Origin of the sequence: Petralouisia muris (assembly GCF_004793545.1) — a bacterium.
In the GTDB taxonomy this organism is placed as follows: domain Bacteria; phylum Bacillota; class Clostridia; order Lachnospirales; family Lachnospiraceae; genus Petralouisia; species Petralouisia muris.
On record NZ_SRYA01000009.1, the window covers coordinates 57,672 to 115,342 of the forward strand.

A 57,671-nucleotide genomic window follows, 5' to 3' on the forward strand; every position below is an offset into this window, starting at 1 on the left:
CTGTAATCGGGCCGGATGCCATGGTAAGTGATAATGTAAAGGATGGTGATAAACGATGATGAATAGCAACACCAATGCACTGGGCATTATTTTCCCCAATGCTTATGATGAACTTGTACCGGAACTGACCAGTGAACGGCTGATGGCTTCCATTCCTTTTGCTGGCCGTTACCGTATGATTGACTTTGTGCTTTCTAGTATGGCAAACTGCGGAATTGACAATATTACCGTATTAGTACGTGAAAATTATTTCTCTCTGCTGGATCATTTGGGCTCCGGCCGTGAATGGGACCTGTCCCGTAAGAACGGCGGATTGAATATATTCCCGCCCTATGCCCAGAAAAACATGGAAATATATACAGGCCGGGTTGGCATGCTTGGCAGTATTCTGGGATTCTTAAAAGCTCAGAAGGAAAAGTATGTGGTATTGTCAGACACAAATATTGCCTTTAATTTTGACTTTAAAGCATTGCTGGATGCACATATCGAAAGCGGGGCAGACGCTACCATTGTTTACACGAAGGAAGAACTTCCGGAAAGCATTATGAAAGCGGAGGAGCTGAATAAAGGAAGCTATTATACTCTGGATTTGGATGGGGAACGTGTGAAGAGGATACATATTAATCCTCAGGAGCCAGGCATGCAGAACTTTTCCATGAATGTGTATGTATTTGAAAGAGAACACCTGATTGATTTGGTAAATGAAGCATTTAAAGCAGGCGGTTTATATCTGGAGCGTGATATTTTAATGCCTCAGCTGAACGAACTGAAAGTAAATGCTTATGAATATAAAGAATATGTAGCGCGCATCGGCAGCCTGAAAGAGTATTTCGATGAGAGCATGAAGCTGTTAGAGGATGAGAATCTGGAAGAGCTTTTTGGTAAAAATCCGATTTACACTAAGATCCGTGACGATAACCCAACCCGTTATATCAACGGTTCTTCTGCCAAGAACGTAATGGTAGCTGACGGCTGCGTTATTGAAGGTGAAATTGAAAACTGCATCTTGTTCAGAGGCGTAAAAGTAGGTAAGGGCGCAAAGGTGAAAAATGCGATTCTGATGCAGGATACTGTAATTGAAGCCGGCGTAAATGCAGAATATGTCATTACCGATAAAAAGGTAAAGATTTCAGAAGGAAAAGAAATCAAAGGCGCCAATACAAAGCCCTTCTTCGTAAGAAAGAAAGAGGTAGTTTAGTATTTACCATGAGGAGGGACCCAGCCCAACCCATAAGAGCGCTCAAAGAGCAGAAAGCTGGGAGGAGCCCTGATGGTTTGTTCAACAGCCACTACGCAGAAAGCTGGGAGGGATTCTGATGGTTCCTATTCCCCCTCTAGTTCTTCATAAATAATCAGCCAACATAAGCAGGAGACAAAAAATGGATAGAAAAATACCAGAAGAAGATACACGTAAGAGAAATGGAAAAATTCTGTCCACCGGCTCTTCTGCCAGCAAAGGCATTGCGCCGGGACGCAGCAGCAGTTATGGGTTGACCCGCCTGATCCGCCAATACAAAGAGAAAGAACGTCTGGCCTTTCAACAGGCAGAATTAAAGGGCGCCATAGATTTGGTTCCTCTGCTGTCTGTCAGCTACGGACAGCTCCAGGTGGAATTTAAAATCGGGGGAAAACGGAAATACGTGCTGAAAAATATCATGACCTTTGCCAATGCCATGCGGCGCGGGGATCTGGTTTCTTATGGGAAGGAACTGGAATTTTACCACCTTCCGGAAGCGTTTACAGAAAGAGGCAGAGCCTTGGCGGAGTTTCTTGTTATGGTGGCAGATAACCGCATCAGAAACAGGCAGACATTGAGTTACTACCATAAGGATGATAACCGGTATGTCCACATCCACAGCGGGAACATGGACGAATTTTTCCAGGCTGTGGGAACGGAGGAATTTCAGACAGAAACCAATTTTAATTCCTGGCAGATGTACCATATTTCCGATGAGCCATACCAGCCGCTTTTGTCTGTCCGGGGACAGGAAGACGGGGCAGTGCTGGAACAGGAAGAAATGTTTTATACCTTCGGCAATCGGTATGGATATCTGTGGAAAGATTGCGTTATTTACCGGATGCCTATGGAGCAGGTTCGGGAAATCCGTCCTTTTTGGGAATACATGAGCGAATATAAATATCGGGAATGCTTTGTGTCCCAGGGGGAACTGCCCGCATTTTGCCGGGAACTGCTGCCGGTGCTTAAGCGGCATTATCAGATTAAGAGGTATGGGTTTCAGGAGAATCAATATCTGCCGCCGGAGCCGGAGTATGAGATTTATCTGGACGCGCCGGATAAGCAGACAGTAACCTGTGAAATGTACGTGCGCTATGAAGAACTGAAATACAATATTTTAGACAAACCCCGCATAATTGAGAACCGGGATGAGCTGGCGGAATTAAAGCAGCGGGAACGAGTGCGTGTCTGGTTCCAGAATATGGATTTTCAGAAAAAGCAGATGGTTCTTGCGGGGGATGATGAGAAATTATATGCATTACTGACGGAAGGGATGGAAGAACTGGGCAGAGTTGGAAATATCTTCGTCAGCGATGCCTTAAAATCCATTCAGGTAACCCCTTCACCCGCCGTTTCCGTGGGGGTGTCACTCAAAGGGGAACTGCTGGAATTGACCCTGGAAAGCGAGGATATGCCTCTTTCGGAATTGATAGAAATCCTTTCCTCCTATCAGCGGAAACGGAAATTTTTCCGATTAAAAAATGGAGATTTCCTGAGTATGGAGGAAGACGGGCTGGCCGTCCTCTCCAAAATTCAGGAAGGGATTATGGTTCCTGCCAGCCAGTGGAGCCAGGGCAGCATCACCCTTCCCAAGTACAGGGCCTTATACCTGGATGGAGAATTAAAAGACCAGAACCGTTTTCATGCAGCAAAGGACAGAAAGTTCAAAGCGCTGGTTCGGAACATGAAAACGGTGGAGGATAATGATTTTGAAGTGCCGAAATCTTTGGAAAAGGTACTGCGCGAGTACCAGAAACAGGGATTTTTGTGGCTGAAAACCTTACATGTCAATGGATTCGGCGGAATTCTGGCAGATGATATGGGATTAGGGAAAACTCTGCAGGTAATTGCATTTCTGCTGTCAGAACAGGAGAAGCTGCAGGAGGATGCAGTTTTGTCAGAAAAATTTGCGCTGATTATCTGTCCTGCATCACTGGTGTATAACTGGAAGAACGAAATTGAGAAGTTTGCGCCTGGAATGCATGCAATGACTGTGACAGGAACAGCGCCTGAACGCAAGGAAATCATTGATTCTGCCGGGAAGCTGGATATCTTGATTACCTCTTATGATTTGCTGCGCAGAGATGAGGAATTTTATGAAGGATACAGCTTTTGCCATGAAATCATTGACGAGGCTCAGTATATCAAAAACCACAATACCAGGGCGGCAAAAGCGGTGAAAAATATCCGGGCAGGGTTTAAGGCGGCTTTGACCGGAACGCCTATTGAAAACAGGCTCAGTGAGCTGTGGAGTATTTTTGATTATCTGATGCCGGGATTTTTATACATTTACAGCCGTTTTCGGGATGAAATAGAGATTCCCGCGGTGACAGAGCAGGACGATGAAAAAAGAGGGCACCTACGGAAAATGATCCGTCCCTTTGTCCTGCGCCGTTTAAAAAAAGATGTGCTGAAAGATTTGCCTGCGAAACTGGAAGAAGCAGTATTTGCAAGGATGGAAGAGGAGCAGGAGAAACTTTACACTGCCCATGTGCAACGTATCAAACTGATGCTGGAGGGGCAGACGGAAGCAGAATTTGCTTCCGGAAAAATACAGATTTTGGCAGAGCTGACAAGACTGCGCCAGCTTTGCTGCGATCCGTCGCTGGTGTATCAGAATTATCAGGGAGAGTCGGCGAAATTGCTGATGTGCATGGATCTGATGAAGAATGCAATAGACGGCGGGCACAGGATACTGTTATTTTCCCAGTTTACCTCCATGTTTTCCATCCTGCAGGAGAGGATGCAGAAAAAAAACATTCCGTTCCTGACTCTGACGGGAGCAACTCCCAAAGAGCGGCGGGCGGAACTGGTGGATTCTTTCCAGCAAGGAGAAGTTCCGGTGTTTTGCATTTCCCTGAAAGCAGGAGGCACCGGACTGAACCTGACTGCTGCGGATATTGTGATCCACTATGATCCATGGTGGAACGTGGCAGTGCAGAACCAGGCTACCGACCGGGCTCACAGGATTGGGCAGAAAAATTCTGTGACCGTGTACAAGCTGATTGCCAAGGATACGATTGAAGAGAAAATCCTGAGACTGCAGGAGAAGAAGAGTGAATTGGCAGAGCAGCTTTTAGGACATGAAGGGTTCGAAGGGGTGAAGTTTACGAAAGAAGAGATGCTGGAACTGTTGGGATAGAGAAGACTGGAACTCTCAGTTGGTTCACGGGTATAAAAAGGCGCTGCAGCAGGAATAGGGATTTTTGCTGCAGCGTTCTTTTATTTGAAATGCAAATTCAATTCCACCACAAAAGTAGCCCCGCCTCCCGGAGTATCCTCAATCCACAGTTTTCCTCTGTGCATTTGAATGATTTCCCGGGCAATGCAAAGGCCCAATCCAAAATGGGACTTGTCTTTATGAGATTTATCACATCGGTAAAACCGTTCAAAAACAGCTTCTTTTTCCGTATCCGGAATACCCACTCCATTGTCTGCAATCCGAAACGTCAGTTTGTCTGAAGAATTTTTTAAAGAGAGGGAAATGCATCCTTCCTTTGGCGTATAGCTGATAGCGTTGTCTAAAAGGATTGCAAATACCTGTTCCATACGTTCCTTGTCGCAAAGGCAGGGCCGTACTATTTCCTCCGGTAAGAAAATCTGCAGGGAAATACATTTTTTCCGCGCCAGCGGTTCGAACTTTTCATAAGCAGACAGCAGCAGCGTGTCCAGCTCCACAGGTTTTTTGCGAATGGCAAAATGAGAACTGTCTGTGCCGGAAAGGGTCAGCATATCTTCAATCAGACGGCCCATGCGCTTTCCTTCTTGTTCTATGGTTTCCGAAAAATGCGCAGCTTCCGCGGGGGAGGCCTGCTTCATCGCTGACAGGCAGGAAAGCATGACGGTCAGCGGGGAGCGGAGCTCGTGGGAAGCCGAGGCCACAAATTCTGCCTGTTTCTGGCGGCTGACAGCCAGAGGCTGAATCATGCGCCAGGTAAAAAACCAGAAAAATACACTCAGTAGAAGGACTCCAAAAATATCTGCTCCTGCAAACAGAAGTCTCTGAAAGAGAACTCTTTTGTGCAGACCTGACATTGAATAGAGGACGGCAATGTTCAGGGCTCTTTTATTTTTGGGAATCAGAACCATTGCGCCATAGTAGGCTGTTCCGTTGATGGTCAGTTCAAATTCCTCATGAGTGGAAAGGATAGAATCTGCTGTGACAGATTCCTCAAGAATTCCATAATCTGTTTTGGCTTTCTGCCGCACCTGGTTAAAATACGCTTCATCCATAGAGCTGGGGGCTAAAGCATCAAATACCAGTCTGGAGCCATTGTCCCGAATGTCCAGTTCAAAGTGAGTGTCAGCACAAAATTGACTGATCCAGGCGTAAGAAATGACGGTCTGGTTTTCCAGGTGGTTTACCAGCATATTAACATTAATTCGGAAGTCTGCAAAATTCCGTTTTCTGGATTCTTTTTCTGAAACTGACAGGCAAATCAGAGACATTAAAACAAGAATCATGCCGCAGATTAAAGTACAGAACAAGGTTAACTGTACATGAAGTTTTTGAAACATTGAGTACCTCCGGTGGATTTAGTGGTATGGGATATGATAAGTCGGGTGTTATCCGGCAGTTTATGGGTCGCAGGAAATTTCTAATTGATAGCCAATTCCCCGGATGGTTTTCAGCTGCAGGGAGCTTTGGACGCTTTTGAGCCTGCGGCGGAGGAAATAGATATAGTTGTCCAGGTTGCCGTCTTCCACTTCTGTATCCGGCCCCCAGACTTTGGCTAACAAAGAAGCCCGGGGGATTGTTTGCTCCGGATTTCTTAAGAAAAATTCCAGTAAATCTCCTTCTCTGGCGGAAAGGGAGCAGGAATTGTCTTTGCAGCAGAGCTTTTTCTGGTCGATATCATAGGAAATGTCGCCTAATTCCAGGGGTTTTTTGCCCTCCCATTTGGAGGGGCGTCTTAAGATGCATCGGATTCTGGCAAGCAGTTCTTCAAAATCAAAAGGCTTTACCAGATAGTCGTCTGCTCCGCAGTCCAGTCCTGTGATTTTGTCATTTAATGCGCCTAAAGCTGTGACAAAAATGATAGGAGTGGAAATATTTTTCTCCCGGGTAATTTTCAGAACGGAAATGCCGTCCAGAATGGGCAGCATCCGGTCAAGCAAAATCAGGTCGTGGGATTGCTGTTCAATAAAATGCAGTCCTTCTTCGCCGTCGTGGCATACATCCGTTTCAAAATGATTGCGTTCCAGCTGGAAACGAAGGGTTTCTGCAAGGGATTTGTCATCTTCTATAATTAGTATACGCATTTTGTGCTCCTTTGAAGTGGAAAAATTGTTTGGTGGGTGTTGAACAAACCATCAGGGCTCCTCCCAGCATGCCGCGTAGTGGGTGTTGAACAAACCATCAGGGCTCCTCCCAGCTTTCTGCTTTTTGGTCGCTCTTTTGTTTATGGCTGGGTCCCTCCTCATGGTTAATATTACCACAAAAGTCTCTAAATAATCTCTAAAATTTTTTGCTCTGTTTAGAGGGAGATTAGAGGTTGCTGTGATATTCTGTTTCCAGATTCCAAATCAGGATGACAGCTAGGAGGTAAGAAAATGAAGTATGGAAAGTTAAAACGCGCGGCAGGAATCTTGTTATCATTTACATTGATTCTTGGGAGCCTTGCCGGCTGCAGTGGAAAAGACAATGGCGGCGCCGGGAATGCTGGAGGAAATCCTACAGGAGGAGCCAGCGGAGAAGAAGGCGGCGAACAGGCCATGGGCCGTTTTCTGGAGGAAGATGTGACGCTGCCTATTGTGTTTGGCAATATTTACGATATGAGGAAGCTGGAAGACGGAACCATTCGGATTATTGGGAACAATGCGGATAATGGCACAGAAACGGTCTGGGATTCCAAAGACTCTGGGGAGAATTGGGAAAAAGCTTTTGACGTTCCCAAAGAACTGCAGGATGCAGGAAATGGCTATATTGATTATGCGGCCCTTTCGTCCGACGGACAGTCTGTATGGGTTTATAATCAGATTGGGGACGGCGGAATCAAACCGATTTTGTATCTGTTAAGCAAGGAAGGAAGCCTAAGTGAGATTCCTTTCGAACTTCCGGCGGCAGAATCGGCGGGTGGAGGAGCTGCCCAGTCTTTTTCGTCAATCGTTTCTCTCAATGAGGAAGACGAAGAGAGCGGTGAGGGAGACGAAGAGAGCGGTGAGGGAGATGAACCTAGCTCAGAAAGTAATGAATCAAGTGTGAAAAATCTGATTACAGCAATTAGTTTTCTGGGGAATGATCAGATTCTGGCAACGGATATGACAGATAAAATTTTCCAGATCAACGCAGCAGACGGAAGCGTGAAGCAGACTTATGATTTCAGTGATGTGGAAGATAGCCATCAGGTGTTTGCAGCGGGTAAGAAAATGCTTGTGGTGACAAGCACGGAAGCCCTGGTATATGACACAGAAACAGGAGAACAGCAGCAGACGGAGGAAGCCTTGCAGCAAAGCGTGGCAGAAAGCGGTTTTTTTAATGCAGTTGACAGCATAGATGCAGGGGAAACCATTTATTATCTCACTGGAAAAGGACTGTTCCACTATAAATTCGGCGGCAGCGTCATGGAGCAGCTAATTGACGGTTCTGTAAATTCCCTTGGAGCTCCGGCCTTTTATCCCATAGCGCTGACGATGCTGGATGAACAGAATCTTCTGGTGGCGGCAAGTGATTTAAACTCTGATGCGGGAGCTGGCATGGCTTTGTTAAAATATACCTGGTCTGCAGATACTCCTGCCAAGCCGGATAAAGAGCTGAAAGTATATTCTCTGTATAATAACAGGGAACTGCGTCAGGCAGTCAGCAGTTTCCAGAAGGCCCATGTGGATATATATGTCAATTATCAGGTTGCGATGTCGGAGGAGAACGGCACAACAGTTTCTGACGCGCTGAAAACTTTGACCACAGAGATCATGGCTGGAAAAGGGCCGGATCTGATGCTTTTGGACGGCATGCCGGTAAAAACTTATATCGAAAAGGGCATTTTAAAAGATTTGTCATCCATTTTGGAGGATAAAAGCAGTTATTTTGAGAATATTCTGAATGCTTATCAGGATGGACAGGAACAGCTCTGTGCAGTTCCGGCAAGATTTATGATTCCGGTGGCTCAGGGAAGCAGCGCCAATTATACGCCGGGAGAGGATTTTGACACGTTTACAGCGAAACAAGGTATTTTAGCCAATATGGACCCGGAAGCGCTGGTTGAAAAGTTCTGGTACAGCTGCGGTGCGGCTTGGCAGAAAGAAGATAAGACATTAGATGCAGGAAAGATAACGGAATTTTTATCAAAGCTTAAGAATGCTTTTGGAGAATATGACAGCAGCGCCATAGATGATTCCACATCCATGACTATCAGCCAGGGCGGAGCGGTCAATGAGCTTCAGAAAGTATCCTTAAGCTGGGGAGATTTTGACCTGGCATTTGGAAGAATTAAGGTAAACCCAGGATTATTCGGACGGATGGATTACGGCATAATGAGTGCAGTAAATGACAAACTGGAAGGAGGAGACTACGGCTTGATGCCGGGGCAGGCAGAGAATGTATTTGTACCTGCCATGATACTGGGAATCAGCAGTAAGGCAGCCCAGCCGGAGGAGGCAGAAGAATTTGTTAAATATCTGTTCTCCCAAGAGGCTCAGAAGATATCCCAGTTTGGAGGATTCCCGGTAGAAAAGGAAGCTTTTCAAAGTGTCGTTGACGGTCATGAATATGCCGACAAAGAGAGACTGGTAGGAGTAATGGGAAGCGGCGGAGTGAATCCTGACGAGAAACTGGATTATGCATTGACGCCTACGCCGGAGGAAGAAGTCCAGAAGCTGATAAGCCTTGCGGAATCACTGACCACTCCGGCCTTACAGGATGATGTGATCAAAGAAGCGGTTGTAGAACAGGGAGCAAAAGTTCTGAAGGGAGAACTGTCTCCGGAAGAAGGAACGGACGCCATTATGCAGAAGGTAAATATTTATCTGGCAGAATAAGTCGAAGGAAAAGAATATGCATGGGACAGCGAAAAAGTTTTTAAAAGACACATGGGATACATTATGGAATCCCAGTAAGGTAAAAAATATTTTTGAAAAATCAGGAACTCATAGAAAATGGCAGGGATTTCTGTGGATATTGCCCAGCTTTCTGGGAGTGATGGCGTTTTACCTATTGCCCTATGCAGACGTTGTCCGCCGCTCCTTTTTAGGGGCGGTAGATAACAGCTTCGTTGGACTTGCAAATTACCGCATGATTGTGGAAAATACTGCATTCCTTCTGGCAGTGAAAAATACACTGCGATTTACGGTATTTTGCATTCCGCTGCTGATTATAACAGCCCTTGTGTGCGCAGTGATTTTGTATCGGAGCAAATACGGAGGTTTTATCAAAAGCGCTTTTTTGATGCCGATGGCGCTGCCGGCCGTTTCTGTTGCGCTGGTATGGAGGCTTTTGTTCCATTCCCAGGGATTATTGAATTACTGGCTTTCACATCTGGGGGTGGAAGGAAAAGACTGGATGAACGGATCTTATGCCTTTTGGATTCTGGTGATTAGTTATATCTGGAAAAATCTTGGATACGATATTGTATTGTGGATGGCAGGGCTTGCTGGAATCTCAGAAAATATTTATGAGGCGGCAAAGGTGGACGGGGCAGGAGAATGGCAATGTTTTTGGAAAATCACGCTGCCCAATTTAAAACCTTCCCTGTATACGATCACCGTATTGTCTTTTCTGAATTCCTTTAAGGTATTTCGGGAGGCATATCTGGTTGCCGGGGATTATCCCCACGAAAGCATTTATATGATGCAGCATTTATTTAATAACTGGTTCCGTTCTTTTTCCTTTGACAAGATGGCGGCAGCGGCAGTGTCAGAGAGCGTGATTTTGCTGGGATTAATTTTATTGTTACAGAAAGCCTGGGACAGCGGGAAAGAGCAATAGGTGACAGGATGCGGAAAAAGAAAATAGAAGATAAAGTGCTTGAAATACTTGGATTGGAAATTCAGAATTCCCAAAGAGAGACGGAGGGTTTTGCTCTGGAAGAATGGGAGATGGAAGAGGAAGACTGGATGGAAAAATTAGTATTTCAAAAAATAGCAGGTAAGTTAAAAACCCTGCATATGGGAAAAGTGATTCTCTGGGGCATATTAACTCTGTTGGCAATTGTGGCTCTGTATCCGGTATTTTTCCTGATATCTGGCTCTTTTATGGGAAAAGATGAACTGGGAGCCTGCCTGGGAGCAGTGATTTCAGGAAAGCAGGGATATGCGGATTTTCCCCTTTTGCCCAGCTTTCCCACCCTGTGTCATTATGTGGAAATTTTTCTGGATTCACCGGAATTTTTCGTAATGTTCTGGAACTCTATAAAAATCACATTTGGCGTTTTGGCGGGGCAGCTTGTGGTGGGAACTGCGGCGGCGTGGGGATTTGCCAAATATGAATTTCCCTGGAAAAAAGGTTTTTTTCTGATTTATATGATTTTAATGCTCCTGCCCTTTCAGGTATTGATGCTTTCCGATTATTTAGTGCTGGACCGGCTGGCTTTAACGGATAATCTGTGGGGAATTATCCTGCCGGGAATTTTCTCCACCTTTCCGGTATTTATTATGTATCGCTTTTTTACGGAGATACCGGACAGCTTGCTGGAATCCGCAAGACTGGACGGGGCCAGGGAGTGGCAGCTGTTTCTCTATCTTGCATTGCCCATTGGCTCCTCAGGAATTATTGCATCTATGGTTCTTGGATTTTTGGAATATTGGAGCCTGATTGAACAGCCCTTGACATTCCTGAAAGAAAAAAGCCTGTTTCCCTTATCTGTTTTTCTGCCGGATATTACATCCGTGAGCCAGTCCGGCATGGCCTTTGCGGCGTCAGTGGTTACATTTTTTCCGGCGCTGATGGTATTTTTAGGCGGTCAGGATTATTTGGAACAGGGAATTATGGCAGGCGCAGTGAAGGAGTAGGAAGCCGTGAAAGAGGAAGCGGCCTTAATGTGCAAAGCCGGCTGATAAATTCGCTGGCCGCTCAGGTGAATAGAACAGTACACTGGAAAGGAACAGACAAATGGTTAGAAAAAAGGTTTTTGGAATATTCAGCGGTTTTCTGGCAGTGATGCTGCTGTTTACCATTTTGTCAAGGGCCGTAAGCGGGGCGTCCATGGCAAGGGTAGAAACGGTAAGGATTGCGACAGGAACGATTGATCACAAGGTAAACGGAAGCGGCACGGTGGAAGCCGGAAAAGAAATTGCCGTATATACAGAAAGCGGACAGCGGGTGAAGGAAATCTGTGTCCGGGAAGGCCAGGCGGTGGAAGCGGGAGAGGTGCTGTTTACCGTTGACCTGGATGAACTGGAAGAACAGATTTTGGCGGCGCAGCAGGAATTGGAAAAATCGAAGCTGCAGAACCAGGACGCTGCAAGCTCCAGAAATGTGGAATTGCAGAATCGGCAGCGGGCCCAAAGCAGGGCTTCGGAGGATTATAATCAGGCGGTAGCCAGCGGTGACGCATCGGTAGCCCAGGCAAAAGCGGCCTGGGATCAGGCGGAGCAGGAGTTGCAGAGTTTTCTGGCGGCAGGCCCGCCCGCTGCAAGCGCTGGAGAAAGCAGGATGAAACAGGAAACAGTCGGGGAAGCGGGAGCGGCAGGAAATGACGGAGAAGATATGGGAGATGCAGGCTCTGCTCACAGCCCTCAAAGGGATGAAAATGAACAGGAAGCAGGAGAAGGCAGCAGCCCAGAGCAGGATGAGAAGGGAGCGGAAAGCAGCCAGCCGGAATCAACGGAAAATGGGCAGAATGCGGAAGATGAAATTGCAGCCTGGGAAGCAGAAAAAGCCCGGTTAGAGCAGGCAGCGACAGAGGCAAAGGCAGCCTATGAAGCTGCAGTAGCCTCTCGGACAGAAAACGTAAAGACAGCGGCAAGGGCTTTAGAGGATGCAAATGCGCCGGCAGCGTCCGACAGCACATCCAGACAGAATGAAATTACCAGCCAGCAGCAGGAACTTGTTTTGGATAAGCTTCAGGATTTGAAACATGCAGAAGGTAAGATTACGGCGCCTGTGCAGGGAGTTGTAACAAATATTGCCATTACCACGGGAGATTTTACCACAGAGGGAACGGCTATGCGTCTGGCAGACGCTTCTCAGGGAAGCAGGCTGGTGGCTTCGGTGGATAAGTCCAATGAAAAATATGTCAGCAAGGGATGCCAGGTGAACATCAGTGTTGCCGGTATCAAAGAAAAAATTACCAGTTACACGGTAACCAGTGTAACGGAAAATGAGGGAGATCCCACGCTTTTGGATATTGTAATTGACATGCCTGACGGAGGATTGGAAACAGGTACGCGGGCAGAGATTGAGATTGTCCAGAAATCGGAAAATTATTCCACAGTTATTCCAATTCAGGCCCTTCATGAAGAACAGAACGGATATTATGTTCTGGTGATGGAGGAAGAACAGGGCGTTATGGGAAAAGAACTGGTTGCCAAGCGTTATGAGGTAAAGGTTCAGGATAAAAACAGTGTCAATGCAGCATTGGAAGACGGACTTCTCACATCGGAACAGGAGATTATCAGCAGCTCCAGCAGAAGCATTGGGGATGGAAGCCGTGTCAGGAAGATGGATGAATGAGTATGAAAATAGACATAAAAAAATATGGGAAATATCTGTTTCTGGCAGGAATGGGCGGACTGGGTTTTCTTTTGTTTTATCTGGCTGCCGTTGCCTGGTGCAGCATGCTCTGGGCTAGGGATAGTGCGCTGTTTTACCTGGAAGAGCCGATTTCTGTAGAAGAGGCGTTGAAAATATCAGAGCAGAATCAGAAAATAGCCGAACTCTGGAGACAGGGGGGCAGCGAGCAGGGCGTGCCTTTGAATTTCTGTATCTGGGGCCAGAAGGAAAATATTACGGTTTCTAATGAAGAACTGTCCAGAGCTGTCAGTACAGATGTTATTTTTCTCTGCGGCAATCCGGAGCTTCTGTTTGAAGAGTCCAGGATTCCGGTGCAGGAGGATGATCAGGGATGCCTGATCAGCGAAGACGCAGCATGGGAGCTGTTCGGGAGCAGCCAGGTGATTGGAAAAGAAGTCCTCTGCCAGGGGAAAAGCTATATTATCAGAAATGTGATTCCGGCAAAGGAGAAGATTCTGGCCTTTCAGGCGGGCAGTCTTATACAAAGGAGTCAGGAACTGTCTGCAGAGGGAGAAGAAAAGCCCTCTGTGGATTCTGTTTTCCAGAGAATTACGGTGCAGAAGCCCGAGGGAAGCTCCCTGCGGGAGCTGCAGATGATTTGGGTCAGCCAGTACGGCCTGAATCCACAGGGATTGGATACAGAATTGCTGCGGGGAATCAGCGGTATCCTGCTTTTGGTAATTCCGGTTACAGTGTGTATTTTCTTCTGGATTTTTCTGTATTGTCAGTATAAGGCTCAGGAGACGCTGCAGCAAAAAGCAGTGATGGCAGGGCTTTCTCTGGTTTTGGCGGCGCTGCTGATATTCTTTCTGGGGAAATGGGTGCGGATTCCGGATGAATATATTCCAACCTTATGGTCTGATTTTTCATTCTGGAGCCAATTATGGAAGGATAAGCTGGAAGGAGTCAGGCTGCTGATCCGAATACCCAAAGGAATCCCAGATTCTAAATGGATGGATGGCTTCTGGAGGGCGGCGGGATACAGCCTCCTGGCGGAGGCCGTGGCAGTGTTAGGGATTACTGGAGGAAGGCGAAAAAATTTTGATTGATTGGGCAGGCAGTTCCCCGGATGCTTTGCGTCGTTCGCTGCAGGAAGCAGAGCATGTTTGATAAAGTGCGCCAACAGCAGGAAGAGTTTCCTCTGTTGGCGCTTTTTTACGTATCATAGTTTGACTTTACCATAAGATTGTTTTAAAATAAAAAACAGATGAAACAGGAACATGAGGAGGATAGAAATTTGAAAATAAGGAGCAGTTGGGTTGTCATTTTTATTATGTTGATTGGGCTGATTCTGGGAACGGTGATTGGCAGTTACTGTGGAAGTATTTCGGCATTGAGCTGGCTGAATTATGGACAGGTATTTGGTCTGACAAGTCCCCTTGTGCTGGATTTGGGGGCGTTGGTTCTTACCCTGGGATTAACGATTAAGATAAATATTGCAAGTGTTTTGGGGATTGTCCTTGCATTTTTGTGTTATAAATTACTGGTAAGGTAAGGAAATGTTATATTATAATTACGGATCAGGAAAGGAAGCGAAAATCATGAAATGTACATTTATTGAATATCCCAAATGCTCCACCTGCAAGAAAGCAAAGCAGTGGTTAGAAGAGCATCAGACAGCATTAGAGGATCGGAACATCAAGGAGCAGAATCCAACCAAAGAAGAGTTAAAGGAATGGCATGAAAGAAGCGGATTGGATATCAAACGTTTTTTCAATACCAGCGGCATGCTGTACCGGGAGATGCAGTTAAAGGATAAACTGCCGGAAATGTCGTTGGAGGAGAAATACGAGCTGCTTTCCACAGACGGAATGCTGGTGAAACGTCCCATATTGGTGACAGAGAAAGGCATAACAACAGGATTTAAGCCGGAAGAATGGGAGAAGCTGTTATAAGATGGAAATAATTCGGGAACATTTGGTATTTACAGGAAGAGTGCAGGGTGTGGGATTTCGGTTCCAGGCAGGTCATTTGGCGAAGCATTATGGGGTGACTGGCTGGATACGGAATAATTATGACGGCTCTGTGGAGGCAGAAATGCAGGGTAGGGAGGAAGCGCTGGATCGGATCATCCAGTCTCTCCAGCAGGACAGCTACATCAGGATCGACTGGGTTACGCGGGACAGGATGGAGCCGGAACCTGGGGAACGGAGATTTTCTGTAAGATATTGACGGTTGATCATCATGAAAAGGAGGAGCAGTTATGTTAAAAAATTGGAACAAACCGGAACGGCCGGAGGAAGAGGAACTGGAGGAACGCCTGCAGGCGGCCAGAGCCAAACTTTCTGTGCAGCAGATGCAGATTAAGGAGCATAAACTGCCGGTATTTGTACTGTTTGAGGGGTGGGGAACTGCCGGAAAAGGCAGTATTCTGGGAAAGATTATCAAGGAAATCGATCCCAGGTTTTTCAAAGTTGCCACCATGGATATTCCAACGGAAGAGGAAAAACGCAAGCCGTTTTTGTACCGCTATTTTGTAAAGATTCCGGAAGCAGGCAAATTCTGTTTCCTGGATTCCGGTTGGATGGATGAAATCACCAAAGGCTGCCTTCACGGGGAACTGAAGGAGAAACAATACAAAGAACGAATCGACAGTGTAAAGCGTTTTGAGCGGCAATTGACAGACAATGGCTATCTTGTGATGAAATTCTTTTTTCACATCAGCCAGAATGAGCAGAAGAAACGGCTGAAAGGGTTGGAGAAAAATGAAACCACAAGTTGGCGGGTCAGTGAGAATGATACCTGGCAGAATAAGCATTATGATAAATGCCTGAAGGTCTATGATCAGTATTTAAGCGATACAAACGTATCCACTTCACCCTGGTATATTGTAGACGCCAAAAATAAAAAATGGGCTCAGCTTCAGGTGATTGAAACTCTGGTCAGCGGAATTGAAACCGCATTGAAAAACAGCGCAATGGCAGTGCCTCTTCTGCAGAATGTATTTCCAATGGAAAAAGTGCCGAAGCTGTCTGAGATTTCTCTGGATAAATCACTGACCGACGAGGAATACAAGCGGCAGTTAAAGGAGCTGCAGGATCGTCTGGGAATGCTGCATAATGAACTGTATTTAAAGAAAATCCCTGTGGTAATTGCCTATGAGGGCTGGGATGCGGCAGGAAAAGGCGGCAATATTAAGCGGATTACCGGAGCTCTTGACCCAAGGGGATATGAGGTGCACCCCATTGCAAGCCCGGAGCCTCATGAAAAGGCCAGGCATTACCTGTGGCGGTTCTGGAACCGTCTGCCCAAGACCGGACATGTGGCGATTTTTGACCGAACCTGGTATGGAAGAGTGATGGTGGAGCGCCTGGAGGGCTTTTGCAGTGAAAATGACTGGCAGAGGGCTTATAATGAAATCAATGAATTTGAAAAAGAATTGTCAGACTGGGGCGCAGTGATTATCAAGTTCTGGGTGCAGATTGACAAGGATGTTCAGTTAGAGCGGTTTACCGACCGTCAGAATACGCCGGAGAAGCAGTGGAAGATTACGGAAGAGGACTGGCGCAACCGGGATAAATGGGATTTGTATGAGACTGCGGTAAATGAGATGATGAAAAAGACCAGTACTGCCTATGCGCCCTGGCATGTGCTGGAATCCAATGATAAGAAATACGCCAGGATTAAGGCATTGAAGATTGTAATTGAAGAGATTGAGAAGGTTCTGTAAGCCATTGGAACTGCCGCATCAGGATAATATAAGATGAAGCTGTCTGCTCCTGTATGCGGCAGCTCTTATTTTGGCGTCTGTTCCAAAATGGGCAGGAAGAATTTGAGAGAACAGGCAGAGAAATTAAGTAAGGAGGAACCAGCATTATGTTTAAAACTGCAATTGTAGAAGATAATTCTGTGGATGCCGGGAAACTGAAGGATTTTCTGGAAAGGTTTGCAGCAAAAAGCGGAGAGGTTTTTATAACAACAGTTTTCAAAGATGCGGCGGATTTCCTGAATGGGTATAAGCAGATTTATGATATGGTATTTATGGATATTGAACTGCCTGGAATAAATGGAATGGAAGCAGCCCATAAGCTGCGGGCTGTGGACGGGAAGGTTACGCTGATTTTTGTCACCAATATGGCGCGGTTTGCGGTGAAAGGATATGAGGTGGACGCGGCAGATTATGTGGTGAAACCTGTGCATTATGGGGAATTTGAACTAAAAATGAAGCGGATCATAAGAAGGCATAAAGAGGCGGATGAGAGTATTCTGGTGGTGTGCCAAAGCGGTTATATGCGTCTGCTTCTACGGGAAATCAGGTATATTGAAGTTCAGGGGCATACTCTGATGTTTCACACGGAAACCGGGATGGTAAACGGAGGAGGAACCCTTTCTGAGACGGAAGCAAAGCTTGCAGGCAGAGGATTTTTGCGGTGCAATAAGTGTTATCTTGTGAATCAGCGACATATTGTTGCGGTAGAAGGCTATACCCTTAAAATGACTGGCGGAGAAGAAGTGCAGATTAGCCGGCCAAGGAAAAAGGCTTTTATGAGTGAACTGGCAGAGTCAATGGGAGATGGATGTGTGTTATGAATGCGATGTATCACTTTTTTGAAAAAAACGGGTATATATTTGAGATAATGCTTTCGAATTTTTGCTTTTTCTGGTGGATGGAAAAAAGAAAAAATTTTGGAGTAAAAGTGCTGCTGGCATTTTTTGTATTAATTGCAGCGTCAGTTGTTTCAGGATTTTTGCCCTTTGGGAATTTTATAAATAAAAGTGCAAGGACAGTCGTCATTTTTATCATTTGTATCTCAGGCGCCCAGTTTTGTTACCAGATAACGGCCAGCCGGGCGGCCTTTTATGCAACTGCAGCCAGCGTAGCCCAGCATTTTTCTTATAAATTGTCCAGAACGATTCTTATGCCGCTTTGGGCGGTTTGGAGGCGGCCAGGTTTTGAAACAGCGGCAAGATACAGCTATCCGGTTCTGTTTGTTGTGTGCCTGCTGCTTTGCTGCCTGATGTTTGGCAAAAAATTGCGCAGGGAAGGAATGGAACAATTGACAAGCTCGCCCACAGTTCTCTTTTTGCTTGTGGGAATGCAGCTGTGCACGAATATTTTTCAGAATTTTTTTGATGAGTATGAGATAGGCGTGGAGGTTTATACGATTATCAATTTGTTTGATATTATCACCTGTCTTTTTTTATTGGCGCTGCAGTGTGAAATTACCAAAAAAGAAAATGAGCAGATCCATAATGAGGTGATGAAACAGGTGCTTCATCAGCAGAAACAGCAGATGATAATTTCAAAGGAAAATATAGAATTAATCAATATCAAATGCCATGATATCAAGAATCAGATTTCCATGCTTGGAACCCATGTTTCACCGGAGGAAATCCGGGAACTGGAACGTGCAGTTAATATTTATGATACAACATTAAAAACAGGAAATGAAATATTTGATGTGATTTTAATGGAAAAGGCAATGGCGTGTGAAAGTAAGAATATCAGGTTGGACTGTATGGTAAATGGGGCAAGCCTGATATTTATGAAACAGTCAGATATTTATTCTCTGTTTGGAAACGCCCTGGAGAATGCGATTGAGGCAGCAGAGAAGATAGAGGATTTGGAAAAACGCTTTCTCAGTATTCGGGTATGGGAAGATAAGGGAATGCTGGTGATTCATGTTGAAAACTATTATTCGGGTGAGCTGGAATTTGACGGAGGGCTTCCGAAAACCACCAAAGAGGATAAACGGTATCATGGGTTTGGAATGAAAAGTATTCGTATGATTACGGAAAAGTACCATGGATACTTTTCGGTAAAATCCCAGGATGGAATCTTTGCGCTGAATATACTGCTGCCTATTTCAAAATCAGTTTAGGCGTGTTTTGGGATGGAGGAAACAGTTCAGGCTGGAAAAAATACAGTTCAGGAAGATTGGATTGTATGAAAAAGAAAATGTTGTTACCATCTTTTTATCAAATAAATGCAGAGGAGGAACAACATGTGGAAAAGAAGTAATATCTGGCGGGGATTATCCCTGGTGTCCGCAACTTTTTTGACGGTTTCATTACTGGCAGCAAATATTCTGGAAACCTACCGTACATCTGTAGATGCTTTTGTGGGAACCCGAAGCCAGAAAACCGTAACGGAAAGCACAGAAAATGCAGAGGATACGTGGACTTATGTGTCGCAATTTAAATCAGCGAAAGAAGCGTATGAAGGCTTTCGGGAACTGGCAGTCCGCACATCTTCGGAAACATATGCGCTGCTGAAAAATGACAACGCTGCGCTGCCTCTTTCTTCAGATGCAAAAATCACTTTATTCGGCATCAGAAGCTATGCACCGGTGTATGGCAATTCCGGAGGCAGTGTGCCGGATGGCAAGTCAACGGTACAGATTTTTGACGCCTTTACAGAACGGGGATTTCAGTTGAACCCATCTATGCTGGCAGCGTATGAAGCGTTTTTTGCAGATAAGGAATGGACCACTCCTCAATTCGGCGGAGGCATTCTTCCTGCTTATGCAGAAGTGACGGCTTATGACAATCCCCATGAATTGACTCTGGATGAATTGAAGGGCTTAAATCCCGAATACAATAAAGAGTATGCGGCTTACAGCGATGCGGCTGTTGTAGTAGTGGGCCGTGTAGGAGGAGAAGGCGGCGACGGTTATTATCCGGGAGAAGAAGGACGCGCCGAGGGAGTAGAAACAGTTACTGGCAACATATTAAGTCTCAGCCGGGAAGAGATGGAAATTGTCGAAGAAGCAAAAGCGAATTTTGATAAGGTAATTGTCCTTGTAAATGCCACAAATCCAATGGAAATCGGTAATCTGAAGGATGATCCTGACATTGACGCAATTATGTGGATCGGCTATCCGGGCGCATATGGATTTTATGGGGTTGCAGATGTGCTGAACGGCACGGTATCACCTTCTGCCCATCTGGGAGATATTTTTGCAAAAAACAGCGCGCTGGCTCCGGCGATGCAGAATTACGGTAATATTCCATGGGAAAATGCCGGGGATTTTTCTGAGACTGCGAATGTCAATTCTTATCTGATTGAAGCAGAGGGAATTTATACGGGATACCGTTATTATGAGACAAGATATGCAGATATTGTCCTTGGAAACGGCGGAGCAGAAGCCACTGCGGGGACTTACGCCAATGAAGACGGTACAGTTTCAGAGGCGGACGGCGTTTGGGATTACGCAAATGAAGTAGTGTATCCCTTTGGACACGGCTTATCATATACGACATTTGCCCAGACTTTAGATTCTGTAGAAATTGCAGACGATAAAAAGACGGCAAAAGTCACAGTAACTACCAGGAATACAGGAAATGCAGCCGGGAAGGCTGTGGCGCAGGTTTATGCTCAGACACCCTATACCGATTATGATAAGCAGTACCATATTGAGAAATCAGCGGTCCAGCTGATGGATTTTGAAAAGACAAATATATTGGAGCCGGGAGAAAGCCAGACGATTACAATGGAAATCGATCTTTCCAACCTGGCAAGCTATGATTCGGAAAATGCCGGAACTTATATTGTAGATCCGGGGACCTATTATTTTGCCATTGGGGACGATTCTCATGACGCCCTGAATAATATCCTTGCAGCGGAGGGAAAGACAACAGCAGACGGTATGACAGCCGAGGGAAGCACGGATAAAACTTTTACCTGGAACTGGGAGGGAGAAGTGGATGCGGAAACATTTGCTGTCAGCAAAAACGGAACGGAAATTGCAAATGCGGTTTCAGCAGGAGATTATGCAATGGATATCAACGCTTTCCTGCCTGGTACGGCTACATATCTTTCCAGAAGCGACTGGAACGGAACGTTTCCGAAAACATATTCTGGACTCAGCGCAGATGAAACATTAAGCAGGCTCCTGGGGAATGATTTGATTCCATTAAAAACGGATGATGACGTGTCGGATCTTGTGTTTGGAGATACTTCAAGTGACCTGACGATTAATGATATGAAGGGAGCAGATTATGAGGATCCCCGTTGGGAAGAACTGATTAATAAAGTGACAGTTCAGGAGTTTCTGGATTTTGCATCCAATGCTTTTCATAATATTGCAGCGATTGAATCTATCGGACTGATGCAGTATGCGGCAGATGACGGCCCCAATGGTTCAGACTCTCATTATTTGACAGAGGGCTCTTATCAGGGAGTGCCTTATGCGGACGCCCAGGAGTATGATTATGGGACAAGGGTAGGGCCTACGCCCCAGAACATTGCCTATAGCTGGAATAAAGAGCTGGCCTATGAAAATGGAGAAATTACCCTTGGAGAAAGTACGCTGGTGCTGAATCTTCCCATCATTATTGGGCCTGGAATGAATATCCACCGCCATGCTTATAACAGCCGTGGGGCGGAATATTATTCTGAGGATCCGATTCTGACAGGATATATCGGCAGTGCGGCCATTCAGGGCGCTCAGTCGAAAGGAACATTGGTAAATATTAAGCATGCGGCATTTAACGATCAGGAAGTGAACCGCTCCGGCATTGCAGTTTTTATGAATGAGCAGAAAGCCAGGGAAGTGGAACTTCGGGGATTGCAGCAGGCGTTTGAAGCGAACGGAAAGCCGGCGTCTTTTGCAGCAGATGAAAGTAAAGCGGATACTTATACGGAAGGAGCATTGGGAGTTATGAGCTCCTACAACCGTATTGGCGCGGTGGCTTCCAGCGCAAACAGCGGCATTATGGTTCAGATTATGCGGGAGGAATGGGGATTTAAAGGATATAATGTAACGGATTTTACAGGCGTTGCATTAAAAGCGGCTCCGAAGGAATCTATTCTTGCCGGAACCACAGCGTTCTGCGGCATGAGTATTTCTGAAGATATTACTTACTGGAATGGCGAGGGGTTAAGCGGCGATAGAGATATGCTGCTGGCTGTGAAACAGGATCTCCACTATCTGCTGTACGCCCTTGCAAACAGCGCAGCGATGAATGGCATTAATTCCACGACTCATACAGAGAATGTGATTACCTGGTGGCGGGCGGCATATATGTCAGCTATTGGCATATTTGCTGTAATGACGGCCGGAAGCCTTGTGCTTTATGGGTTCAGCCGACGTAAAAAGGCAGAAGGAGGGAAGGAATAGGATGAAAATGCAATTAGAAAAAACGGATTATGCGGTAGGCCTGGCAGCGGCAGCGTCTCTTATAGGTCTGGCAATTTATATTTTTACTTCCGTGAGCGGATATCTGGCGTCATCTCCGGTAAATTGGCTGCCTGTTGCCGGCACGGGGATTGCGGTAATTTTGATGGCCGTTTTGATCTTTATGAAACAAAAGTTTTCACTGCTTGCTGCGGACAGTATGATGATTGGTTCTGCCGCGCTGCTTTTATACAGCATTTATGAATTTGTGTTAGGGCGCGTATCATTGGCGGCAGACGTTTACTTCATCCCGGTCAATTACCCTCCGTCGGAGGCAGCGGCGCTGCATATTTCAATTGCGGGTCTTGTATTATATTTTGCAGCGGATCTTGCATTGATTATTGCAGCATTTATGAAACGTTCAGAGGAAAAATAAAACAGGAAATTATCTTTTGCCCACCTGGAGCTTCTGTGCGCCGGGTGGGTTTTATAAAAGGAAAGTGAGGCGATAAAAGGATGAAAGGGATTCCATTTCATGAAGGATGGTTCTATAAGCATGACGGTGAGAAAGGGCAGGGACGAAAGGTCACCATTCCCCACGACGCCATGCTGAGGGAACAAAGAAGCAGGACAGCTCCTGGTGGGGCAAATACAGGCTGGTATGACGGGTATGATTATGTTTATGAAAAAGAATTTATTCCGGATGCGTCGCTGGAAGGGAAAAATATTCTGCTGGAATTTGAAGGGGTTTACCGGAATGCAGAAGTATGGATTGACGAAAAGCAGGCAGCGTTCCGGCCTTATGGATATACAAATTTTTATGTGGATCTGACTGATAAGGTGAAACCTGGATGCAGTCACCGAATTCGAGTCATTGCCAGGAATGCGGATCAGCCAAACAGCCGCTGGTATTCTGGCGCGGGGATTTACCGTCCGGTGACTTTATGGGTGGGTGGCAGGAAACATATTCCGGTAAATGGAATACGGATCAAAACATTGTCGGTTTCGCCTGCAAAGATACAGGTGCAAGTGAAAACCAGTATGCCGGGGAATGTGAAAATTGAGGTTTTAGACGGTGAACAGACGCTTTGTGCTTGCGAGGCAAACAGCACAGGAAAAGCAGAAGTAACCCTGGATGTGCCTGACGCCAGGCTTTGGAATGTGGATACGCCCAATCTTTATGTCTGCCGCGTGACCTTTGGAGAAGATATCGTGTGTGAACCCTTTGGCATCCGGACCCTGGAATGGGGGAAAAATGGTATCTGTATCAATGGGAAACGTACCATATTGCTGGGCGCATGTGTGCATCATGACAATGGGCTGCTGGGCGCCTGCTGTGATGAGGATGCAGTGGAACGGAAAGTGCGTATTATGAAAGAAAACGGATACAATGCGTTGCGCAGCGCCCATAATCCCTGCTCCAAAGCATTTTTGCGGGCATGTGACAGGCAGGGAATGCTTGTGATGGATGAGTACATCGATCATTGGTATATTCACAAAACCGAGTATGATTATGTAGATTATTTTGAAAAATGGTGGAAGCAGGATCTGAAAGATATGGTTCGCAAAGATTACAATCATCCCTGCGTGGTTCTGTATTCTACCGGAAATGAAGTGAGTGAGACTGCTCAGCCCAAGGGAATCAGCCTGACCAGAGAGATGACGGAATATCTTCATGGACTGGATCATACCCGCCCGGTGACCTGCGGGGTTAATATTTTCTTTAATTTCTTAAGTTCCATTGGTTTTGGCGTCTACAGTGATAAAAAAGCAAAAAAGGAAGCATTGCAGGCAGAGAAGGCGAAAAAAGCGGGAAAAACCTCCAGGAAAAAAGCAGTCGGCAGTCAGTTTTTTAATAATCTTGCAGGTCTTTTGGGAGATGAATTTATGAAGAGGGGCGCTACGCTTCATGGATGTGATGTGAAAACACGGGGGGCTTTTGCCAATATGGATATTGCAGGTTATAATTACGGTATTTACAGATACAGACATGACCTGAAAAAATATCCGGACAGACTGATTCTGGGAAGTGAAACTTTTTGCAAAGATGCTTACAAATTTTATGAAATGGCAAAACATAATCCGCGGCTGGTAGGGGATTTTGTTTGGGCCGGCATGGATTATCTGGGGGAAGTGATGGTAGGCTCCTGGGAATATGAGGATTACGCAGGGAATTTTAATGGAGAACTGGGCTGGGTGTCAGCAGGCTCCGGGCGCGTTGATTTGACAGGGAAGCCTTTATGCGAAGCATTATATACCAGAGTTGCCTTTGAGAAAGCGAAGGGGCCGTTTATCGGCGTATGCCCGGTAAACCACACCGGAGACCGGCACAGCCCTTCCGCATGGAAAATGTCAAATGCAATAGAAAGCTGGAGTTTTCCGGGATATGAGGGAAGAAAAGCCAATGTGGAAGTTTATGTTCGGGCTGCCAGGGTAGAGTTGTTTGTCAATGGAAAAAAAGCAGGATCTGCGGTTTTGAAAAATGACTGCATTGCAAAGTTTTCCTGTACTTATGAGAAAGGCAGGATTGAGGCGGTGGCCTATGATACCATGGGAAAGGAGATTGGAAGGACAGCTCTTTTGACAGCGGATACGGAAACGGTATTGCGGGCAGAACCGGAAAAAGATGCTGTAAAGCCGGGACATTTAAGCTATGTCCGGTTAAGATATACGGATAAAAATGGCATTCTAAAACCTTTGGAGAGGGGAACCATACATGTGGAAGTCAGCGGCGGGAGTCTGGAAGGGCTTGGAAACGGCTGCCCTTATAATGAAAGAAGCTATCTTTCTGATGAAACAGACACTTATTATGGAGAAGCCCTTGCCATTGTCCGGGCAGGAGATGGAAATTCTCTGTGTGTGAAACTATCGGATGGTCTCCGGGAGGAGAAAATTCTGATTCCTGTAACGAAAGAATATCTGGAAAAATCCGGGCCTGCCGTAATGGAGAAAAATGGGAAAAAAGGGGGCGTGTGGGATATTGGAGAAAGTGAGGGAAAGAGATGCAGTTTGTAGAAAAATACTGGGGAACATTTACCCAAAAGCATAAATTAGCCGCTCAGTTTATTAAATTTTATTTTTTTTCTGTGGTGGTAACGCTGTTGCAATATCTGATGCTGACCTTTCTGCCGGAGCTGTTTTTCAAAGCGACGGACTGGTGTCAGATTCCCTGTCAGCTGATTCATTTATCTTTGGGGCCGGTGGACACCTATGTGTTTAATTATCCGGTTACGGGAGACGCTACCGGAGGCATGGGTTATTTTGCGGCATTTGCCATCACGCTGTTTGTGGCGCAATGCATTAATTTTCCGATGCAGAGAAATGTAACGTTCAAATCAAAAGGAAATATTTATTATCAAATTGCATGGTATGTGGCAGCATTTGTCCTCATTACGGTGGCGTGCAGTTTCCTGATGGGATTGTATGTGCCTGTTTGCAAAAGATTTTTTCCGCCTGCGCTTTATAATGTGTTGATTACAGTAATCAATGGCGGCGTTCAAATGGTAATTTATTTCCCAATTTATAAAATAATTTTTCCGGAAGGACAGGTGGAATAAATGAATGTGAAGCAAATAATGAAAAAACTGACGCTGGAGCAAAAATGTGCATTGCTCTCCGGCAAAGATGTATTTAAAACCCGTGACTTCAAGCGGGCAGGCATCCCCTCTGCCTGGCTGTCAGACGGGCCCCATGGTCTTAGGAAACAGGCAGGGCCTTCCGATCATTTGGGCCTGAATCCAAGTGAAAAGGCAACCTGTTTTCCTACAGCAGCCACCGCGGCCTGCAGCTGGGATGTTGCTCTGGGGGAAGAAATTGGCAATGCTTTGGGGGAAGAGGCAGCAGCCCAGGGAGTTAATGTTGTGCTGGGCCCAGGGCTTAATATGAAGCGGAATCCGCTTTGCGGCAGGAATTTTGAGTATTTTTCAGAAGATCCTTTTCTGGCAGGGAAACTGGCAGCGGCTTATATCAGAGGGATTCAGAAAAATGGAATTGGGGCCTGCCCGAAGCATTTTGCTGTCAATAACCAGGAAACCAGGCGCATGGCCTCGGACAGTATTGTAGATGAACGGACCTTGAGGGAGATTTATTTGACTGGCTTTGAAATTGCAGTCAAAGAGGGGCGGCCCAAAACAATTATGACAAGCTATAATCAGATAAATGGGGAATATGCAAATGAAAATAAGCATTTGCTGCAGGAGATCCTGCGGGCAGACTGGGGATATCAAGGTATGGCAGTAACGGACTGGGGCTGCTCAAATGATCATGCATTGGGAGTGAAGATGGGATCTGCCCTGGAAATGCCGGCGCCGGGGCTGGATTCTGCCCGGGAATTGCTGGAAGCGGTAACCTCCGGCAAAATTACAGAAAAGGATGTGGACGCCAGGGTGGAAGAACTGCTGGAAATGGTATTTTCCACCAATGAGGCTTTTGGAAAAAAGACGGGATGCGTGAATTACAAAAAACATCATGATTTGGCCCAAAAGGCAGCGGCCAGAAGCCTTACGCTGCTGAAAAATGAAGATCAGATTTTACCCATTAAAAAAGGAACAAAAGTGGCGTTGATTGGTGATTTTGCATCCGTTCCCCGGTATCAGGGAGCTGGTTCCAGCGTTGTAAATGTGACGCGTCTTGACAATCTTCTGGATTGCATGAAAAAATCAGAATTGAACTTGATTGGCTTTGCGAAAGGATTTGACCGGTCAGGGAAAAAGAATGAAGGATTGGAAAATGAGGCTGTCAGGCTTGCAGAAAAAGCGGAACTGGTAGTCCTTTGTCTTGGATTGGATGAAATGCAGGAAAGCGAAGGGCTTGACCGTGCAAATATGAAAATGAAACAAAACCAGATATCTTTATTGAAAAAGATTAACAGGATTAATGACAATCTTGCAGTGGTATTGTTTGCAGGCAGCGCAGTGGAAACATCCTGGCGCAAATCTTGCAAAGGGCTTCTATATGCAGGGTTGGGAGGACAGGCCGGAGCGGGGGCGGTTATGGACGTCCTGACAGGAAAGGTAAATCCCGGAGGAAAACTGGCGGAAACATGGCCGGAGCATTATGAAGATGCACCTTCCGTCCGCCATTTTGCAGGCAGGGGACATACAGTGGAATATCGGGAGGGCTTGTATATTGGTTATCGGTATTACCAGAAAGCTAAAGTGAAAACAGCATTTCCTTTTGGATATGGACTGAGTTATACCACATTTGCATACAGTGATTTAAAAGCAGATAAAGAAAAGGTTACTTTTTGCATCAAAAACACAGGAACCTGTGACGGGTCAGAAATTGCGCAGCTTTATATTTCAAGACCGGGGAAAGAGGCGTTTGCGCCTGTACGGGAGCTGAAAGGATTTGCTCGTGTGGATTTGAAAGCAGGGGAGAGCAGGGAAGTGACAATCCATTTGGACGATAAAGCATTTCGCTATTGGAATGTGAAAACAAACCGTTGGGAAACTGAGGGCGGCGCCTATACAATTTATGTTGGTTCCAACAGTGAGAATCATCCTTTATCTGCTGTGATCGAGATTGAAGGCTCCGGGGCGCCTGCCCCCTATACAGGCAAGCGGCTGAAACACTATGAAAAGGGCATAGTGCAGAATGTGCCGGATGAAGAATTTGCAGCTTTGCTGGGATATCCAATTCCTGAGAATAAAAGCGGGATCAATCAGAATATGACGATCGGAGAATTGAACCATGGGCGCAGCCCTATGGGCTGGCTTATCTGGCTTGCTGTGACATGTATGCTGAACAGAAGCAAAAGAAAGGGACAACCTGATTTGAATCTGCTTTTTATTTACAATATGCCTTTGCGGGCCATTGCCAAAATGACAAATGGTATGGTAAGTATGGGAATGGTGGATGGTATGGTTCTGGAATTAAAAGGCTTTTGGCTGATAGGAATTCTGAAAATAGGGATAGAGTTTTTGAAAAACAGATATTTAAATAAGGCGATGGAGAAAAGAATTGGGAAGTAAAACGGAATAGACAAAATAAAAATTCAGGTATAAAATGCCTCCATTTACAGATAATAGTATTGCGAAAAAATGATATGTAAATGGAGGATTTTATTATGAAAGCAACAGGAATTGTTCGAAGAATAGATGATTTGGGCAGAGTAGTTGTGCCGAAAGAAATCCGGCGTACATTACGGATCAGGGAAGGCGATCCATTGGAAATTTTTACAGACCGGGAGGGAGAAATTATTCTGAAAAAGTATTCTCCCATTGGGGAACTTGGGCAGTTTGCAGGATTGTATGCGGAGAGCCTTGCCCAGACCAGCGGGTGCCTGGTGTGCATTACCGATAAGGATCATGTAATTGCAGCAGCCGGCGCAGGGAAAAAGGATTTTGACGGAAAGCCAATCAGCAAACAGCTGGAACATGTGATTACAGACCGCGAGACTTTTTATGCTCAGAAGGATGAGAAAGGGTTTGTAAAAATTACATTGGATGACGCCGGAGATTTTCAGTCGCAGGTGGTGTCCACCATTATTTCAGAGGGGGACGCTATCGGCTCTGTGGTGATGTATAACAGGGAAGAAGGAACAGGAATGGGAGAGACGGAAAGCAAACTGGCAAGGGTGGCCGCCGGATTTCTCGGAAAACAGATGGAACAATAGGCTTTTCTGATTCTGAAGCAGCGGAATTGTCGGGAAATGAAAGAGTTTCCACCATATAGATTGAGACTTTTTCGATATCGCAACGATATTGTGTATTAATTTCATTTCCTGACATTCCTATACACAGTTATAATCTTAAAACATTGAGTATCAAAAACCAGGACAGACCATAATAGGTTATCACAGCAACAAGGTCATTGATGGTTGTAATTAGGGGACCCGATGCAACAGCGGGATCTACCTTCAATTTTTGAAACATAAAGGGAATCAATAAGGATAAGGGATTGAAAAGCGATAATTAGCGGCAGTTGCGCGACAATTCCTTCAAATATGCCTATAACACTGGATACAACCATTCCCAAGCCAAGCAAAATGACAAGCCAGGGCAGCCTTTTTCCAATGCTTTTTGTCAATGGTTCCTTTAAATCTTCTTCTGCCGCCTGCTCAATCAGTTCATGCATTGCCTGTCGTACACTGATTCCAGAATGGACTGCAATATAGTTTGGAGTCATCTTGCTGCCTATCTCATCTTCACTGAAAGAATTCATCAGCATGATCTGTGTTTTCAAGCTGTCCCCCAGCAGTTCAATCACCGTAGTGCGGTCTGTTTTATCCATATTCATATTCGAAGATATCCGCCAGTGTTTCAGCATTTAAAATATGATATAGCCTGCCGCGTCCTTCCAAACTAAGCCTTTCTAATGCGGAAGCAATATCCCTTTCGCGATATGCAAGGATACGTTCCTGTTTAATTTTAGGAGTTAAGTTGCTGCGAAGCATCTCTACAATCTCTGTTTTGTAATCTGGATGCTGTGTTGTTTGGAGAATTTCATTTTGAATATTGTCATTTACTTTCATTGCATTTCCTCCTTTACCTGTCAGGCGCTGATAGCAAACTAAAAATGAAAAGGCGGGTGCAAAGGTTGTCAGCAAAAGGGCATAAAAATACCATTGCCGCTCATAAACCTTATCATTCTGCACTCATCATACCGATTGCATCATAGTTTAGAAACAAACAATGGCTTTATATATGGACGCAATAATATTCCGTTACAAATTATGGACATAACTGCAGCAATATGTAGAGCGGCTATAGCTATATATAAAAGCCTTGTTTATACTTCGACTATTACTGCCGTCCATAATCTCACCTCCGTTTATCAGGTACATTATTATTTAAATTAAAAAAATTTTAAACTTCATTATACTAAAATCCGATAAGAAGTCAAGAGCAAAAAAATCTGAAAAAGTTTGCATATAAAATCTGTTATTCAGCCTGGCGGTACTGTACCGGTTCCGAATACTGATCCAGGGAGCGGAATTCATATCCTGCATCCGAAAGTTTTTGGAGGACAGTGGGAAGGGCAGCCAGCGTGGCGTTTTTCCCGGAACCGTCATGCATCAGAACCACAGGATTTTCCACGTATTTTACATTGGAGCAGATATTGTCAATAATATTCTGGGAGGTTGTCAGGTTGCTTCCGTCGCCAGAGCTGACATTCCAGTCGTAATGGGTGAATCCCCGGCGTTTCATTTCGTTGATAATGTTATGTATTACATAGGAAGAGCCGTTGTTGCTGCCTCCCGGAAAACGAAACAGGCAGGGGGAATAGCCGTTTGTTTCCTCATATACCCAATCATATACTTTTTCATAATCTTCTAAAAAAGCGTCTACGGAACGGTAAATCTGATTATAGTCGTGGCTGTAGGAGTGGAGAGCCAGGGTATGTCCCCGTTTCACAATTTCTGATAAATACTGGGAATATTCTTCGTTGTTTTTTCCAACCACAAAAAAGGTTGCGTGGGCGTCATATTCATCCAGCAGATCCAGTACCTTTGGAGTCAGGGCGGAAGGGCCGTCGTCAAAGGTCAGGTAGACATATTTCTGTCCGGACTGAGCGGGCATATTATCTTTATCAGCATACAGATTGGGATAAGGGTCATCTTCGGAGTTATGGGAGGAATACCAGTCTTCCTGCTGTTCGTCCTCATCCGAGTTGTCTTCTTTTCCAAGATCCTGCATCTGTTCAGAAAGCTCAGTAATATAATCCTTTTGCCCTTCAATGTATTTTTCTTTTTCATCCAGCTGGGCAGCGCTGTCTTCTAGTTGCTCATTCAGCCCGGAGTTGCTTTCCCTTAACTGTGCGGCTTCTGCCGTCAGGCTGTGGTACCTGCTGTCCAGGTTCCAGTATTGAAAGCCGAGAACGCCGCAGATGCACAGGAAAATAATGGCGCAGGCCAGCGCCGGGATAAAGGGCTTCTTTTTCATAATCATCGTCTCCTTAGAATAGATAATTTTTCCAAATATCAGTATAGCGAAAAGAGAGGGATTCAACAAGGGGTTAAGGAAATTTTAAGAAAAGGGGTACAGAATTTTGCAAAAATTGGCGCACATTTTCATATTACAAGAGAATTGCAAATAATCTTGTATATTTTTCTCTAAACGTGTAAAATAAAAAGGAAATGTTTTCGAAGTAAAAGATATAAAAATTTCAGAATGGGCCAGGAAGTTTATGCGCCTATTCTCAGCAGAGGAAGCATATGGACGAAAAATTTATCCGAACAGGGCTGCTTTTGGGAGAGGAAGGGCTGAACCGGCTGGCCCGGGCAAGAGTGGCAGTATTTGGCGTCGGCGGCGTAGGCGGCCATACAGTGGAAGCGCTGGTCAGAAGCGGCGTAGGGAAGCTGGATTTGATTGATAAAGACGTGGTGAGCCTGTCCAACATCAACCGGCAGATTATCGCAACTGCCAGAACAGTAGGACAATATAAGACAGAAGCAATGAAAGAGAGGATTTTAGAAATCAATCCCCAGGCGGAGGTAACCATTCACAATTGCTTTTTCCTGCCGGAAACAGCAAAAGAGTTTGATTTTGGAGTATATGACTATGTAGTGGATGCGGTAGATACGGTAACGGCCAAAATTGAACTGGCGGTGCAGGCGCAAAAGGCAGGCGTCCCCATCATTTCCAGTATGGGAGCCGGGAATAAATTAGATCCTGGACAATTTGAAGTGGCGGATATCTACAGCACTTCCGTCTGCCCTTTGGCGCGGGTGATGCGGCGGGAACTGAGAAAAAGAGGCATAGAGAAACTGAAAGCCGTATATTCTAAAGAGGAACCCAGGCGTCCCCGGACAGAGCTGCCTAAGGAGGCGGGAAAAGTGATACCAGGAAGCATTGCTTTCGTGCCCTCGGTGGCAGGGCTAATGATTGCCGGAGAAGTAATCCGGGATCTTTGCAGCGTTGAGAAATGAATGAGAAGCAGGGCTTACGATTGCTGGGAAGGTAATCCGGGATGTTGCAGTCCCGAAAAATGAAATGAAAATCATGAAATTTCACAAGAAGGAGACAATTCGAATGAAATTTATTCATATAGCAGATGTGCATTTAGGGGCAAAGCCGGACAGAGACAAACCATGGGGAGAAGAGAGGGAAGGCCATAGCTGGCAGGCGTTTACAGATGTCATAAACAGGGCAAAGGAAGAACAGGTGCAGCTGCTTCTGATTGCCGGAGATTTGTTTCACAGGCAGCCGTTGATGGGAGAATTGAAGGAAGTAAACTACCAGTTTTCCAGAATTCCCCAGACCCAAGTAATGCTGATAGCGGGCAACCGTGATTTTCTGGGAATGAATTCCTGTTACCGTGCCTTTACCTGGGAAAAAAATGTACATTTTTTTAAAGAAGAGAAGATAAGTTTTGCAGAACTGGAAGAATTAGGAGTCAGAGTATATGGGCTGAGTTATGAACATCGGAAAATACGGGAGCGTCGGTATGACAGAGTACATGTACAGGAAGGTGAGTATTATAATATCTTTCTGGGCCACGGCGGGGATGAGGAGCACATTCCTTTTGAGGCGGAAAGCCTGAAAGAAGCGAATTTTGATTATGTGGCTCTGGGACATGTCCACAAGCCAATGCAGTTGGTGAAAAATAAGGTAGTTATGGCAGGCGCATTGCAGCCAGTCAGTGCAAATGATACGGGAGAGCACGGATATTTTATAGGAGAGTTAGGGAAAGAAGGATGTAAGGTGGAATTTTTCCCTCTTCGGTATTGTGAATATGCAGCCTTGAATCTGAAGGTGAACAAAGAGATTACCACAGTTGCCCTGAAAGAAGTAATGAAGAATCAGATAAGAAAAGCGCCGCCGCATCAGTTGTTCAAAATTAATCTAACTGGTGACAGCAGCCTGGAAGCGCCTTTGAATTTAGAGGAGCTGGCCCGGATGGATCGGGTGGTGCAGGTAGTCAGCCGATGCCAGCCGGATTATGATTTGGAACAGCTAAAAATAAAATATAAAGATCAGATCATTGGGCGGTATATTGAAACCTTAGAGGAGATGTCTCAGGATGAGATTACAAAAAAGGCATTATTCTATGGTGTGGAGGCATTGTTAACAGAATGAAGATAACAGAAATTCAAATAAAAAATTTTGGAAAGCTCCATAATATTAATATCAGGCCCCTTCCGGGAATTAATGTAATATACGGAGAGAATGAAACGGGCAAATCCACCCTGCAGCAGTTTATCAGCGGGATGCTGTTTGGATTGGAGAAGCAGCGGGGGCTCTCTGGCAGGAATGATAATTATCAGCAGTATGAGCCGTGGAACAGCAGCTCTTCTTACGCCGGAGGCTTGAAATTTACAGTGGAGAATAAACCTTTCTATCTGGAGCGGAATTTTTATCACAAGGAGAAATCGGCCAGGCTTGTAAATGAAGCGGATTTGGAGGAATTATCAGTAGAACAGGGCGATTTGGATATGCTGTTGGGTGGCATGAGCAGGGAAACCTATGAAAATACTTTTTGTATCAGACAGGCTTCCGTAGAGACCAAGCAGGAATTTGCAGACACGCTGCAGAATTATTTTGTCAATGCGTCTCTTGGAAAGGAAGGCGGCATAGATTTATCCGGAGCCCGAAAACGGCTGAAAGACGGGCAGGAAAGAGCAAATCAGGCGTATCAGGAAAAGCTGGCAGAGCGGAAAGAAGCGGAAGAAAAGCTTCTGATGGCGGAACGGCTTCTGAAAAAGGATGTGGAGCAGCTGAAAAAACAGAAAAAAGACGGTTACCGCGCGCTTCTGCAAAAAGAAGAAAACAGCCTGATTTTTTTTGAACATGACAGTAACCAGATGGCAGAATATTTAAGAGATATCCGTCAGGAGAGAGAACAGAGGAAATACAGGATACGGTCTGTTCTGTCCGTGTTTTTGGCATTTGCTGGTTTGCTGGCAGGAATTTGGAATGGAATAGAACACATTTTTAGAAATCCGGCTGCCGGCTGGATTGCATTGGAGGCCTGCCTGGCCATCTTGATCCTGTATGGTATCAGAGAGGCTTTTTTCTGGCATCGGAAATTCAGGCAGTTGAAGATGCTCCGCATGCAGCAGGAAGAGGAAAGTAAGGAAATCAAGCAGTATGATTCTATTGAGAGGGAGCAGCTAAAACAGAAAAGGCAGCAGGAAAAGCAGACAAGGAAGCGGACGGTAGAGGAATTGCTTCAGATTCAGGTATTGGAGAAGCTGGCAGAGCTGGTGAATCTGCAGGAGGAACTGGAAGAGTGCAGAGTTCCCTCAGAGGAAGAGCAGGAATATCAGCGGCAGGTGGAAGCATACCAGTTAGCAGGCCGAACTTTAGAGCGGTTGTCTCAGGAGGTTTATCAGGATACCAGAGAGCAGATGGAGCAGGAAATGTCCCGGATTCTTTCAGAACTTACCAATGGGAAATATAAAAAGATCGGTTTAGACGCTCAGTTGAATCTGGTGGCGACAGAAGGAAAACGCAGACTTTATCCCTGGCAGTTAAGCCAGGGGACGATGGAACAGATGTATCTGGCCCTTCGGATGGGCGCCGGAGGATTTTTCACCCGGGAGGAATCCATGCCGATTTTGCTGGATGAAGTGTTTGCGGCTTTTGATGAGAAGCGTCTGCAGGGAACGCTCCAATGGCTTGGAAGACAGGAACAGCAGATTTTTTTGTTTACCTGTCAGAAACGGGAAATTGAAATCCTGGAAAATCAGGGAATCCCATTTGGAAAAATCATGCTGAGCAGGTAGGCGGTTTATGAGTAAGAAAAAGAAAAAAAAGAAGAAATATCGGGCGTTTTGGTTTTTTGTCAAGCTTCAGTTTTTGTTTCTGATCCTGGTGGGATTGGCCCTTGGCTGGTACTATTACGGCGGATATGCCCAGAAGGTCAGCGAATTGCAGCAGGAAGCCAGAATGCTGGTCCAGAAATCCAGCGAAGCCACATTCCGTTCCGTACAGACCAGCCTTGTGTATGATGTGGACGGCAGGCTGATATCTACGCTTAAGGGTGAGAAAGACGTATATTATCTGGAATATGAGGATATCCCGGCTTATGCTGTGGCGGCAATGATTAGTATTGAAGATAAGAAATTCTACCGTCATAATGGAATCGACATTAAGGCAATTATGCGGGCTGCTAAGGCCATGGTGCAAAACGGAGAGGTGACCCAGGGAGGAAGCACCATTACCCAGCAGCTTGCCAAGCTGATATTTTTGACTCAGGAGCGTACCTGGGAACGTAAAATCGAAGAAATGTTTATTGCCACCGGCCTGGAAAAAGTTTACAGTAAGGATAAAATCATGGAATTTTATCTGAATAATGTTTATTTCAGCAACGGATATTATGGAATCCAGGCGGCCAGCAAAGGGTATTTTAACAAAGACGCCAAAGACCTTTCTTTGTCCCAGATTGCATTTTTATGCGCCATTCCCAATAATCCAGCCCTGTATGATCCGGTTACCAATATGGACAATACCCTCAAACGGCGGGACAGGATTCTATATCAGATGTTAGAGGACGGGAAAATCAGCCAGACTACCTGCGAGCAAGCCAAGGCGGAGGTAATCACTCTGAACCGGCCGGAGAAAACGAAAAATGATTATGTGGAAACCTATACGTATTACTGTGCGATTCGGGCATTGATGCAGCAGCAGGGATTTAAATTTAAATCAGATTTTTCTTCGGAAGAGGAGAAGGCAAAATATCAGGAGGAATACAATGCATTGTATGAAGAATGCCAGAAGAGCCTTTACACGGAAGGATACCGTATTTACACCTCCATTAATCTGGATATGCAGCAGATGCTGCAGGATGCAGTGGACAATAATCTGGCAGAATTTACAGAGCAGAATGAAGAAGGGATTTATACCCTGCAAAGCTCTGCCGTATGCATTGATAATCATAACGGGTATGTAAAAGCTATTGTAGGAGGCAGGAATCAGAATCTTCCCGGTTATACGCTGAACAGGGCTTATCAGAGCTTCCGGCAGCCGGGCAGCGCCATTAAGCCTCTGCTTGTTTACACCCCGGCGCTGGAGGGGAAATATACCCCAGATACTATCGTGCAGGATGTAAAAACAGAAGAGGGTCCCTCCAATTCCAGCGGTTATTACGAAGGCGATATCACGCTGCGTCGTGCAGTGGAAGCCTCAAAGAACACGGTTGCATGGAATTTGCTGGAGGAAATGACGCCCCGGGCGGGTCTGGAGTATCTGAAGAAAATGAAATTTTCCAGGCTGGATACCAAGGATGAGCAGCCTGCCAGTGCTCTGGGAGGATTTACCAATGGAGTATCTGCAGTGGAAATGGCCTCCGGTTATGCAGCCATCGTCCATGACGGGAAATATCGGGAGCCAACCTGCATTACCAGAATTACTGATGCAGAGGATAATGTAATTCTGGAAACCCAAAGTGAAGAGGTGGATGTATACAAGAAAAATGCAGCCCGTATGATGACGGATATGCTGGCGTCTGTGGTGCAGGAGGGGACTGGCCGGGGACTTGCTTTAAGCAGCATGCCTTCTGCAGGAAAGACAGGAACCACCAATGACAATAAGGACGGCTGGTTTGTAGGCTACACCAGTTATTTTACCACCAGCGTATGGGTGGGCTATGACATGCCCCGGGAGCTGCCTGGATTGTCCGGTGCAAGTTATCCCGGAAGTATCTGGAGAACCTTTATGGAGCAGATTCATCAGGGTCTGGAGCCTGTGGAATTTCTGCCGTATATTGACGAAAATAAAACGCCCCTGGATGATGAAGAATACCTGGATGCATTGCAGAATGAAGTGGAAAACTATCAGGAAGACATCAATCCGCCTGAAGAGGGAATGGAAGAGCTTCCCGAAGAGGGAGAGCAGTATCCGTAGTGCAGGAAGTTTGGCGGAGTCTCGGGCAGGATATGGGAGCGTGAAGGACTATGGTAAGAATAGCAATTGTGGAGGATGAAGAACTTTATATCGAAAAACTGACAGAGTATCTCGGGAAATATCAAAATCAGTTTGGGGAACAATTTGAGATTACGGTTTATCGGGACGGAGACGGAATCACTTCACAGTATCAGGCTCAGTTTGATATTATCCTGATGGATATTCAGATGAAATTCATGGACGGCATGTCGGCGGCAGAAGAGATCCGCCGGCAGGATTCCCAGGTTGTCATTATATTTATCACCAACATGGCACAGTATGCTATCCGCGGCTATGAAGTGGATGCCCTGGATTATATTTTAAAACCTGTGTCCTATTTTGCATTCAGCCAGAAGCTGAGCCGCGCCATTTCCCGTATTCCGAAAGAAGAGGATAAAAAGTTCACGATTTCCGTAAAAGGCGGTATTCTGTGCGTGAGTATTTCAGATATTTATTATGTGGAAAGTGCAGGCCATAATCTATTGTTTCATACTGCATCCGGCACCCACATGACGTCAGGCACAATGAAATCAGCAGAGGAAAAGCTGACAGCGGCTGGATTTTCCAGAGGAAACAAATGTTATCTGATCAATCTGGAGCATGTGGAGGGCATTCAGGACAAATGCGCAGTAGTGAAAGGTGAGATGTTGCAAATCAGCCGTCCCAGAATGAGCAGGTTTATGCAGGATCTTACAAGGTACTGGGGAGATGTATTATGAATTGGGAAAATTTGCAGGACGTATTGCCGGATATTCCCCGGGGATTTACAGCTATTGCAGAATGGCTGGCCTGCCTTTTGAGTATCTTTGAAATGAAGCGGAGATTTTCAGGATGGAAGCTGGCAGGAATTTCGGCAATGTTTCTGGCATGTTTGGAAATCCTGCTGGTATTGACGAAATCACTCCAGGGCTTTTGGTGGATTCTCTGTATGGGAGCAGCAGTGGGCGTAATGTATCTTTTTCTGTATCTGTGCTGTGAGGCTAATGCAATGGATGTGGGATATTACTGCGTCAGGGCGTTTGCCGTAGCGGAATTTGCAGCCTCTTTGGAATGGCAGGTGGACTGTTTTTTCCGGTTTTCTCTGGGATGGGAATCCGGCTGGTTCCGTATTTTCTGGCTGGCCGCAGTGTATTTGGCAGTGTATTCGGCAGTATGGCTGCTGTTTCGGCGCCATGCCAAATCCGGCCAGGAACTTATGGTAACAAAATGGGAGCTGCTGTCTTATGTGATGATCGGGCTGGCAATTTTCGGTATCAGCAATGTGGGATTCATGCCCTGGAGTACGCCTTTCAGCGGCCGGTACATGGCGGAGATATTTAATGTCCGAACGCTGATAGATTTTGGAGGCGTGGCGATTCTCTATGCGTATCACGCTCAGAGAATGGAGCTTTGGGCGCGGCATGAATTAGAGAGTATGGAAAGCATTCTGCATAGCCAGTATACCCAATATAAGCAGTCCCAGGAAGCAATTGATCTGATTAATTATAAATACCATGACCTGAAACACCATATTCACGCACTTCGGGCTGAAGAAAATGCGCAGGAAAGAAATGCACATCTGGACAGAATGGAAGAGGAAATCAAAAATTATGAGGCTCAGAATAAGACGGGAAATCAGGTGTTAGACACTCTTCTGACCTCCAAGCAGCTCTATTGCATGAAAAATAGCATTACCATGACCTGCGTAGCGGACGGTAATCTGTTTCATTTTATGGACGTGATGGATATCTGTTCTATTTTTGGCAATGCGTTGGACAATGCAATAGAATATGAAAAGAAAATTCCCGATCAAGAAAAGCGACTGATTCATGTGACGGCCTTTTCTCAGAAAAATTTCCTGATTGTGCGGTTTGAAAATTACTGTGAGGACAGGCTGGACTTCAAGGAAGATCTTCCTGTGACAACGAAAAAAGACGGGCATTTTCACGGTTATGGACTGAAAAGCCTGCGGTATACGGTGCATAAATATGGCGGTGAGGTGGATGTTGTCAATCAGGATAACTGGTTTCATCTGAACATATTAATTCCAATCAAAAATGAAAGGGCAGAATCAAAATAGGTTTTCTGCTCTTTTCTTATATTGTTGAATGAAAAATTTCTGATTTGGGAAAAACGCCAATATTTTTGCAATTCATGCAGAAATATTGCAGTTTATGCATAAATCAGCACAGCTCTCCATCTTCTGTTATGATAAATTCATACAAAATATAAGGGAGGGAGACATGTGAAACATCAGGACTTACTGAACAGAATGACATTGGCGGAAAAGGCGGCGTTTTTAAGCGGCAAAAATATGTGGCAGACCAGGGATTTTCCACGGCTTGGCATTCCATCTGTTTTTTGCTCTGACGGACCTCACGGCATCCGTAAGCAGGCCGGGGCAGGAGATCATCTGGGATTAAACGCTTCGCTTCCGGCCACCTGCTTTCCAACGGCGGCTACCGTTGCCAACAGCTGGGATGAGAAGCTGGGAGAGGAACTGGGGAATGCGCTGGGAGAGGAAGCGGCTGCCCAGAGAGTGCATGTGCTTTTAGGACCGGGATTGAATATCAAGAGAAGCCCCCTCTGCGGGCGGAATTTTGAATATTTTTCAGAGGATCCCTATCTGTCAGGAAAAATGGCGGCGTCGTATATCCGTGGGATTCAGAATCAGGGCGTATATGCCTGTCCCAAGCATTTTGCGGTAAACAGCCAGGAACTTCGCAGGATGGCGATGGATGCTGTCGTGGATGAGCGGACGCTGCGGGAAATTTATCTGACCGGTTTTGAGATTGCCGTGAAAGAAGGCGGGGCAAAGGCCATTATGACAAGCTACAATGAAGTTAACGGCATTTATGCAAATGAGAATAAGCATTTACTGCAGGATATTCTGAGGAAAGAATGGGGATTTGAGGGAATTGTCATTACGGACTGGGGCGCATCTAACAGCCATACGGCAGGGGTGGCGGCAGGCTCTAATCTGGAAATGCCTTCTCCGGGACTGGATTCTGCAAGGGAAATTCTTAGGGTAGTCAAGGAAAAGCGGCTGACAGAAGAGGAAGTGGACGCCTGTGTGGATGAACTTCTGGATGCAGTTTTAACGCTGACGAAGCAGGCCAAAGAAAAGCAGCATAATATTGAAAAGGAAAAGCATCACAAGCTGGCAAGGCGTGCGGCAGAAGAGAGTGCCGTGCTTTTGAAAAATGAAGATCATTTTCTTCCTCTGAAGCCAGGCTTAAAAGTGGCTTTTATCGGGGATTTTGTATCAGAGCCCAGGTATCAGGGGGCAGGCTCATCCATGGTAAATCCCATTTATCTGGATACGATGGAACAGATATTGTCAATGACTGAGGCAGAAGCCGAAACAGTTCCTGGGAGTATGCCCGAAACAATGAAACAGCCATTGGGGGCCTATGGGATTCAGCTGGTGGGAATAAACCGGGGATACCAAAGAAATGGAGATGCAGATGCAATGCTGAAAAAAGAGGCGTTGGATTTGGCTGCAATGGCAGATGCGGTGGTGTACTGTTTCGGCCTGAATGAAATCAGCGAATCCGAGGGAATGGATCGGAGTCACATGCGCATTCCCCAGAATCAGATAGAGCTTTTGGAAGCCATTGCCCAGGTGAATCCTAACATTGCCGGGGTGATAAGCGCGGGAGCGGCCGTAGAAATGCCCTGGGCCCGCTGCCTGAAAGCCATTTTATACGGTGGCCTGTCTGGGCAGGCAGGTGCGGGGGCCATTTTGAATCTGTTGACTGGCAAGGTAAATCCTTCCGGAAAGTTAAGTGAAACTTACCCTATTAAATATGAAGACACCCCTGCATTCCGGTATTATCCCAGCGTCCAGAGAACGGCGGAATACAGAGAGGGTATATATGTGGGATACCGTTATTATCAGACGGCCGGCATAAAGGTGCAGTATCCTTTTGGCTATGGGCTTTCTTATACTGACTTTGCTTATTCCGATTTGAAAGTGGATCAATATGGGGTGGAATTTACAGTAACCAATATTGGAAAACGGGATGGAGCGGAGATAGCGCAGCTCTATGCAGGAAAATCCCCGGCAGATGCTGAGAAAAAATTTTGCAGCGGCTCAGACAGGAAAACGGAAGATTTTGTTCAGAAAGGAATTTTTCGTCCGGCCAGAGAGTTAAAAGGATTTGTAAAAGTGTTTTTGAAGGAAGGGGAGAGCAGCAGGATAAAGCTTCCCTTTGACGATAAGACTTTCCGTTACTGGAATGTGAAAACCGGCAGATGGGAGCAGGAAGGCGGGAACTGGAACATAATGGTGGGAGCCAGCGCAGAAGATATTCGTCTGGAAGCGTCCATAGAGCTTCCGGAGACAAATACAGAGCTTCCTTACCAGAGAGAAGAACTTCCTTCCTACTTTTCCGGCCGGATTCAGCAGGTGAAAAAGGAAGAATTTGAAAAACTTCTGGGCCGTAAAGCGCCAGACAGAAAGTGGGGCGGGGAGCTTGGAATCAACGATGCTGTCTGTCAGATGTATTATGCAAAAAGCAGACTGGCAAGGCTGGCGTACCAGATGCTAACCAGGAAGAAGAGAAAAAGCGAAGAAAAAGGAATGCCGGATTTAAATATTCTGTTTATTTACAACATGCCTTTTAGGGGAATTGCCAAAATGACAAACGGCATGGTGAGTATGGAAATGGTGCAGGGTATGGTTACAGCGGTAAACGGGCATTTATTCCGGGGCGTGAAACAAATGCTCAAAGGATATTTTGCCAATGCCAGAGCCAATAAACAGTATGAGGCAAAACTTTCCCGAAAGGAAATGAGGTGACAGAGATTGGGGAGCCTGAAAGATAAATGGCTGGAAATCTGGGGAGACTGGGAAGAACAGCATCCCACGTTTGCAAAATGGGTCTATCAGATTTTTTATTTTTTTGTGTTCAGCATGGGAGTTACCATATTTCAATATCTGGTATTTACCTTTTTACCGGGAGTTCTGGGACAAGAGCTTGCCGGAACAGAATTTATGTGGCCCCAAAAGAAGATGCAGCTTTTCGGAGTGGATGTTACCTGGAGCCTTTTGGGATATCAGGTGCTGCGGGATGAAACCGGAACAGTCTTAATCGGCGGCGGATTGGGGTACTTCATCAGCTATGAATTGGGCTCTTTTCTTGCTCAGTGCATCAATTTTCCGCTGCAGAGAAACATTACTTTTAAAAGCAAGGGGAACCCGGCCTATCAGGCTATGTGGTATCTTATTGCTTGGATTTTGATTTCCCTGGTCTGCAATGGATTTAATAATCTGTGGATGCCTGTGGCCGCGGCCTATGTGCCTCCAGCTGTTTACAATCTGCTGGTAGCATTTATTACGGGAGGAGTTTCCATGGTGATTTTTTTCTTTGTGTTTAAGATTATTTTCCCGGAAGGAGAGCCAGGAAAAGAGGCGCAGGGAGTGAAAATTTAAACTGTTTTGCATGTGATAGAAAAAATTTGCTGCAGTTTGCGGCGATTTCTGAATGAGAAATAAGAGGTGCGGTAAAAAGAGCCGCAAGGAAGGAGAAAAGGACAGTATGAAAAAGATCATAAAAAGAGTATGCGCTGTATTGATAGCATTGGTAGTTATTTTGCTGGCTGGGGCAACAGCCGTGGCAATTCCGCTTTCCAACAATTACGCCTCCATGATCAGTATGGCGTTGGGGCAGTCTGCTGTAAAAACAGAAGGCGGCAGCAATCCCACGTATTATGAAAGTGCATATTCCACAGAGGAGGATATGGCAAAGCATGCAGAAGAAATGTGCCAGGAGTTGGAGCGGGAAGGCATGGTGCTTCTGATAAATGAAAACCAGACGCTGCCATTAAAACAGGAAGCGAAAATAAGTCTGATGGGACAGAATTCTGTGGATTTAGTTTACGGAGGGGCAGGCGCAGGTTCCGTAGACACTTCCAAAGCCGGAACGATGAAGGAAGCTATGGAAAGCGCAGGATTTGAAGTCAATCAGACCTTGTGGGATTTTTATGATACCGGCGCAGGCTCTGCTTACCGGAAGGAAGTTCCAAGCGTTACAGGGCAGGGAAATCTGGCAGCCCATGAAGTGCCCCAATCAGAGTATACAGATGAGGTTCTAAAGAGCCTGGAGGAATATAATGATGCGGCAATTGTAGTAATTGGCCGGGGCGGAAGTGAAAGTATGGATCTTCCGGCAGAATATTTGGAGTTTACAAAAGAAGAACTGGATTTAATCCGTCTTTCCAGAGAAAATTTTGACAAAGTGGTTCTGGTGTTGAATATCACAAATCCAATGAATCTGTCTGCTTTGGAGGAATATGAGATAGACGCCTGCCTATGGGTGGGAGCATTGGGGCAGAGGGGCGTATATGCCATTGGGGAAGCGTTGAATGGCACCGTGAATCCCTCCGGACGTTTGGTGGATACCTACGCTTATGAACCGGGCCTTGCACCGGCGGCTGTCAACTTCGGGGATTATACCATTGTCAACAGCCAGGTAAAGGCGGGAAACAAATATATGGTTTATGCGGAAGGAATCTATGTTGGATACCGGTATTATGAAACCAGATATGAGGACGTGGTATTGGGAAATGAAGATGCAGCCAATTATGATTACCAGTCACAGGTACAGTTCCCCTTTGGATATGGCCTGTCCTATACGGAATTTGCCTGGTCGGACTATAAAGTAACGGAAAATGCAGACGATTTTACCGTATCTGTGACAGTGGAAAATACAGGGGATGCAGCAGGCAAGGAAACAGTACAGGTGTATCTGCAGTCACCTTATACAAAATATGACAGGGAAAACGAGATAGAAAAAGCGTCGGTGGAATTGGCTGGATTTGCTAAAACAGGACTGTTGGAGCCGGGAGAAAAAGAAACGGTCGCCATAAATGTGCCAAAGGAAGCGCTGAAGGTATATGACCGGAAAGGGTATGGAACTTATATTCTGGAAAAAGGGGAATATTTTCTGGCAGCAGGAAAAAATGCCCATGATGCCTTGAACCATATTCTTTCTGCAAAAGGAAAAACAGAAGCAGAGGGAATGACAGAGGAAGGGGATAAGGCCATGGCTTATGCCTATACCCAGAAAAAAACAGATTCGGATACCTATGCCCTATCGGCTGAAACAGGTGAGAAAATCCAGAACCAGATGGAGGATGTGGATATTTGTAACTACGATGAGGACTTTGCCTATTTAAGCCGAAGCGACTGGAGCGGCACATGGCCGGAGGTTTACGGGGGCGGAAAGCTGGAAGCGTCAGAGGAATTGCTGAAGGCTTTGGAGCTTCCTGAAGTCAAAGAGGATGGCAATGCGCAGATGCCGGAATTTGAAGCTGTTACAAATGAAACTGGAGAACTGAAGCTGGCTGATATGATAGGAGCAGACTTTGAGGATAAGCGTTGGGACGACTTATTAAATCAGATAAGCAAGAAGGAACTTTATGATTTGGTTCGTCATGGCGGTTACGGTACATATGCAGTCAGCAGTATCGGCCTGCCTGGCACGATACACAAGGATGGGCCTGCCGGAATTTCCAGTACCCTTGCAGGAGGCAATTTGAGCTGTATGGCCTATCCGCCGGAGGTTGTTGTGGCCTCCACCTGGAATGCAGAGCTGGTGGAAGCGTTTGGCAGGCTTGTGGGAGAAGACAGTTTGTCATCCGGCGTCAGTGTGTGGTATGCGCCTGCAATGAACATCCACAGGACGGCTCGCAGCGGCCGGAATTTTGAATATTATTCCGAGGATGGTTTTCTGTCAGGAAAAATGGGAGCTGCAGAAGTGGCAGGCTTCCAGTCCATGGGCGGAATTGTCACCATCAAGCATTTTGCCTTAAACGATCAGGAAACCAACCGTATCGGCGGAGCGATTTTTTCTAACGAGCAGGCAGCCAGAGAGATTTATTTGAAGCCATTTGAACTTGCCATTACAGAAGGAAACGCAAACGGCATTATGAGCAGCATGAACCGGGTGGGAGCCCGCTGGATGGGAGCCCATGAGGGAGTGATGACGAATATTGTCCGGAATGAGTGGGATTTTCAAGGATTTGTCATTACAGACCAGACTTCATTCCCGAATTTTGATTATTGCGATATCCGTGCAGGATTAGCGGCAGGCAATGATATGTGGCTGAATACGGCAAATAATATGTGGGCCTTGAAGGAGGAAGAATTGACTGCTGAGGTGATGCAGAATGTACGTCAGGCAGCACACAGGTTCTTGTATGTGGCGGCAAACAGCAATGCCATGAATGGTGTGGACAGGGATACCAAAGTAATGAATGTGAAAGCCGGATGGCAGAAGCTGATACCTCCATTGGTGATTGTTATGGCTCTGATTTTTATAGGAGGCATGTATGCAGCCTACTGCCTGTGGGGAACGAAGAAACACCTTCGGAGAAAACAGGAGAGGAAAGACAGAAGGAATCATAGCGCAATGTATAGATGACAACAGATGGCTTAGGCCAAAATAGCAGAAAGGGGCTGTCGGGAAGTTACAGCCCCTTTTACTGAGTCTCTCCTTTTGAATTGAGAATAGAAAATGGTATACGGATGTGGTAAAATAGCAACAGTGCCCTGGCGTTTGGACACATAGAAAAAGGAGGAAGACGATGCAATCAAAAAATCAGAAGAAGAGGAATGCTGTTTTTATCATAGGAGGCGGAATTGTGCTGGCGGCAATTCTCCTTATTGTGATAATATGTGAGGCAGAAGGTGCGAAAACAGGCGCAGGTCAGGCTGCTTACATACTGGAAAGGATAGGGATGGAATCTCCGAAGGCTTTCCACTGGTCCCTGGTTCAGACTGCCATTGTAGCGCTGGGGATGCTTCTGGTATTTTTGATAGTGATTCATCAGTTCAGAAAAAATACAAAGATTCTTCTGGAACAGGAACAGGCGGATAAGGAGCAGCTCAGGGAGGCGATTTCCCAGATTGAGCGGGAGAAGGCCGCAATGGAGAATATCCAGGCGGCTCTGGGCTCCGGCCCCTGGAGTATGGAGTTTAACCAGGATGGGGAAATCATCTCCTGTATCTGGACCGATGTGTTCCGAAATATGCTGGGATACCAGGGCGAAGCAGATTTTCCAAACAGGCTGGATTCCTGGTCGAATTTGCTGCATGAAGAGGATAAAGAGTATGTGATGAAGGAGTACTGGGACACGGTAAGAGATTATACTGGTCAGAAGACCTATGATGTGAAATACCGTCTTCTTACCAGAAATGCAGGGTGGAGATGGTTCCATGCAGCCGGCCGGCTGTCCAGGAGGGAGGATGGTTCGCCGGTCACCTTTGTAGGTTTTTTTGTAGATATTGATGATGAGAAGAAGATGGAAGCCCAGTTGGAAGCCCAGAGAGAGGATCTTCAGAATGCCTTGGCTGCGGCTCAGCACGCCAACCGGGCGAAAACAACGTTTCTCAACAATATGTCCCATGATATCCGGACTCCTATGAATGCCATCATAGGCTTTACATCCCTGGCTGCCGCACATATTGATAATACAGAACAGGTGCGGGATTATCTGGCAAAGATTGCCACTTCCAGCAATCATCTGCTGAGCCTGATTAATGATGTGCTGGATATGAGCCGCATTGAAAGCGGAAAGGTGAAAATCGAGGAAATGGAGAGTTCTCTTCCGGAAATTCTGCATGACTTAAAGACCATTGTACAGGCAGATATCATGTCAAAGCAGTTGGATTTCTATATTGATACAGTGGATGTGGTAAATGAACATGTATTGTGCGACAAACTTAAGCTGAATCAGGTTTTGCTGAATCTGCTGAGTAATGCCATGAAATTTACAAAGCCGGGCGGTATGGTAAGCGTTCGGATTCTGCAGAAAAAAACTGCGCCGGAAGGCTATGCCGCGTATGAATTTCAGGTAAAGGATACAGGAATCGGAATGAGCCCGGAATTTTTAAAGAATGTGTTTGAACCCTTTGAGCGTGAGAGAACAAGTACGGTCAGCAAAACCCAGGGAACCGGGCTTGGCATGGCGATTACCAGGAACATTGTGGATATGATGGGAGGAACCATCGCTGTGGACAGTAAGGTGGGAAAAGGGACCACGTTTACCGTATCTCTGCAGTTTAAGACCTGTTCCGGGCCGGTAAGGCAGGAAACGATTCCTGAGCTGCAGGGGCTCCGTGCGCTTGTGGTGGACGATGACTTCAATACCTGCTCCAGTGTGACGAAAATGCTGTCTGACATCGGCATGCGCCCGGACTGGACAACATCCGGTAAGGAGGCTGTGCTTCGGGTAAAACTTGCCGGAGAACAAAATGACGAGTATGCGGTATATATCATAGACTGGCTTATGCCGGATATGAATGGAGTTGAAGTGGTGAGGCGGATTCGTGGGCTCATTGGGGAAGAGACGCCCATTATCATTCTGACTGCCTATGATTGGTCAGATATTGAAGAAGAGGCGAGAAAAGCAGGCGTCACAGCTTTTTGTTCCAAACCAATCTTTTTATCAGAGCTCAGAGAGATACTGGAGTCGCCTTTTGCAGCCCAAAAATCAGAAGAAGATTTGCAGGAAACATTTTCCTTCCATGGAAAGAAGATTCTCTTGGTGGAGGATATTGAACTGAACCAGGAGATTGCCGTGGTGATTCTGCAGGAGGCCGGCTTTGATGTAGATGTTGCGGATAACGGCGCCGTTGCGGTAAAACGGATGCGGGAAGCAAAGCCCGGCCAGTATGATCTGGTTTTGATGGATATCCAGATGCCGGTGATGGACGGTTATGAAGCCACAAAACAGATTCGGGCGCTGGAGAATCCTGAGATCGCCGGTATCCCGATTATTGCCATGACGGCCAACGCTTTTGATGAAGATAAAAAAGCGGCGCTGGAAGCCGGGATGAACGGTCATATTGCAAAACCCATTGATATATCCGAGCTGATGGAGCTTTTGTGGGAGACAGTAAAATCGAAATCCGAAGATGAATCTGCTGCGGAAGAAATATAAGTTCAAAGTGGCGTTATCCGCAGCGGCGTTTTAGGATGATGTACATCTAAACAGCCAAACAGGAGCTGTCGGAAAATAACTGATTTTCACAATATATGCTGTGATTCTTTTGGCTTTACAGCATATATTGTGTATTAATTTCAGTTTCTGGCAGCTCCTTTTTCTGGCTTTACCACTGGCTGCCCTCACCGGCCTGCATCACGGCATTCCGGTATCTGTGCATGCTTCAGAATCGGCCTTTCTTCTACAAATTCTCGTTCTTTAGAGCATCAATGGTATTCTCTTTCTTAATCTTACTCATAGAATACAGCATTGTCACAAATACCACAAGAAACACGCTGAACACTGCCAGCGCTACGCTGTACCAGGGAATATAGAAACTGGAGTCCAGTCCATTGGAAATGGTGCGGTAAATCTGCAGGGTCACAAGGAAGGATACTGGCAGTCCGTACAGCAGCCCTTTAAACCCATAGAGCAGGCATTCGAAATTCATCATTTTCCGAAAGCTCTCCGGCGTCAGTCCCACAGATTTCAGCATGGCAAATTCTCTTCGTCTCAGGTTGATATTGGTGGAAATTGTGTTGAATATATTTGCCGCCGCAATCAGTGAAATCAGCGTAATAAATCCAAAAGCAAACACGTTAATTACCGTCACCATGGCCCGGTCATTATCCACGCTGGCTGCGTAGTCAAAAATATTGTCAGGCGAAAGGTCCTTGTCGGCCAGCAGCCTGCGCATGGCTTCGTAGGTTTCCGCATGGTTTTCGCATTGGAAATACATATGTTTGGTGGCTTTTTCACTGAGGGGGACGCCGGAAATATTCTGGTAGTCCTCGTCTGGTTCCAGGGAAGAAAACACTTCATCCATAAAGCTGTAAGGGAAAAACAGCTGTGGAATTTCCTGCTCATCGGCAAATAACGCAGGAGTGTTGGGCAGGGTTGTTCCAATGGTAATCGGGATGGTGCGGCAGCCTTCTTCCAACGGTTCTTTGTACTCCGTATCATTGTTATAATCCCAGTTCACGCACTGGATTTCACCAGTTTCTTTATCTATTTCAAGATTGCGGGAAAAATCTTCGGCCATAAGGATTACGTGAAGCTGCAGATTTGCTCCGGCTATATCTGAAAACATGTTGTGGCTGAGATAGCGTCCATCGTATCCATACACCCGCAGAGCGTCTATCAGGATAGCTGTGGGATGCTCCCGATCATAATAGATGGATTTCGGAAGGTTCTGTTCTTCCAGGTATCGGAGGAAGGCCTCGTCTTCCAGGAAATTCAATTGAAAATCTGCAAGGGAAGAGGCGTATTCTTTGTATTCATTCCCCTGTGCTTCGGCCAACTCTTTTTGGCAATTGCGGTAGTCCTGGCTTAAAGAAGATGTATTGAGAGAACCTGTCAAATAATAGAGCTGTGAGGAATAAACGCTTTCTGTTACATTTTTCATATTTGATAATTCAGAAAAAATCTCGTCAAGGGGATAACCTTCCTCATCCTCATGGTAGGTATAAAAAATGTCATAGTCTGCATTGGATATTACGGTATTTATAGATTTCGTTAGGTAGCTGCACCAGCTGCTGGCGGAAATAAACAGCACAATGCTTAAAAATAACGAAATCACAGTAGCGCGGTACTTTTTCCGGTTGCGCTTGTAATTTTTCGTTGCAAGCATGCCCTCAAAACCGAAAAATTTCTCTGTAAGCCTTGAAGTTTTCACCTTTCCCGGACGGATGGCGATATCCTCAGTCTGGCGGATAGCGTCAATGGCTGATTTTTTCACTGCCCGCCGGACGGGAAGGTAGGCGGAAATCAGTATGGTCAGCATGGAAATGAGAATAGCGGCGGCCAGGGCGGCAAGGGAAGGGTGCAGACTCAAAGAAACCTGCTTGGCAGGGCCAAGAGCCTGAATCACCGAATCCATTCCGGAAATCCCAGGGGTGCCTGGAATGCCAAGAACCCGGCCAATCATATCCCCTGTAAAAAAGAAAGTGACGCCAATGCCCAAAAGTCCGGACAGAATTCCCAGAGGAATGCCGATACATCCTAAAAATAATGCTTCAAACAATACGCTTCCGGTCAGCTGTCTTCTGGTTGCTCCAATGGAGGATAACAGCCCGAATTGTCTGGTGCGTTCACTGACGGAAATGGAAAATGCATTGTAAATCAGTGAAATGGAACCGAACATGATAATGGCAATTAAGATTGCCCCAAGGCCGAATAACACGCTGTTGTATCTGCTTTCTCCGGAATAGCCGTAGAGCCGCAGCAGGTCATAATTGAAGGAGGAACTGCAATAATCAGAATCCGTCAGTCCTTCGTGGATGGCCATGAGGGTAGAAACAGCGTCTTTGCCGGAAACAGTGCGGACATACAGATGGTAAAGGTTTTCACTGTCATTTTCCCCAATGGTGAGGGCAGTATAAGCGGGCGTGGAATAGTCTTCAAAAGAAGGCCGTGCATAGAATCCCGTCACTTTGTAAGTTCTGGCTTCGCCGGGGATCAGCTCCTCTTTGGTATTGGCACGTTTCCGATCATCTTCGGAATACAGCCTGGAATTGTCCAGATCCGGATTGTTCAGATATTCCGTGTCATTGGTTAACATCTGGCCTGTGTCATCCTGCCGGATTCCCGGCCTTAGTTCCAGCGTGTCATTCAGTTCATATTCAACGCCGCCATTGTAGGATAAATGGTTGGGAAGCAGGATTTCACTGCTGTTTTCCGGCATTCGCCCGCTGGTAATGTGTATGGGCATCATATCAGTGAAATCCTTTTGGATTCCGTAGACTCCCAGATAAGGCTTTGAGTTGTTGGTGCAGCCTTCCAGCATGGAATATCCCAGAAATTCCATGGATACAGCTTGGCTGATTTTATCGTTGGAAGCGATGATTTCAGCATTTTTCGCAGAAACGTTCTGGAATGTGCCGTACCAGTTTCCATTGTCATAGATGGTGGACTGTATCAGGCAGTGCCGCAGGGTAGAAAGGCTGATGGTGGTGGCGCTGAACATGGCGGCAGAGAGAATAATCCCTACAATGGTAACCAGCGTCCGGGTTCGGTTTTCTTTCAAATTTTTCAATGTGAGTTTCTGGAAAATATTCATGAGCGGAGCACCTCATCTCTGATAATTTTGCCGTCTTCTAAAGCAATGACCCGGTTGGCCTGAAGGGCAATATTTTCGTCATGGGTAATGACCACCAATGTTTGTTTGTAAGCTTCGTTGGAGTATTTTAACAGTTCTACAATTTCCTGGCTGTTTTTGGAGTCCAGATTCCCGGTGGGTTCGTCGGCAAGCACCACTGCCGGGGCGTTCATCAGGGCGCGGCCAATGGAGACGCGCTGCTGCTGTCCGCCGGATAACTGGTTGGGCAGATGTCCTTCCCGGCCTTTCAGTGACAAAATATTCAGAAGCTCCTCTAATCTCTCCTGATTTACCTCCCGGCTGTCCATCAGTACCGGAAGCGTCATATTTTCCGTTACATTCAGTACCGGAATTAAGTTGTAAAACTGATAAATCAACCCTACCTGCCGGCGGCGGAAAACCGCAAGCTGACTTTCGTTCTGGGCGTAAACGTCTGTGCCTTCCATAAATACTTTGCCGGAGGTGGGCACATCCACGCCGCCCAACACATGCAGCAGAGTGGATTTTCCAGAACCGGAGGGGCCGATAATGGCAAGGAATTCTCCTTTTTCCACGGAGAAAGAAACGTCGTCCAATGCCCTGACCTGGTTTTCTCCAGAGCCGTAGATTTTTGTTAAATGTTCTGCTTTTAAAATTTCCATATGATTTCGCTCCTTTTTGTTCTGCAGGTGATTTTATTTTATTCTAACCAGGCAGGGTGACAGTGCAGTGACTTCTCTGTGACAAAATTGTCACCAAAGAAAATCACTGACAGCACTCCGATTTTAACCGCCAAAATGCGATAACTCTGGATATTCATTGCCGGAGCGCTATTTGGATACACAGAAGATTCAGGACTGGGGATAAAATTTAATCGTAAACCTGGCTCCTCCTTCCGGCCGGTTTTCCGCCTTCAAAGTCCCGTTCTGCCGGGAGACAACCATCCGGGCCAGAGCCAGGCCGATGCCTACGCTTTGCTGGGAGGCGTTTTTTCCCTTATAGAACCGTTCAAATAAATGGGGCAGATCCTCGCTGTCAAACCCGGGACCATTATCTTCAATGATGATTTCCGTGTATATGGCGTTTTGAGAAAAGGACGCCTGAATACAGCCGCCTAAGGGAGTATGCTCCATGCAGTTTTTCAGGATATTTAAAATTGCTTCCTGTGACCAGGCAGGATCTCCGGTGAAGGCAGCTTTCGGATCTCCATGAAGAGAAAAGGCCTGCTCTCGCAGCTCCATAGGAATCATCAGAGGTTCTGCAGCCTGTCGGATCAGATCTCCTGCATTTACGGGCGTTTCCTGGAAACGGACAGTTCCGGCGTCCATTTTAGACATTTTTAGCAGAGATTCCACCAGCCAGTCAATGCGGGAGAAAAGCTGCATTAATTCCTGCAGCAGCTTTTTCCGTTTGGAAAGGGGCAGATCCGGTTCCCGCAGAAGGGAAAGAATCAGATTGGAGGCAGTCAGGGGAGAGCGGATCTGATGAGAAATGTCAGCCATGGAATCTGCAAGAAATTTTTTGTCTTCCGCAAGAGCCGCAGTTTGTTCACTGAGCCGAAGGGTCATTTTAGACAGTTCATTTTCCAGAATGGACAACTCTCCTTCTTTGTATTTTTCAAATTGGATGGGGCTTTGATTGTGGAGCATATTGTCAATTTCACGGGCAAGCTGCTCCAGCCTTCGGTATCTGCGCCAGGTGAGCCAGTAGTGGGAAAATATGTACAAAATGGAAAAAAGCATCAGCAGGCTTATGGTGTGGGAAGGGAATAAGAATCCCAGGCATAGGGCAGAGCATAACAGAACAAGATACCAGGGCAAGCTTAACCTGATTTCTGGATTACGGAAAAATTTCATAAAAGTCACGGATTCCTTTCATTTTATTTTGGATACAATATCAGTCCCCCATCTTGTATCCCATTCCCCGGATTGTTTTGATCAATTCAGGATTCTGCGGGTCTTTTTCAATTTTTTCCCGCAGACGTTTGATATATACGGTCAGGGTGTTATCGTTGACAAATTCTCCAGCCATATCCCAGAGAGCGTCTAAGAGCTGAGAACGGGAAAGGACGATATCCTTATTGTTCATAAAGTACAGTAAAAGCCGGTATTCCAGAGCGGAGAGCAGAATCTCCCGGCCGTCTTTTGATACGGTTCCCCGGTTTACGTCTACGGTCAGGTTTTGGTATTCCAGCACAGTATTTGCCTTGCCGTAGCGGCGCATAATATTGTGAATGCGGGAAATCAGCTCTCTCGGCCGAAAGGGCTTGGCGATATAATCGTCGGCTCCCAAATCTAAGCCTGTGACTACACTGTATTCATCTCCTGAGGCGGTCAGGAAAATCACAGGAAGGTTAGTGGTGGATTTCACTGCCCGGCAGGTTGCGAAGCCGTTTCCTTCTGCAAGGGAAACATCCAGCAGCATCAGATCGAAGGTTGGGGCGGATTCCTCTAAGAGTGCTAAGGCTTTCGTCTGTCCGTCCACTGATGTGATGGCGAAGCCTTCCTTTTGCAGAAATTCAGTTAAGTTGGTGACGATGCTTTTGTCGTCTTCTACTAATAAAATGTGGGTCATAGAATATTTTCTCCGTTAATTATTATTGCATTTGCGTGATCGATATAGTATAACTATAATATAAAATCAATGGAGGTTCAACATGAAAAAATATGGTTTCGGCGTAGATATCGGCGGCACGACCTGCAAAATCGGCCTGTTTGAAACTACAGGAGATCTTGCGGAAAAATGGGAAATCCCCACAGACACCAGCGAAGAAGGAAAGAATATCCTGTCGGACATTGCAGCTTCTCTTCGGGGCAAGATGGCGGAGCGAAATATCGGGAAAGATGAAGTGGAAGGAATTGGCATCGGCCTTCCGGGGCCGGTGCAGCCGGACGGAAGCGTACTCTTATGCGTGAATCTTGGATGGAAAGAAAAGAATATCCCCAAAGAAATGGGAGATTTGATGGATGGAATTCAGGTGAAGGCTGAAAATGACGCCAATGTAGCGGCCCTTGGTGAAATGTGGCAGGGCGGAGGTAAAGGCTGCAAGAGCATTGTTATGGTGACTCTTGGGACAGGCGTTGGCGGCGGCATTATTGTGGATGGAAAGATTGTGTCCGGCGCCCACGGTGCAGGCGGGGAGATTGGCCATATCACAGTTAATCCTCATGAGAGTGTACCCTGCAATTGCGGCAGGAAAGGCTGCCTGGAGCAGTATTGTTCAGCCACGGGAATTGCCAGACTGGCGCAGGAAGCGCTGGCACAGGATCATGAAGTCTCTGTTTTGGACAAGGCAGCGGGAATTTCCGCCAAAACAGTGTTTGACGCCTATAAAGAACAGGATAAGCTGGCAGGGCAGATTGTGGAGAAGTTTGCTCGTATTCTGGGAAAAGGGTTAAGCAACATTGCGTGTGTGGCTGATCCGGAAGTATTTGTCATTGGCGGCGGCGTTTCTAAGGCTGGAGAGGTTTTGATTCAGGCAGTGAATCAGTATTACAGGGAAGCGGCTTTTCCTTCCTGCGTACATACGAGATTTGCATTGGCGTCTCTGGGAAATGATGCAGGAATGTATGGCTGCGTAAAATTAGTTTTGGAATAAGTATTGGAGTTAAAACAGGCGGGATATCATTTGCAGATTCGCACATGATATCCCGCCTGCTTTTATTTTTTCAGGGGCCTTGCAATCATAGTGATGTTGCTCTCCTTGTAATAAGCCCGCAGGGGTTTCTCCAGACGGTATCCGTCTCCATAATACATGGAAACATGGTAAATATTCCGGTATCTGCCGTTGCTTCCCCGGCGCATTCGGTAGAAAATTAAATCGCCTGGCAAAAGCTTAGAAGAGTCAATTCCCTTATAAGCAATGACCTTGCCGCTTCTTTCCAGATGCGCTGCCATGGAAGCGGCCGTTGGCGCCCAGGAGGAAGTGCCGCCCAATAATTTGGAATCACATCCGTAAGCCCTAAATACTAAGGAGCTGCAGTCATAATAGCCGGAGGACATGCGCCGACCCTGGCTGTAGGAAGAACTGTACATAATTTTATAGCCGGTTTTACATGCCTGCAGCGCACGCTTGGAGGCAACATCCACATGGAATTTGAAGGATACGCCGTCAGCATTAATAATGATATCGGTACTTCCGGCAGAACGGCCGGTAATCCTGCCGGACTTGTCCACCTTTGCCACAGAAGTTTTCTTGGATTTGTATGTAATCTTACTTTTGGAGGAAATTCCTGTCAGCGGAACCTTTATTTTCTTTCCAACTGCCAAAAGCTTGGAAGTGGAGGTCAGCTGAGGATTTGTTACAATTAATTGATGCTTAATGGTCTTTCCATCCACCTGGGCAATAATGGTTGTTTTCCCTGCGGTGTTTCCTGCGGTTACAGTGCCGTCCTCTTTAATGGTGGCCAGAGAAGATTTTTTTACTTTCCATTTGACGGTGCTGAATGCATTGGTGCCGGTAAGCTTGATTTTCCGCGTTTTTCCCAGGGACAGTACCGTACTGGAAGAGGTTATCTCAGGGTCGGAAATTCTCACCGTGGTGGGAAATGTGGAAGAGGTACCGTCTGAATAATTGACCGTTGCCGTAATCTGCGCAGATCCAGGCTGCTTGCCGGTGACAATGCCGCTGGTTGGAGTAACGCTGGCAATCTGGGAATTGGAGGAAGCCCAGGAAGTATTGGTAATTGTAAAGCCTGGCTTCTCAATATTATCCAGCGTAAAGGATTTGGCAGTATCCACAGCCATGGAAACCTGCTGCTGGTCAATGCCCTTTTCCAGTACCTGAACGGTGCAGACGCCCTTGCTGGTTATTTTCTGGTTATTTTCCAAGGTGGTACAGACAGCCTCTAGGGTGACCGTTCCGGGATTTTCAGCAGTAATTTTGCATTTGTTTCCGGAACTGGTGATATCTACCACTTCTGATGAGGGGTCTGCCAATCGGAAAGATACAGAATCTTCCTTTGAAACATTGCTTAAATATAAGGTAGCGCTGTCTCCCAGAATAAGAATCTGTGATTCCCGGTTCAGTTTATGGGGATTTTTTCGGACAGTTACTTCGCAGGAAGCTTTCGCGCCTGGCAGGGAAGCAGTGATGGTGGCTTTCCCCGGCTTCATGCCAGTGACCGTTCCGTTTTTATCCACGGTGGCAATTTTAGATTTTGAGGACTTCCAGGTAATTTTGGCGGAAGATTTGCCGGATACTTTCAGGCGATATGTATTCTCAGTATATACGGTAACTGATGTTTTGTTTAATTTCAGGGAAGCTGATTTTGCGGCTTTTGCACTGGATGTTAATGTCAGGGAATTTGTGCCGCTGTCAGTAGAGTTGGCGCTTGCTGTGATTGCGGCGCCAGGAGCTTCCGGAGTGGAAACAGAAGGAGCTGCCATTGAAGTAAAAGGTGTTTCCAATAAAAGCAGACAGCTGAGAGCAAGTGTGAAAAGTTTCTGGGATTTCATTTGTAACATGCCTCCTGTAAATTAAAAATATATTTGCTGTTTGTGTTCAAGATTGTTTCCGATTATAATAATAATCCCTTTTTCCATGAGTTTCAAGATTAATGAGAGAAAAAATTAAAAAATCTGTAATAATTTTATAATAATCATACCACAAATTGTTACAAAAAGAATCAGGAAAATTATGGAGATGGGAAAAGAGCGTATTGCAAATACAGAAAAACAAGAAGATGTCATAGAACAGATAAAAGAGGAGAATAATATCTGACAAATACGCGACAAAATACTGTATTTTTCATCTTGATTTTTTAGGTCGATGATACTATAATAGGAAAGCATATATAGTGTCGATGAAAATTGAAAATACTAGATTTAGTTGTTTTTGGAGGATGCGGAATGAAAATCATCAAGAGAAGCGGGAAAGAAACAGGGTTTGACGCCAGCAAGATTATTGATGCGGTGAATAAGGCAAACATGGAAGTGACAGAAAGTGACAGACTGACTCGGGAGCAGGTGGAAGCCATTGCTAAGCGGATCTCCGGTTCTTGTGAAACGATGGATCGAATCTATAATGTAGAAGAGATTCAGGATATGGTGGAAAATGAAATTATGGCTTACAAGGCCTATGAGGTGGCCAGAAAGTATATTACCTACCGATACAAACGTGCGTTGGTGAGAAAATCCAATTCTACCGATCAGCAAATTCTAAGCTTAATTGAATGTAATAATGAAGAAATTAAACAGGAAAATTCAAATAAAAATCCTGTGGTAAACAGCGTGCAGCGGGATTATATGGCAGGGGAAGTCAGCAAAGACATTACAAAGCGTTTTCTGCTGCCGGAAAAGGTGGTGCGGGCTCATGAAGAAGGAGTGATCCATTTCCATGATTCGGATTACTTTGCGCAGCATATGCATAATTGCTGTCTGGTTAATTTAGAGGATATGCTGCAGAATGGAACAGTAATCAGTGAGACTATGATTGAGCGTCCTAAGAGCTTTTCCACGGCATGCAACATTGCCACCCAGGCCATTGCTCAGATTGCCAGTTCCCAGTACGGAGGCCAGAGCATTACGCTGTCTCATCTGGCGCCCTTTGTGGACGTGAGCCGCCGGAAATTAAGAAAGATGGTGCGGCGGGAATTTCAGACGGCAAAGCTTCCGCTGGAGGATTCAAAGATTAATGAAGTGGCTGAGATGAGGGTCAAAGAAGAAATCCGGCGGGGCGTCCAGATGATACAGTATCAGGTGATAACCCTGATGACCACCAACGGACAGGCGCCTTTTGTCACAGTATTTATGTATCTGAATGAAGTAGAAGAAGGCCAGACCAGGGATGATCTTGCACTGGTGATTAAAGAAATGCTTCTCCAGCGGATGC

The 57,671-nt window shown here is 45.9% G+C and carries 43 protein-coding genes (2 of these 43 cut by a window edge); 32 read left to right on the plus strand and 11 right to left on the minus strand.

Annotated elements, in window-relative coordinates:
- The 3 genes from E5329_RS05955 to E5329_RS05965 form a co-directional block, all read left to right on the plus strand.
- On the plus strand, nucleotides 1–59 hold the final stretch of the coding sequence (locus E5329_RS05955; RefSeq protein WP_135988670.1) for a glucose-1-phosphate adenylyltransferase. The gene continues 1,147 nt to the left of window position 1, outside the view; only the last 59 of its 1,206 coding nucleotides appear in the window; the start codon falls outside the window, past its left edge; the stop codon is at nucleotides 57–59.
- Nucleotides 56–1,198 (plus strand): glucose-1-phosphate adenylyltransferase subunit GlgD, encoded by a 1,143-nt coding sequence (glgD, locus tag E5329_RS05960; RefSeq protein ID WP_135988671.1) that lies wholly within the window; start codon nucleotides 56–58, stop codon nucleotides 1,196–1,198. The genes E5329_RS05955 and glgD overlap by 4 nt, the downstream gene beginning before the upstream one ends.
- A gap of 181 nt (nucleotides 1,199–1,379) precedes the next feature.
- Nucleotides 1,380–4,379 carry a DEAD/DEAH box helicase gene (locus tag E5329_RS05965; RefSeq protein WP_135988672.1) on the plus strand — a complete coding sequence of 1,000 codons (3,000 nt, stop codon included), beginning with the start codon at nucleotides 1,380–1,382 and terminating at the stop codon, nucleotides 4,377–4,379.
- An 80-nt stretch (nucleotides 4,380–4,459) separates the two neighbouring features.
- Here the strand turns inward: E5329_RS05965 and E5329_RS05970 are convergent, their stop codons facing one another.
- Together E5329_RS05970 and E5329_RS05975 are read right to left on the minus strand one after the other, a co-directional pair.
- A complete protein-coding gene (locus tag E5329_RS05970; RefSeq protein WP_135988673.1) occupies nucleotides 4,460–5,755 on the minus strand; it encodes a sensor histidine kinase in 1,296 nt (431 codons plus the stop codon).
- A gap of 60 nt (nucleotides 5,756–5,815) precedes the next feature.
- Nucleotides 5,816–6,499: a response regulator transcription factor gene (locus tag E5329_RS05975; protein ID WP_135988674.1), complete on the minus strand. Its 684-nt coding sequence runs from the start codon at nucleotides 6,497–6,499 to the stop codon at nucleotides 5,816–5,818.
- 291 nt (nucleotides 6,500–6,790) lie between these two features.
- On the opposite strand from E5329_RS05975, the gene E5329_RS05980 reads away from it, so the two are divergent.
- The 17 genes from E5329_RS05980 (at nucleotide 6,791) to spoVT (ending at nucleotide 28,580) form a co-directional block, all read left to right on the plus strand.
- Complete coding sequence (locus E5329_RS05980) at nucleotides 6,791–9,214, plus strand: ABC transporter substrate-binding protein (protein ID WP_135988675.1); 2,424 nt, start codon at nucleotides 6,791–6,793, stop codon at nucleotides 9,212–9,214.
- 16 nt (nucleotides 9,215–9,230) lie between these two features.
- Nucleotides 9,231–10,160: a carbohydrate ABC transporter permease gene (locus tag E5329_RS05985; RefSeq protein WP_135988676.1), complete on the plus strand. Its 930-nt coding sequence runs from the start codon at nucleotides 9,231–9,233 to the stop codon at nucleotides 10,158–10,160.
- A gap of 8 nt (nucleotides 10,161–10,168) precedes the next feature.
- Complete coding sequence (locus E5329_RS05990; protein ID WP_330571986.1) at nucleotides 10,169–11,182, plus strand: carbohydrate ABC transporter permease; 1,014 nt, start codon at nucleotides 10,169–10,171, stop codon at nucleotides 11,180–11,182.
- 100 nt (nucleotides 11,183–11,282) lie between these two features.
- Nucleotides 11,283–12,845 (plus strand): efflux RND transporter periplasmic adaptor subunit, encoded by a 1,563-nt coding sequence (locus tag E5329_RS05995; protein ID WP_135988677.1) that lies wholly within the window; start codon nucleotides 11,283–11,285, stop codon nucleotides 12,843–12,845.
- Nucleotides 12,842–13,954, plus strand: a complete 1,113-nt coding sequence (locus E5329_RS06000; protein WP_135988678.1) for a hypothetical protein — start codon at nucleotides 12,842–12,844, stop codon at nucleotides 13,952–13,954. The genes E5329_RS05995 and E5329_RS06000 overlap by 4 nt, the downstream gene beginning before the upstream one ends.
- A 188-nt stretch (nucleotides 13,955–14,142) precedes the next feature.
- Nucleotides 14,143–14,400, plus strand: a complete 258-nt coding sequence (locus E5329_RS06005) for a DUF4321 domain-containing protein (protein WP_275443064.1) — start codon at nucleotides 14,143–14,145, stop codon at nucleotides 14,398–14,400.
- A 46-nt stretch (nucleotides 14,401–14,446) separates the two neighbouring features.
- Nucleotides 14,447–14,800 (plus strand): arsenate reductase family protein, encoded by a 354-nt coding sequence (locus E5329_RS06010; protein ID WP_135988680.1) that lies wholly within the window; start codon nucleotides 14,447–14,449, stop codon nucleotides 14,798–14,800.
- Nucleotide 14,801: 1 nt separating this feature from the next.
- Nucleotides 14,802–15,077, plus strand: a complete 276-nt coding sequence (locus E5329_RS06015) for an acylphosphatase (protein ID WP_135988681.1) — start codon at nucleotides 14,802–14,804, stop codon at nucleotides 15,075–15,077.
- Between the two features lie 31 nt (nucleotides 15,078–15,108).
- On the plus strand, nucleotides 15,109–16,575 hold the full coding sequence (gene pap / locus E5329_RS06020) for a polyphosphate:AMP phosphotransferase (protein ID WP_135988682.1): 1,467 nt from the start codon (nucleotides 15,109–15,111) through the stop codon (nucleotides 16,573–16,575).
- A gap of 146 nt (nucleotides 16,576–16,721) precedes the next feature.
- Complete coding sequence (locus E5329_RS06025; RefSeq protein ID WP_135988683.1) at nucleotides 16,722–17,435, plus strand: LytR/AlgR family response regulator transcription factor; 714 nt, start codon at nucleotides 16,722–16,724, stop codon at nucleotides 17,433–17,435.
- A gap of 77 nt (nucleotides 17,436–17,512) precedes the next feature.
- On the plus strand, nucleotides 17,513–18,727 hold the full coding sequence (locus E5329_RS06030) for an ATP-binding protein (RefSeq protein ID WP_275443065.1): 1,215 nt from the start codon (nucleotides 17,513–17,515) through the stop codon (nucleotides 18,725–18,727).
- Between the two features lie 123 nt (nucleotides 18,728–18,850).
- Nucleotides 18,851–21,967, plus strand: a complete 3,117-nt coding sequence (locus E5329_RS06035) for a glycoside hydrolase family 3 C-terminal domain-containing protein (RefSeq protein ID WP_135988685.1) — start codon at nucleotides 18,851–18,853, stop codon at nucleotides 21,965–21,967.
- A 1-nt stretch (nucleotide 21,968) separates the two neighbouring features.
- Entirely contained in the window at nucleotides 21,969–22,400 is a 432-nt protein-coding gene (locus E5329_RS06040) for a sodium:proton antiporter (protein WP_135988686.1), read from the plus strand.
- Nucleotides 22,401–22,480: 80 nt separating this feature from the next.
- Nucleotides 22,481–24,979 (plus strand): glycoside hydrolase family 2 TIM barrel-domain containing protein, encoded by a 2,499-nt coding sequence (locus tag E5329_RS06045; protein ID WP_135988687.1) that lies wholly within the window; start codon nucleotides 22,481–22,483, stop codon nucleotides 24,977–24,979.
- Nucleotides 24,967–25,521 carry a hypothetical protein gene (locus tag E5329_RS06050; protein WP_135988688.1) on the plus strand — a complete coding sequence of 185 codons (555 nt, stop codon included), beginning with the start codon at nucleotides 24,967–24,969 and terminating at the stop codon, nucleotides 25,519–25,521. The genes E5329_RS06045 and E5329_RS06050 overlap by 13 nt, the downstream gene beginning before the upstream one ends.
- On the plus strand, nucleotides 25,522–27,936 hold the full coding sequence (locus E5329_RS06055; protein ID WP_135988689.1) for a beta-glucosidase: 2,415 nt from the start codon (nucleotides 25,522–25,524) through the stop codon (nucleotides 27,934–27,936). It abuts the gene before it with no gap.
- Nucleotides 27,937–28,031: 95 nt separating this feature from the next.
- Nucleotides 28,032–28,580 carry a stage V sporulation protein T gene (gene spoVT, locus E5329_RS06060; protein ID WP_135988690.1) on the plus strand — a complete coding sequence of 183 codons (549 nt, stop codon included), beginning with the start codon at nucleotides 28,032–28,034 and terminating at the stop codon, nucleotides 28,578–28,580.
- 127 nt (nucleotides 28,581–28,707) lie between these two features.
- On the opposite strand, the gene E5329_RS32520 is transcribed toward spoVT, so the two are convergent.
- The 4 genes from E5329_RS32520 to E5329_RS06070 form a co-directional block, all read right to left on the minus strand.
- Nucleotides 28,708–28,827, minus strand: a complete 120-nt coding sequence (locus E5329_RS32520) for a magnesium transporter (RefSeq protein WP_408634643.1) — start codon at nucleotides 28,825–28,827, stop codon at nucleotides 28,708–28,710.
- The gene (locus E5329_RS31565; protein ID WP_330571988.1) at nucleotides 28,775–29,203 is read right to left on the minus strand and encodes a hypothetical protein; all 429 of its coding nucleotides are present in this window, start codon (nucleotides 29,201–29,203) and stop codon (nucleotides 28,775–28,777) included. Before E5329_RS31565 ends, E5329_RS32520 begins: the two co-directional genes overlap by 53 nt.
- Complete coding sequence (locus tag E5329_RS31570) at nucleotides 29,190–29,438, minus strand: hypothetical protein (protein ID WP_330571989.1); 249 nt, start codon at nucleotides 29,436–29,438, stop codon at nucleotides 29,190–29,192. The genes E5329_RS31565 and E5329_RS31570 overlap by 14 nt, the downstream gene beginning before the upstream one ends.
- Nucleotides 29,439–29,847: 409 nt before the next feature.
- Nucleotides 29,848–30,849 (minus strand): polysaccharide deacetylase family protein, encoded by a 1,002-nt coding sequence (locus tag E5329_RS06070; protein WP_168356537.1) that lies wholly within the window; start codon nucleotides 30,847–30,849, stop codon nucleotides 29,848–29,850.
- Nucleotides 30,850–31,121: 272 nt separating this feature from the next.
- On the opposite strand from E5329_RS06070, the gene E5329_RS06075 reads away from it, so the two are divergent.
- The 10 genes from E5329_RS06075 to E5329_RS06120 all read left to right on the plus strand — a co-directional run bounded on the left by E5329_RS06075 (nucleotide 31,122) and on the right by E5329_RS06120 (nucleotide 47,721).
- Nucleotides 31,122–31,835: a tRNA threonylcarbamoyladenosine dehydratase gene (locus E5329_RS06075; RefSeq protein WP_135988692.1), complete on the plus strand. Its 714-nt coding sequence runs from the start codon at nucleotides 31,122–31,124 to the stop codon at nucleotides 31,833–31,835.
- A gap of 103 nt (nucleotides 31,836–31,938) precedes the next feature.
- The gene (locus E5329_RS06080; protein ID WP_168356538.1) at nucleotides 31,939–32,985 is read left to right on the plus strand and encodes a metallophosphoesterase family protein; all 1,047 of its coding nucleotides are present in this window, start codon (nucleotides 31,939–31,941) and stop codon (nucleotides 32,983–32,985) included.
- The gene (locus tag E5329_RS06085) at nucleotides 32,982–34,634 is read left to right on the plus strand and encodes an ATP-binding protein (RefSeq protein WP_135988694.1); all 1,653 of its coding nucleotides are present in this window, start codon (nucleotides 32,982–32,984) and stop codon (nucleotides 34,632–34,634) included. The genes E5329_RS06080 and E5329_RS06085 overlap by 4 nt, the downstream gene beginning before the upstream one ends.
- A gap of 7 nt (nucleotides 34,635–34,641) precedes the next feature.
- Entirely contained in the window at nucleotides 34,642–36,753 is a 2,112-nt protein-coding gene (locus E5329_RS06090) for a transglycosylase domain-containing protein (RefSeq protein ID WP_135988695.1), read from the plus strand.
- Nucleotides 36,754–36,803: 50 nt separating this feature from the next.
- Nucleotides 36,804–37,511 carry a LytR/AlgR family response regulator transcription factor gene (locus E5329_RS06095; RefSeq protein WP_135988696.1) on the plus strand — a complete coding sequence of 236 codons (708 nt, stop codon included), beginning with the start codon at nucleotides 36,804–36,806 and terminating at the stop codon, nucleotides 37,509–37,511.
- Nucleotides 37,508–38,851 (plus strand): ATP-binding protein, encoded by a 1,344-nt coding sequence (locus tag E5329_RS06100; protein WP_135988697.1) that lies wholly within the window; start codon nucleotides 37,508–37,510, stop codon nucleotides 38,849–38,851. Before E5329_RS06095 ends, E5329_RS06100 begins: the two co-directional genes overlap by 4 nt.
- 165 nt (nucleotides 38,852–39,016) lie before the next feature.
- Nucleotides 39,017–41,575 carry a beta-glucosidase gene (locus tag E5329_RS06105; protein WP_135988698.1) on the plus strand — a complete coding sequence of 853 codons (2,559 nt, stop codon included), beginning with the start codon at nucleotides 39,017–39,019 and terminating at the stop codon, nucleotides 41,573–41,575.
- Between the two features lie 6 nt (nucleotides 41,576–41,581).
- Nucleotides 41,582–42,208, plus strand: a complete 627-nt coding sequence (locus tag E5329_RS06110) for a hypothetical protein (RefSeq protein WP_330571991.1) — start codon at nucleotides 41,582–41,584, stop codon at nucleotides 42,206–42,208.
- Between the two features lie 106 nt (nucleotides 42,209–42,314).
- Nucleotides 42,315–45,200: a glycoside hydrolase family 3 C-terminal domain-containing protein gene (locus E5329_RS06115; RefSeq protein ID WP_135988699.1), complete on the plus strand. Its 2,886-nt coding sequence runs from the start codon at nucleotides 42,315–42,317 to the stop codon at nucleotides 45,198–45,200.
- 163 nt (nucleotides 45,201–45,363) lie between these two features.
- The gene (locus E5329_RS06120) at nucleotides 45,364–47,721 is read left to right on the plus strand and encodes a PAS domain-containing hybrid sensor histidine kinase/response regulator (protein ID WP_275443066.1); all 2,358 of its coding nucleotides are present in this window, start codon (nucleotides 45,364–45,366) and stop codon (nucleotides 47,719–47,721) included.
- 244 nt (nucleotides 47,722–47,965) lie between these two features.
- Here the strand turns inward: E5329_RS06120 and E5329_RS30495 are convergent, their stop codons facing one another.
- The 4 genes from E5329_RS30495 to E5329_RS06140 all read right to left on the minus strand — a co-directional run bounded on the left by E5329_RS30495 (nucleotide 47,966) and on the right by E5329_RS06140 (nucleotide 53,413).
- A complete protein-coding gene (locus E5329_RS30495; protein WP_275443067.1) occupies nucleotides 47,966–50,821 on the minus strand; it encodes an ABC transporter permease in 2,856 nt (951 codons plus the stop codon).
- Complete coding sequence (locus E5329_RS06130) at nucleotides 50,818–51,501, minus strand: ABC transporter ATP-binding protein (protein WP_135988700.1); 684 nt, start codon at nucleotides 51,499–51,501, stop codon at nucleotides 50,818–50,820. The genes E5329_RS30495 and E5329_RS06130 overlap by 4 nt, the downstream gene beginning before the upstream one ends.
- Before the next feature lie 189 nt (nucleotides 51,502–51,690).
- On the minus strand, nucleotides 51,691–52,695 hold the full coding sequence (locus E5329_RS06135; RefSeq protein ID WP_275443068.1) for a sensor histidine kinase: 1,005 nt from the start codon (nucleotides 52,693–52,695) through the stop codon (nucleotides 51,691–51,693).
- Nucleotides 52,696–52,735: 40 nt separating this feature from the next.
- On the minus strand, nucleotides 52,736–53,413 hold the full coding sequence (locus tag E5329_RS06140) for a response regulator transcription factor (protein WP_135988702.1): 678 nt from the start codon (nucleotides 53,411–53,413) through the stop codon (nucleotides 52,736–52,738).
- An 82-nt stretch (nucleotides 53,414–53,495) separates the two neighbouring features.
- On the opposite strand from E5329_RS06140, the gene E5329_RS06145 reads away from it, so the two are divergent.
- Entirely contained in the window at nucleotides 53,496–54,437 is a 942-nt protein-coding gene (locus tag E5329_RS06145) for an ROK family glucokinase (RefSeq protein ID WP_135988703.1), read from the plus strand.
- A 62-nt stretch (nucleotides 54,438–54,499) separates the two neighbouring features.
- On the opposite strand, the gene E5329_RS06150 is transcribed toward E5329_RS06145, so the two are convergent.
- Nucleotides 54,500–56,296 (minus strand): Ig-like domain-containing protein, encoded by a 1,797-nt coding sequence (locus E5329_RS06150; protein WP_168356539.1) that lies wholly within the window; start codon nucleotides 56,294–56,296, stop codon nucleotides 54,500–54,502.
- A gap of 393 nt (nucleotides 56,297–56,689) precedes the next feature.
- On the opposite strand from E5329_RS06150, the gene nrdD reads away from it, so the two are divergent.
- Nucleotides 56,690–57,671, plus strand: partial view of an anaerobic ribonucleoside-triphosphate reductase gene (nrdD, locus tag E5329_RS06155; RefSeq protein WP_135988705.1) — the 5' end (the start) only. Its footprint extends 1,181 nt past the window's final position; only the first 982 of its 2,163 coding nucleotides appear in the window; its start codon is at nucleotides 56,690–56,692; the stop codon falls past the right edge of the window.

Coding starts and splice junctions, on each gene's coding strand:
- glgD (WP_135988671.1), top strand. CDS start 56: ATGATGAATAGCAACACCAATGCACTGGGCATTATTTTCCCCAATGCT.
- E5329_RS05965 (WP_135988672.1), top strand. CDS start 1,380: ATGGATAGAAAAATACCAGAAGAAGATACACGTAAGAGAAATGGAAAA.
- E5329_RS05970 (WP_135988673.1), bottom strand. CDS start 5,755: ATGTTTCAAAAACTTCATGTACAGTTAACCTTGTTCTGTACTTTAATC.
- E5329_RS05975 (WP_135988674.1), bottom strand. CDS start 6,499: ATGCGTATACTAATTATAGAAGATGACAAATCCCTTGCAGAAACCCTT.
- E5329_RS05980 (WP_135988675.1), top strand. CDS start 6,791: ATGAAGTATGGAAAGTTAAAACGCGCGGCAGGAATCTTGTTATCATTT.
- E5329_RS05985 (WP_135988676.1), top strand. CDS start 9,231: ATGCATGGGACAGCGAAAAAGTTTTTAAAAGACACATGGGATACATTA.
- E5329_RS05990 (WP_330571986.1), top strand. CDS start 10,169: ATGCGGAAAAAGAAAATAGAAGATAAAGTGCTTGAAATACTTGGATTG.
- E5329_RS05995 (WP_135988677.1), top strand. CDS start 11,283: ATGGTTAGAAAAAAGGTTTTTGGAATATTCAGCGGTTTTCTGGCAGTG.
- E5329_RS06000 (WP_135988678.1), top strand. CDS start 12,842: ATGAGTATGAAAATAGACATAAAAAAATATGGGAAATATCTGTTTCTG.
- E5329_RS06010 (WP_135988680.1), top strand. CDS start 14,447: ATGAAATGTACATTTATTGAATATCCCAAATGCTCCACCTGCAAGAAA.
- E5329_RS06015 (WP_135988681.1), top strand. CDS start 14,802: ATGGAAATAATTCGGGAACATTTGGTATTTACAGGAAGAGTGCAGGGT.
- pap (WP_135988682.1), top strand. CDS start 15,109: ATGTTAAAAAATTGGAACAAACCGGAACGGCCGGAGGAAGAGGAACTG.
- E5329_RS06025 (WP_135988683.1), top strand. CDS start 16,722: ATGTTTAAAACTGCAATTGTAGAAGATAATTCTGTGGATGCCGGGAAA.
- E5329_RS06030 (WP_275443065.1), top strand. CDS start 17,513: ATGGAAAAAAGAAAAAATTTTGGAGTAAAAGTGCTGCTGGCATTTTTT.
- E5329_RS06035 (WP_135988685.1), top strand. CDS start 18,851: ATGTGGAAAAGAAGTAATATCTGGCGGGGATTATCCCTGGTGTCCGCA.
- E5329_RS06040 (WP_135988686.1), top strand. CDS start 21,969: ATGAAAATGCAATTAGAAAAAACGGATTATGCGGTAGGCCTGGCAGCG.
- E5329_RS06045 (WP_135988687.1), top strand. CDS start 22,481: ATGAAAGGGATTCCATTTCATGAAGGATGGTTCTATAAGCATGACGGT.
- E5329_RS06050 (WP_135988688.1), top strand. CDS start 24,967: ATGCAGTTTGTAGAAAAATACTGGGGAACATTTACCCAAAAGCATAAA.
- E5329_RS06055 (WP_135988689.1), top strand. CDS start 25,522: ATGAATGTGAAGCAAATAATGAAAAAACTGACGCTGGAGCAAAAATGT.
- spoVT (WP_135988690.1), top strand. CDS start 28,032: ATGAAAGCAACAGGAATTGTTCGAAGAATAGATGATTTGGGCAGAGTA.
- E5329_RS31565 (WP_330571988.1), bottom strand. CDS start 29,203: ATGAATATGGATAAAACAGACCGCACTACGGTGATTGAACTGCTGGGG.
- E5329_RS31570 (WP_330571989.1), bottom strand. CDS start 29,438: ATGAAAGTAAATGACAATATTCAAAATGAAATTCTCCAAACAACACAG.
- E5329_RS06070 (WP_168356537.1), bottom strand. CDS start 30,849: ATGAAAAAGAAGCCCTTTATCCCGGCGCTGGCCTGCGCCATTATTTTC.
- E5329_RS06075 (WP_135988692.1), top strand. CDS start 31,122: ATGGACGAAAAATTTATCCGAACAGGGCTGCTTTTGGGAGAGGAAGGG.
- E5329_RS06080 (WP_168356538.1), top strand. CDS start 31,939: ATGAAATTTATTCATATAGCAGATGTGCATTTAGGGGCAAAGCCGGAC.
- E5329_RS06085 (WP_135988694.1), top strand. CDS start 32,982: ATGAAGATAACAGAAATTCAAATAAAAAATTTTGGAAAGCTCCATAAT.
- E5329_RS06090 (WP_135988695.1), top strand. CDS start 34,642: ATGAGTAAGAAAAAGAAAAAAAAGAAGAAATATCGGGCGTTTTGGTTT.
- E5329_RS06095 (WP_135988696.1), top strand. CDS start 36,804: ATGGTAAGAATAGCAATTGTGGAGGATGAAGAACTTTATATCGAAAAA.
- E5329_RS06100 (WP_135988697.1), top strand. CDS start 37,508: ATGAATTGGGAAAATTTGCAGGACGTATTGCCGGATATTCCCCGGGGA.
- E5329_RS06115 (WP_135988699.1), top strand. CDS start 42,315: ATGAAAAAGATCATAAAAAGAGTATGCGCTGTATTGATAGCATTGGTA.
- E5329_RS06120 (WP_275443066.1), top strand. CDS start 45,364: ATGCAATCAAAAAATCAGAAGAAGAGGAATGCTGTTTTTATCATAGGA.
- E5329_RS30495 (WP_275443067.1), bottom strand. CDS start 50,821: ATGAATATTTTCCAGAAACTCACATTGAAAAATTTGAAAGAAAACCGA.
- E5329_RS06130 (WP_135988700.1), bottom strand. CDS start 51,501: ATGGAAATTTTAAAAGCAGAACATTTAACAAAAATCTACGGCTCTGGA.
- E5329_RS06135 (WP_275443068.1), bottom strand. CDS start 52,695: ATGAAATTTTTCCGTAATCCAGAAATCAGGTTAAGCTTGCCCTGGTAT.
- E5329_RS06140 (WP_135988702.1), bottom strand. CDS start 53,413: ATGACCCACATTTTATTAGTAGAAGACGACAAAAGCATCGTCACCAAC.
- E5329_RS06145 (WP_135988703.1), top strand. CDS start 53,496: ATGAAAAAATATGGTTTCGGCGTAGATATCGGCGGCACGACCTGCAAA.
- E5329_RS06150 (WP_168356539.1), bottom strand. CDS start 56,296: ATGAAATCCCAGAAACTTTTCACACTTGCTCTCAGCTGTCTGCTTTTA.